Annotated in this window: 46 protein-coding genes (1 of these 46 running past the window's edge); 18 read left to right on the top strand and 28 right to left on the bottom strand. The window is 52.0% G+C overall.

Annotated elements, in window-relative coordinates; all coding sequences use genetic code 11:
• Positions 1 to 74: 74 nt before the first annotated feature.
• Positions 75 to 659 carry a transposase gene (locus Q4551_RS08960; RefSeq protein WP_303433229.1) on the bottom strand — a complete coding sequence of 195 codons (585 nt, stop codon included), beginning with the start codon at positions 657 to 659 and terminating at the stop codon, positions 75 to 77.
• 353 nt (positions 660 to 1,012) lie between these two features.
• On the bottom strand, positions 1,013 to 2,101 hold the full coding sequence (locus Q4551_RS08965; RefSeq protein ID WP_303433230.1) for an HNH endonuclease signature motif containing protein: 1,089 nt from the start codon (positions 2,099 to 2,101) through the stop codon (positions 1,013 to 1,015).
• 320 nt (positions 2,102 to 2,421) lie between these two features.
• Here Q4551_RS08965 and dndB point away from each other — a divergent pair, with 320 nt between their 5' ends.
• Genes dndB through dndE form a run of 4 tightly spaced genes read left to right on the top strand, consistent with a single transcriptional unit; the run spans position 2,422 to position 7,485 of the window.
• Entirely contained in the window at positions 2,422 to 3,522 is a 1,101-nt protein-coding gene (gene dndB, locus Q4551_RS08970; protein ID WP_303433231.1) for a DNA sulfur modification protein DndB, read from the top strand.
• Positions 3,519 to 5,105 (top strand): DNA phosphorothioation system sulfurtransferase DndC, encoded by a 1,587-nt coding sequence (dndC, locus tag Q4551_RS08975; protein WP_303433232.1) that lies wholly within the window; start codon positions 3,519 to 3,521, stop codon positions 5,103 to 5,105. The genes dndB and dndC overlap by 4 nt, the downstream gene beginning before the upstream one ends.
• A complete protein-coding gene (gene dndD, locus Q4551_RS08980) occupies positions 5,102 to 7,090 on the top strand; it encodes a DNA sulfur modification protein DndD (protein ID WP_303433233.1) in 1,989 nt (662 codons plus the stop codon). The genes dndC and dndD overlap by 4 nt, the downstream gene beginning before the upstream one ends.
• 50 nt (positions 7,091 to 7,140) lie before the next feature.
• Positions 7,141 to 7,485, top strand: coding sequence for a DNA sulfur modification protein DndE (gene dndE / locus Q4551_RS08985; RefSeq protein WP_303433234.1), 345 nt, complete (start codon positions 7,141 to 7,143; stop codon positions 7,483 to 7,485).
• 9 nt (positions 7,486 to 7,494) lie between these two features.
• On the opposite strand, the gene Q4551_RS08990 is transcribed toward dndE, so the two are convergent.
• The 12 genes from Q4551_RS08990 to Q4551_RS09045 form a co-directional block, all read right to left on the bottom strand.
• On the bottom strand, positions 7,495 to 8,511 hold the full coding sequence (locus Q4551_RS08990; protein WP_303433235.1) for a hypothetical protein: 1,017 nt from the start codon (positions 8,509 to 8,511) through the stop codon (positions 7,495 to 7,497).
• Position 8,512: 1 nt separating this feature from the next.
• A complete protein-coding gene (locus Q4551_RS08995; protein WP_303433236.1) occupies positions 8,513 to 9,619 on the bottom strand; it encodes a hypothetical protein in 1,107 nt (368 codons plus the stop codon).
• A gap of 88 nt (positions 9,620 to 9,707) precedes the next feature.
• Positions 9,708 to 14,783, bottom strand: a complete 5,076-nt coding sequence (dptH, locus tag Q4551_RS09000; RefSeq protein ID WP_303433237.1) for a DNA phosphorothioation-dependent restriction protein DptH — start codon at positions 14,781 to 14,783, stop codon at positions 9,708 to 9,710.
• Positions 14,764 to 16,110: a DNA phosphorothioation-dependent restriction protein DptG gene (dptG, locus tag Q4551_RS09005; protein ID WP_303433238.1), complete on the bottom strand. Its 1,347-nt coding sequence runs from the start codon at positions 16,108 to 16,110 to the stop codon at positions 14,764 to 14,766. Before dptG ends, dptH begins: the two co-directional genes overlap by 20 nt.
• Positions 16,107 to 17,681 carry a DNA phosphorothioation-dependent restriction protein DptF gene (gene dptF / locus Q4551_RS09010; protein ID WP_303433239.1) on the bottom strand — a complete coding sequence of 525 codons (1,575 nt, stop codon included), beginning with the start codon at positions 17,679 to 17,681 and terminating at the stop codon, positions 16,107 to 16,109. The genes dptG and dptF overlap by 4 nt, the downstream gene beginning before the upstream one ends.
• Positions 17,682 to 17,831: 150 nt before the next feature.
• Positions 17,832 to 18,335 carry a phosphoribosyl-AMP cyclohydrolase gene (hisI, locus tag Q4551_RS09015; RefSeq protein WP_303433240.1) on the bottom strand — a complete coding sequence of 168 codons (504 nt, stop codon included), beginning with the start codon at positions 18,333 to 18,335 and terminating at the stop codon, positions 17,832 to 17,834.
• A complete protein-coding gene (locus Q4551_RS09020; RefSeq protein ID WP_303433241.1) occupies positions 18,335 to 19,681 on the bottom strand; it encodes a dihydroorotase in 1,347 nt (448 codons plus the stop codon). The genes hisI and Q4551_RS09020 overlap by 1 nt, the downstream gene beginning before the upstream one ends.
• Complete coding sequence (gene thrS / locus Q4551_RS09025; RefSeq protein WP_303433242.1) at positions 19,678 to 21,705, bottom strand: threonine--tRNA ligase; 2,028 nt, start codon at positions 21,703 to 21,705, stop codon at positions 19,678 to 19,680. Before thrS ends, Q4551_RS09020 begins: the two co-directional genes overlap by 4 nt.
• Before the next feature lie 3 nt (positions 21,706 to 21,708).
• Positions 21,709 to 22,290, bottom strand: a complete 582-nt coding sequence (locus tag Q4551_RS09030) for a carbonate dehydratase (RefSeq protein ID WP_303433243.1) — start codon at positions 22,288 to 22,290, stop codon at positions 21,709 to 21,711.
• The gene (gene yidD, locus Q4551_RS09035) at positions 22,259 to 22,561 is read right to left on the bottom strand and encodes a membrane protein insertion efficiency factor YidD (protein ID WP_303433244.1); all 303 of its coding nucleotides are present in this window, start codon (positions 22,559 to 22,561) and stop codon (positions 22,259 to 22,261) included. The genes Q4551_RS09030 and yidD overlap by 32 nt, the downstream gene beginning before the upstream one ends.
• Positions 22,558 to 23,484: a GTP cyclohydrolase FolE2 gene (folE2, locus tag Q4551_RS09040; RefSeq protein ID WP_303433245.1), complete on the bottom strand. Its 927-nt coding sequence runs from the start codon at positions 23,482 to 23,484 to the stop codon at positions 22,558 to 22,560. The genes yidD and folE2 overlap by 4 nt, the downstream gene beginning before the upstream one ends.
• A gap of 82 nt (positions 23,485 to 23,566) precedes the next feature.
• Positions 23,567 to 24,292 (bottom strand): PIG-L deacetylase family protein, encoded by a 726-nt coding sequence (locus Q4551_RS09045; protein WP_303433246.1) that lies wholly within the window; start codon positions 24,290 to 24,292, stop codon positions 23,567 to 23,569.
• Positions 24,293 to 24,734: 442 nt separating this feature from the next.
• On the opposite strand from Q4551_RS09045, the gene Q4551_RS09050 reads away from it, so the two are divergent.
• A complete protein-coding gene (locus tag Q4551_RS09050) occupies positions 24,735 to 25,997 on the top strand; it encodes a peptidoglycan DD-metalloendopeptidase family protein (RefSeq protein ID WP_303433247.1) in 1,263 nt (420 codons plus the stop codon).
• A gap of 220 nt (positions 25,998 to 26,217) precedes the next feature.
• Here the strand turns inward: Q4551_RS09050 and ykgO are convergent, their stop codons facing one another.
• Positions 26,218 to 26,358, bottom strand: coding sequence for a type B 50S ribosomal protein L36 (ykgO, locus tag Q4551_RS09055; RefSeq protein WP_303433248.1), 141 nt, complete (start codon positions 26,356 to 26,358; stop codon positions 26,218 to 26,220).
• 15 nt (positions 26,359 to 26,373) lie between these two features.
• Positions 26,374 to 26,640 carry a type B 50S ribosomal protein L31 gene (locus Q4551_RS09060; RefSeq protein ID WP_303433249.1) on the bottom strand — a complete coding sequence of 89 codons (267 nt, stop codon included), beginning with the start codon at positions 26,638 to 26,640 and terminating at the stop codon, positions 26,374 to 26,376.
• A 581-nt stretch (positions 26,641 to 27,221) separates the two neighbouring features.
• On the opposite strand from Q4551_RS09060, the gene Q4551_RS09065 reads away from it, so the two are divergent.
• Together Q4551_RS09065 and Q4551_RS09070 are read left to right on the top strand one after the other, a co-directional pair.
• Complete coding sequence (locus Q4551_RS09065; protein ID WP_303433250.1) at positions 27,222 to 28,925, top strand: amidase; 1,704 nt, start codon at positions 27,222 to 27,224, stop codon at positions 28,923 to 28,925.
• An 861-nt stretch (positions 28,926 to 29,786) separates the two neighbouring features.
• The gene (locus Q4551_RS09070) at positions 29,787 to 30,104 is read left to right on the top strand and encodes a 2Fe-2S iron-sulfur cluster-binding protein (RefSeq protein WP_303433251.1); all 318 of its coding nucleotides are present in this window, start codon (positions 29,787 to 29,789) and stop codon (positions 30,102 to 30,104) included.
• Positions 30,105 to 30,197: 93 nt separating this feature from the next.
• Here the strand turns inward: Q4551_RS09070 and Q4551_RS09075 are convergent, their stop codons facing one another.
• Positions 30,198 to 30,890: a glutathione S-transferase family protein gene (locus Q4551_RS09075; RefSeq protein ID WP_303433252.1), complete on the bottom strand. Its 693-nt coding sequence runs from the start codon at positions 30,888 to 30,890 to the stop codon at positions 30,198 to 30,200.
• On the bottom strand, positions 30,887 to 31,438 hold the full coding sequence (locus Q4551_RS09080; RefSeq protein ID WP_303433253.1) for a carboxymuconolactone decarboxylase family protein: 552 nt from the start codon (positions 31,436 to 31,438) through the stop codon (positions 30,887 to 30,889). The genes Q4551_RS09075 and Q4551_RS09080 overlap by 4 nt, the downstream gene beginning before the upstream one ends.
• A gap of 120 nt (positions 31,439 to 31,558) precedes the next feature.
• Here Q4551_RS09080 and Q4551_RS09085 point away from each other — a divergent pair, with 120 nt between their 5' ends.
• On the top strand, positions 31,559 to 32,140 hold the full coding sequence (locus Q4551_RS09085; protein WP_303433254.1) for a TetR/AcrR family transcriptional regulator: 582 nt from the start codon (positions 31,559 to 31,561) through the stop codon (positions 32,138 to 32,140).
• 23 nt (positions 32,141 to 32,163) lie between these two features.
• Here the strand turns inward: Q4551_RS09085 and Q4551_RS09090 are convergent, their stop codons facing one another.
• Positions 32,164 to 32,577 carry a heme-binding protein gene (locus Q4551_RS09090; RefSeq protein WP_303433255.1) on the bottom strand — a complete coding sequence of 138 codons (414 nt, stop codon included), beginning with the start codon at positions 32,575 to 32,577 and terminating at the stop codon, positions 32,164 to 32,166.
• A 445-nt stretch (positions 32,578 to 33,022) separates the two neighbouring features.
• Here Q4551_RS09090 and betI point away from each other — a divergent pair, with 445 nt between their 5' ends.
• The 6 genes from betI (at position 33,023) to choV (ending at position 40,165) form a co-directional block, all read left to right on the top strand.
• Entirely contained in the window at positions 33,023 to 33,655 is a 633-nt protein-coding gene (betI, locus tag Q4551_RS09095; protein ID WP_303433256.1) for a transcriptional regulator BetI, read from the top strand.
• Between the two features lie 11 nt (positions 33,656 to 33,666).
• Positions 33,667 to 35,127 (top strand): betaine-aldehyde dehydrogenase, encoded by a 1,461-nt coding sequence (betB, locus tag Q4551_RS09100; protein ID WP_303433257.1) that lies wholly within the window; start codon positions 33,667 to 33,669, stop codon positions 35,125 to 35,127.
• Positions 35,124 to 36,854: a choline dehydrogenase gene (betA, locus tag Q4551_RS09105; protein WP_303433258.1), complete on the top strand. Its 1,731-nt coding sequence runs from the start codon at positions 35,124 to 35,126 to the stop codon at positions 36,852 to 36,854. Before betB ends, betA begins: the two co-directional genes overlap by 4 nt.
• A gap of 85 nt (positions 36,855 to 36,939) precedes the next feature.
• Positions 36,940 to 37,881 (top strand): choline ABC transporter substrate-binding protein, encoded by a 942-nt coding sequence (locus tag Q4551_RS09110; protein ID WP_303433259.1) that lies wholly within the window; start codon positions 36,940 to 36,942, stop codon positions 37,879 to 37,881.
• A 254-nt stretch (positions 37,882 to 38,135) separates the two neighbouring features.
• Positions 38,136 to 38,978, top strand: coding sequence for a choline ABC transporter permease subunit (choW, locus tag Q4551_RS09115; protein WP_303433260.1), 843 nt, complete (start codon positions 38,136 to 38,138; stop codon positions 38,976 to 38,978).
• Positions 38,979 to 38,980: 2 nt separating this feature from the next.
• On the top strand, positions 38,981 to 40,165 hold the full coding sequence (gene choV / locus Q4551_RS09120; protein WP_303433261.1) for a choline ABC transporter ATP-binding protein: 1,185 nt from the start codon (positions 38,981 to 38,983) through the stop codon (positions 40,163 to 40,165).
• Positions 40,166 to 40,234: 69 nt separating this feature from the next.
• Here the strand turns inward: choV and Q4551_RS09125 are convergent, their stop codons facing one another.
• The 7 genes from Q4551_RS09125 to Q4551_RS09155 all read right to left on the bottom strand — a co-directional run bounded on the left by Q4551_RS09125 (position 40,235) and on the right by Q4551_RS09155 (position 51,168).
• On the bottom strand, positions 40,235 to 41,566 hold the full coding sequence (locus Q4551_RS09125) for an HlyD family type I secretion periplasmic adaptor subunit (protein ID WP_303433262.1): 1,332 nt from the start codon (positions 41,564 to 41,566) through the stop codon (positions 40,235 to 40,237).
• A complete protein-coding gene (locus Q4551_RS09130) occupies positions 41,563 to 43,386 on the bottom strand; it encodes a type I secretion system permease/ATPase (RefSeq protein WP_303433263.1) in 1,824 nt (607 codons plus the stop codon). The genes Q4551_RS09125 and Q4551_RS09130 overlap by 4 nt, the downstream gene beginning before the upstream one ends.
• A gap of 177 nt (positions 43,387 to 43,563) precedes the next feature.
• Positions 43,564 to 45,513: a choice-of-anchor tandem repeat GloVer-containing protein gene (locus Q4551_RS09135; protein WP_303433264.1), complete on the bottom strand. Its 1,950-nt coding sequence runs from the start codon at positions 45,511 to 45,513 to the stop codon at positions 43,564 to 43,566.
• Between the two features lie 57 nt (positions 45,514 to 45,570).
• Positions 45,571 to 46,458, bottom strand: a complete 888-nt coding sequence (locus tag Q4551_RS09140; protein ID WP_303433265.1) for a hypothetical protein — start codon at positions 46,456 to 46,458, stop codon at positions 45,571 to 45,573.
• A gap of 229 nt (positions 46,459 to 46,687) precedes the next feature.
• Positions 46,688 to 49,447: a TonB-dependent receptor gene (locus Q4551_RS09145; RefSeq protein ID WP_303433266.1), complete on the bottom strand. Its 2,760-nt coding sequence runs from the start codon at positions 49,445 to 49,447 to the stop codon at positions 46,688 to 46,690.
• Between the two features lie 229 nt (positions 49,448 to 49,676).
• Positions 49,677 to 50,642, bottom strand: coding sequence for a FecR family protein (locus Q4551_RS09150; RefSeq protein ID WP_303433267.1), 966 nt, complete (start codon positions 50,640 to 50,642; stop codon positions 49,677 to 49,679).
• A gap of 10 nt (positions 50,643 to 50,652) precedes the next feature.
• Positions 50,653 to 51,168: a sigma-70 family RNA polymerase sigma factor gene (locus Q4551_RS09155; protein ID WP_303433268.1), complete on the bottom strand. Its 516-nt coding sequence runs from the start codon at positions 51,166 to 51,168 to the stop codon at positions 50,653 to 50,655.
• A gap of 341 nt (positions 51,169 to 51,509) precedes the next feature.
• Between Q4551_RS09155 and Q4551_RS09160 the strand changes: the two genes are divergently transcribed.
• Positions 51,510 to 52,106: a biliverdin-producing heme oxygenase gene (locus Q4551_RS09160; protein WP_303433269.1), complete on the top strand. Its 597-nt coding sequence runs from the start codon at positions 51,510 to 51,512 to the stop codon at positions 52,104 to 52,106.
• The gene (locus Q4551_RS09165; RefSeq protein ID WP_303433270.1) at positions 52,090 to 52,509 is read left to right on the top strand and encodes a YbaN family protein; all 420 of its coding nucleotides are present in this window, start codon (positions 52,090 to 52,092) and stop codon (positions 52,507 to 52,509) included. The genes Q4551_RS09160 and Q4551_RS09165 overlap by 17 nt, the downstream gene beginning before the upstream one ends.
• 139 nt (positions 52,510 to 52,648) lie before the next feature.
• Here the strand turns inward: Q4551_RS09165 and Q4551_RS09170 are convergent, their stop codons facing one another.
• Both Q4551_RS09170 and Q4551_RS09175 read right to left on the bottom strand, forming a co-directional pair.
• Positions 52,649 to 54,919: a TonB-dependent receptor gene (locus Q4551_RS09170; protein ID WP_303433271.1), complete on the bottom strand. Its 2,271-nt coding sequence runs from the start codon at positions 54,917 to 54,919 to the stop codon at positions 52,649 to 52,651.
• The gene (locus Q4551_RS09175; RefSeq protein ID WP_303433272.1) at positions 54,879 to 56,120 is read right to left on the bottom strand and encodes a hypothetical protein; all 1,242 of its coding nucleotides are present in this window, start codon (positions 56,118 to 56,120) and stop codon (positions 54,879 to 54,881) included. The genes Q4551_RS09170 and Q4551_RS09175 overlap by 41 nt, the downstream gene beginning before the upstream one ends.
• A 127-nt stretch (positions 56,121 to 56,247) precedes the next feature.
• Here Q4551_RS09175 and zigA point away from each other — a divergent pair, with 127 nt between their 5' ends.
• Positions 56,248 to 57,468, top strand: a complete 1,221-nt coding sequence (gene zigA, locus Q4551_RS09180; protein WP_303433273.1) for a zinc metallochaperone GTPase ZigA — start codon at positions 56,248 to 56,250, stop codon at positions 57,466 to 57,468.
• Positions 57,465 to 57,671 carry the beginning of a DUF1826 domain-containing protein gene (locus Q4551_RS09185; protein WP_303433274.1) on the top strand. Its footprint extends 471 nt past the window's final position, so 207 of the gene's 678 nt are visible here — the first part of the coding sequence; the start codon lies at positions 57,465 to 57,467; its stop codon lies beyond the right edge, outside the window. The genes zigA and Q4551_RS09185 overlap by 4 nt, the downstream gene beginning before the upstream one ends.

Below are 57,671 nucleotides of genomic sequence, written 5' to 3' on the forward strand. Positions count from 1 at the left end.
GCGGCGATTGGTTCACAACATACCCGGGAGCGCGGCGATTGGTTCACAACATACCCGGGAGCGCGGCGATTGGTTCATAACATACCTGGGAGCGCGGGCGGCCCGCCCGCATTAGCACTGCTCCAGCGCCAATCCTCCGCGTTTTTCACCAACCCCGCTTTCACCGGGTTCTGATGGATATACTCAATTGCCCGCTGAAAATGCGCTTCGTTGCGTATATATCGATCCCAATAATCCGGTTGCCATATCGATGGCGGCGAACCCGTCAGCAACGCCGAGATCTTCTTGCCAGTATAAGACTTCCAGCTATGCACGATGCGAGACAGCGACTCACCGTTCAATACCCGTATCAGCAGATGCACATGATTGGGCATCACCACCCAGGCAATCAGCTGATAGCGCGTCCCATGAAAGTAGAACCAATTCTCCACCACCAATGCAGCAACCTCGGGGATAGCCAGCCAGCAATGACCGTAACCGGCATCCATGGCTTGCTCGGTGTGTTGTCGTCGTTGAGTGTCTGGCAAATCCCTGAGCCGGTCGATAACAGCCTTCGGTAAGGCATCGTTAAGACGGTAGGTAATGACCTGAAACTCAGCGCCGTCGATATGAGGCAAATAGCCTCGGCTGTGAATTCCTTTCTGCGTGTGATTGCTCATGGCTTCCTGCCTTGAAGACGCTGCCGAACCAGGTACCGACAGCCAGATAGTTGTGATGCGGACGAGCCGTCCGCGCTCCCGGACAAGGGGCGCTTGCATTTTTAGCCGCGTCCATTTACTCAGTCCTCGAACGGCTTTTTACCATAGTCCGCGTGTGCCATTCCATTCTGACCCGGGACGTTCCATAGGATAAAGCGGACGAGCCGTCCGCGCTCCCATGATTTGATGAGCGGCATAGTGTTAACCCGGGAGCGCTGCGTACACCTGGGAGCGCGGCGGTTTATTCACAACATACCCGGGAGCGCGGCGATTGTTCCTTGTACATCTGGGAGCGCGGGCGGCCCGCCCGCTATTCAGCCTTGCCATTGCCAGGGTTCTTCTCCTCGCTGGTAGATCGCTTGGGCGGCTCGTTCAGACAAGTGTTGGAACAAATCGAGTTCCCAGCGGGATACGTGGAACTCACCTAACGTGCGTTGGACTTCATATTGAAAGACTTTGGGTTCGATTTGATTGGCAAAGCGCCAGGTGTCGATAATGATCTCGTGACGGCGGCGTAAAAATTCCGGCGCAGGAATCTTGTCTCTCTTGGCATTGTTGACCTTTTCGTCAGACGGCAGCAGGTTCCATAAATCGTTGTTGTGCCAGAGTGAGAAGGGCAGCACATGGTCCACATCCATACGACTCATATTGAGAGGAGTATCGCTCCAGACACAGGTCAGATCTGTTGCTTCTGCATACAGACGACGGGCCAGGCCTTGTTCTCTCTTGGGATCTTCATCTTGTACCAGCAGAGGCAGTACCACGCCGCGATGGATAGTTGGATCACTGCGTTTTGCAAAGTTTTCACACAGTTCCGACCAGCGTAGCAGGAGGGAGTCTCGTATCCAGTAGCCCGACAGGCAGAATTCTCGCCATAGATCGACTTCCAGCAATACCAGCTTGCGGGTTTTGTCGTAGCAGAACATATCCCCTTGGGCGGCATGGCGGACTGGCCCGTCGATCAGGGTACGAGCCATGATCGCGAGTGTTTTATTCAGCTGTTTCACGATGGGGACTGGCAGGTTGTCTTTTTTCCAACCCAGGATAAACAGGCTGTAGGTGACGGTCGGATCTGTGCCGTAATTGGTTTGGCAAAGTTGGATCAGATGGCCCAGAGCAGTGCGGAAAGCCGGTGGTCGAGTACTGCCGGGGTGATCATTATTGCTTTGGGGGATATGCACTGGCGAGGCGATCAGAGGCCAGTAATAACGTAGCCAGCACTCTGCCAAGGCCCGCACCGGCATGCCGATAAAACCACTCGAGAGCCAGGAGACGGCACTGGCATCACGATCAGACATATCACAGAAGGCGCGTAACAAGGCCAATTTATAACTGGCGACCTTCTTGTCGTGTTTGAGTACTGCTTCTATCTGTCCAGATACATGCTCTTTTAACTCCATCATGGTTCCGGTGGAACCCTCGAAGAGATATAGCTCCTGAGTTGTTGGCCACATAACCGGAGGATGTGGCCTGCAGAAAAAGATACTGGAACACCAGAAACTGGCCATGTAGGATGCGCAGCTAACTCATTTTGCACTCGAGAGTCATGGCTTTAAATATAGCTTTGCCTGACAAACGGTGTTCGACAGTCATGATTGCCACAGTTATTCAATTTTATTAAATACTGCTCACCCTGTGAAAATATTATATTGTTTGTGTATAGTTACGAACAAATATCATTTGTTCGTAACTATACACAAACAGCACTTTCCGGGGGCGATGCATGAGTTCTTCTCTTTTGACTGAGTATACTCACAAATTTCCAGCCGTTCGGGGTACCCAGGCCTGTCGTCCATGCTACATTGCGATGTGCCCAATGCGTCTTATTCCCAAACTATTTGTGTTTGATGAAGAGGTCGTTCCCCCAGAGTTAAGAGCTCAGCGTCGTCTGAACGAGACACGTATCCCAGATATCGCTAACTACCTGATTGAAAATCAGGAAAGTTATACCTTGTCAGCCATTACGGCTTCAGTGGATGGCCCAGTAGAATTTGAGCCGCTTGCTGACACTGGTCCGGCAATGAACCTTGGGCTCTTGACCATTGCGATGGACACTCAGATTCTGGTCAATGATGGTCAACATCGCCGTAAAGCAATTGAACAAGCGGTCAAAGAAGCCCATGAATTGGGTTATGACAATATTCCTGTCCTGTTCTTCGTTGATGAAGGATTGAAGCGCAGTCAGCAGATGTTTGCTGACTTGAACAAACATGCTGTGCGCCCATCAGATTCGTTAAGTACGCTGTATGACCATCGCGAATCGGCATCTGCATTGGCCCGCTACGTTTACGATCAGGTCCCCTGCTTCAAAGCACTTACGGATGTGGAGCAAACCAGTCTCTCCAAGCGCAGTAGCAAATTATTTACTCTAAGTGCTATCAAGCAAGCTTCAAAAGGACTGCTCGGCAAAGGCACAAAAGAGACAATTTACGATGAAGAAATGCAGCTTGCTGCCGATTTCTGGAATCAGGTTTGTAACAATATGCCAGACTGGCAGAGTGCCTTGGAGCGTAAGATTTCAACCTCTGAATTACGCGAACAGTATGTTCATGCTCATGGCATTGGCTTGTCAGCTCTTGGCTTCGCAGGCTCAGATCTTTTACGTCAGCGTCCGGGTGATTGGAAAGAAGCACTGATAGCGTTAAAAGATATCGACTGGAGTCGCTCGAATATCAGTTTGTGGCGAGGCCGGGCGATGGACGCCCACGGCAAACTGAGCAAAACCCGAAATAACACCGTTCTTACAGCGAATGTCATTCGTCAGGCACTCGGCCTGTCTCTTTGCGCTGAAGACCAAGCAATAGAAGACCAATTGAACTCATGAGTCAGCAAGAACCTCTATTCCCCAGCATGGACGAAATGCTGGAAGCCCAGGAATTCGCGGGACGCCCAGCACTAGACCTGATTCAGGAAATCCAGCACCTGTACTTGGAAAATGATAAGCCTTGGGTCATCGGTTTCAGTGGCGGCAAAGACAGTACAACGGTCTTGTCTCTGGTTTATGTTGCGTTGACCCGGCTTCCCAGGAAGCAACGTCATAAGCATATCTACGTTATTTCTTCCGACACTCTGGTTGAAACGCCCTTAGTTGTGGATATGGTCAATAGCGTTATCGAGACCATCAACGAAAATGCCAAAGTACTCAACCTGCCAATGAGTGCTCATGTTGTTTATCCAGCCTGGAATGAAACCTTTTGGGCCAATCTGCTAGGGAAAGGCTATCCTGCTCCGACGCAAAATTTCCGTTGGTGTACGGAACGAATGAAAATTGACCCGGTTAGCGAGTTCATCAAAGATAAAGTTGCCCGCTTTGGTGAAGTTATTGTTGTGCTAGGGGCTCGTAGCCAGGAAAGCTCTTCCCGTGCGCAAGTGATCGCGAAACACAAGATTGAGGGTTCATCTCTTTCCCGTCATACGTCATTGCCTGGAGCATTTACCTACATGCCCATCGAAGACTGGACCTTTGATGAGGTATGGATGTATTTGCTGGGTGCTCCCGCGCCATGGGGAGGCGATCATTTCGAACTGTTCGATCTGTACAAGGATTCCAGCGCAGGGGAATGCCCGCTGGTAATTGATACCAAAACGCCATCCTGTGGTAACTCTCGCTTTGGCTGCTGGACCTGTACTGTTGTTACCAAAGACCGAGCGATTGAAGGCCTGATTGATTCCGGTGAAACTTGGTTATTACGTCTCAAAGAATTCCGTAACGAGCTGTATGAAACGACCTTGCCTGAGAACAAGGATCAGGTACGTAATTACAAGCGTCGTACCGGCCGGGTGCAATATGCACGTGGCAGCGTCGAAAGTGATGACTTTAACGAAGTCAAAACCATTCCCGGCCCATACTACCTGTGGAAACGCAAAGAGTGGCTCAAAGAACTGTTAACCATTGAAAAGAGTCTCAAGGATGCAGGTAAACACATTGAACTGATTCGTCCGGAAGAACTGCATGCGATCCGCAAGGAGTGGATGTTTGACCCGAATGAACCAGATTGGTCTGATGAGTTGCCGGCCATTTATCGCGCTGTGTATGACAAAGATCTTGATTGGGTTGAGCACGATGCGGGCGCTTTCTCACAAGCCGATGCTGAGCTACTCCAAAGCCTGAGTCGAGAACATGGTGTTCCGGCAGAATTGGTAATGAAATTGCTGGAACTGGAGCTGTCGATGGATGGCTTGAGTCGCCGCCAAGGCCTGTTCGGAAAAATTGAAAGCCTGCTGAAAAACGATTGGGGCACACTGGAAGAGATCCATGCGGCCAAGGAAAATGCAGCTCATTCCTCTGAACTGAAAAAACGTTTGAAAAAAGAACTCAAAGAGCAGACAGCCGATCAACAAATCAAATCCATTTACGACGAGCAATTAAAAGCCCTTGCTGCAGAGTATGAGGGCCTGAAAGCATGATTCTCAAAAACTTGTCTCTACAAGATTTCGGTGTATTTGGCGGCCCCTACGATCAAAATAAAATCAGCCTCGAACCTCGGGTCAAGTACGGTCGCCGCCGTCCGATTATTCTGTTTGGTGGGCTCAATGGTGCTGGTAAAACTACCACGCTAACGGCCGTTCGCCTGGCGCTGTATGGTAAACAAAGCCTGGGCCGAGCAGTATCCACTCAGGTGTATCACCAGTTTCTGGTCGACTCTATTCATCGCCCCAAAAATCAATTACTGAAACCAATTGCGGCCGGGGTTCGGCTGGATTTCAATTTTGGTCGTCAGGGCGAAGTGGTTGATTACACGGTAAAACGTAGCTGGTCGGTAAGAGGCAACAGTGTTTATGAGCAGGTCGAGATTTACCAGAATGGTGAGTTCATCAAAGGCCTGACCGAACAACAGAAACAGGCATTTCTGAACGAACTGATTCCCATTGGTGTTGCTGACCTGTTCTTCTTTGATGGTGAAAAAATTGCTGAATTAGCGGAAGATGACAACAACCACGCACTGGCGGATGCCATTAACCGCTTGTTGGGGTTGGATATAATCGACCGCCTGAGGGCCGATCTCGGTGTCTATCTACGCGGCCAGAAGCGCGACAAGTTACCGTCTGATATTCAGAAAGAAATAGAACAACTGGAAGTTTCGTATCAGGAAGCTTACAACCGCTATCAGTCGCAATTGTCTGAAATCGAAAATACCCGTATCCAGACTACAGAGCTACAGGTTAAAAAAGAGCAGCTGACGCAAAGTGTCAACGACCTGGGTGGCGCTTGGGCAGCATCTCGTTCCGGGCACGAAGAACAAGAACAGGAACTGCGCAAACGTCGCACGGAGTTGCAAACCAGCATCAGAAATCTGTTGGCTGACGCTGCTCCCTTGAGCCTTGCAAAAATGCAGCTGGAAACTCTACTGAATCAGTTGCAAGAAGAACAGCAAACCAAGAAACAACGGCTGCTTAATGTTGAGCTGCGCAAACAGTTAAAGAAGATCCAACAGTCGCTGATCAATTCTCTGGGGAATCAGCACCTTGTAGCCATCGAAGATTCCATCAACAACAGTTTGCCGCCCAAGCCCGACAATAGCAGCGAGATTACCCATGACATCTCGGATACAGCATTCAACCGTATTCAGTATCTGTTGACGGAAACTGTGCCACAGCAACAGGCTAAAGTGAAAGAACTGGCAGCGGAGCTGGAGCAAGTAGAAGATGAACTGGCCAATGTGGGAATCAATATCGCCCGTGCACCCGATGAGCGTCGTATTGCGACCACGGTCAAAGAGCTGGGTGAGGTAGAAAACACGCTGGGCCAATTGCAGGTTCTGAAAGAGCAGCAACTTGAAGACGCAAAGCGCAGCCTGCGTGAAGCAATGGATCGTCTGCGCCGACTGCGAGACCGGGAAAAAGACTACAGTAATTACTACAACCTGAATCAGGCTGTGATGTTGGCAGATAGTACTCGTGGATTGCTGGAAGATTTTTCTTCAGCGACGCGGGCCAGCCGTATCAAATTACTGGAACAAGAGTTTATCAAGTCATTTGCCAAGCTCGCACGCAAAGAAGACCTGTTGATAACTGCCAGAATTCACCCGGAGACCTACGCAGTCACCTTGGTGGATAGCCATGGCCATGCCATCGACAAGAAGAAGCTTTCTGCGGGTGAAAAGCAGATCTACGCTATTGCTATGCTGGAAGCGCTGGGTCGTACATCCGGTCGTAACCTACCCATTATTATCGATACTCCGCTGGGTAGACTGGACTCACATCACCGTGAAAACCTAGTGAAAAACTATTTCCCGACAGCTAGCCATCAGGTGCTGATTTTGTCGACGGATACTGAAGTCGATGAAGATTTCTATAAAGAGCTGTCACCAGAAATTTCTCATGCGTTTGAAGTGGAATACGATCCTGAGACAGGTCGCTCCAATTACAACGAGGGGTATTTCTGGCGCTAGTCACCAGAATGCCTGACACGTCATCGATTAACAGAAAACAAGAGTTCGTTATGCTGCCGCAAAAAATGAAAATCTCTGACAAGGCCTTTAACTCACTGCGCCGTTTGCAAAATAACACCGGCTTGACGGTGAATATTGGGGCTCGGCTGGCATTTTTTGCATCTATTGAACGTGGGTTTACTTGGGACGGGGGGGATATTGAGCTCAAACAACGCGAGCTTGATAAGTACACCTGGCTGGGTGAACACGGCGATCTGGTAGAGATGCTGCTAAAACAGAAGTACCCCAATCTTGAAGCAAAGGATTACTACAAGGCCTGGGGTAGTCATGTGGATGACGGGGCGTTGGTGATGGAGACTAGCAACTCAGTATCCAGCCTGGTACAACGCTTGTGAAGCAACTTTTTAGAATAGTGACTCCCTGTAAGAAATTATATTCGCTACTAACTCTTTTATATTTGTTGTCGAAAAGAACCAAGAATCACTTATGTTGTTTAATAGTATATAAGTTCTATATCTGTCAATTACCAAGCTCGCTGTTAGCTCGGTTTTATGGAAGAATCCAGAGTCGGAAGACCTAATATCGTATGGGATGAAAATAATTTTCTTTGCATCTTTTAGTTGAGGTAGTGGCTCAATTATTTTTCTTGGCTCTTCCTGTTTTTTAATCCAGTCTTTTCCTGAAGCGCATTGGCCAATATATACATCTATTTTTGACTTGTTTATGTCATTTTTAAATGGTATCCAAGCGACAATATCCAGCCCTCCATCGCCATTGTCCGTTGGGTTGTAGTCAGTTTCATCAAAAATATGTTTGATACCAAGGTCTTTTGAAAGTTTCTCGATTTTTGCGAATTTACTACCTTGATATCTAGGAGATGAGAGGGAGGATTTTCCAAATATATGAACTTGCGCTATGACTGGCAGATAGTTTTTCATAGCTTTCGCACAAATCAATTCATAGGTGGAGGTTAGTTTGTCAGGAGTTTCAAATTTATCTAACATCGAACAAGCAAGTAGAAAAATATATGATTTTGCTTTTGTTGATAAATTCTTTTTAAGTTGAATGCTATTTCCTTTTATTGTGAAAGGATAGCCCATTCCATATAGGCTGTTTCGATTTTTTAATATGGAGAACCAAGATTCTATTCTTTCATCCCACTTGTCTGAAACATCAGCAAAATATCTACCTCCTTGGGTCATTTCTGAAAAACAATTTTCATCATCAGTGATGATTTCCATTTCTTCATTTGAGTCAATATTCAGGTCAACATCTTTTTGAAAACGATATTTTATGTCAGATAGAGTTACTATATCTCCTGAGTTTACTAATGCTATTACTTCAACAAAGTCGCAGTAATAGTGTTCATAACGATAGGAAATTCCACTCCCTTTGGGTGGGTTTATATCTCCCTTGAACATATTAGAACTCCTCGTCATTTTCCTTGGCTTTGATGGAATCCCTCATTGTTTTGCAGAGGTTGAATAGATCTTTTAAGGTTGAAAGATCATCGTTATTGTGCCTCTCAATTTTATGTATGTAGCTATGCGCGCGTTCAAGAATATTAAGTGATGTTTTCAGGTCTGATGAAAATGTAACAGATGTTTGATTGATATAGCCCGAAGCTTCTTCCAATGAATTTGTATCAAGTATTACCTCTTTGGCGTTCTCATCTCCCAATATATCATCGAGTGTAGCGAGACTTTTGCTATCACCCTTAACCATTGTCCGGTTGAATTCATTTTTTTCAAAAAACCAAGCTGTTAATATATTGAGATTTTTAATGCTTATATTTAAAGTCGGACGAACTGAATTTGTATCTACATTTATGAATTTTCTGATATTTTCCCTTCGAATAGAGTCAACGAAATAGTTAAAATGAATAGTGGTTTCATCAAGATTCCTGATATGAAAGAAATTTCTATCTCTGATTTCTTCGTAAACAGCATATGCAGCAAGTAAATTTTTCACATAATCTGACCTGCTACCAATTTTCCTGGCCAGATCTCTTGCAACCTCTGAGAGGGGTTCACCTGCTTGATCTCCAGCCAGTTTCTTGAGGTATTTCGCTTTCGCTAAAACTCCCCAGGTCTTCACACCTGTTACATGTCTATACCCAAGATACTGTTCGATTTTAGTTCTATCGTTAAAAAAAATACATGGTATTTCAGATGGGATATACTTTGCTGTATCAACGACTTCTTTGACTCTTCGTTGATGTATTTCTGCAATTTTAAAATTGTTTAAAACTTTTACACTAGCTAATCGTCTATTGCCTTCAATAACTACATTTTTTCCATTTTCTACTACAACTAAAAGAGCCTCGCCGACGAAGAAATCATTTTCAGAAATAGCGGCCATGAGCTCAATTAACGACGCATCTTCCAACATCCAGTTGATGATTCTTTTTTCATTTCTTTCAATTGAAACGAGAGAGTCTGGTAATCGAGGATTCTCTAAATCCAGAGTTAAATCATCAACTGAAATAAATTGAAATTCGTTGGGCATTTGATCTTTTTTATTCATCATGATTTTTCAAACCTATTTTTCAGTTTGCGATATTTCTATATTTCATTCTACAAGAATCGGCTGATATTCAAAAAATAAAAGGTTTTAGTTATAAACGCTGAGATAAGTCAGCCACCTTCACAATTTTGGCTCCATGTACTGCATTGCCATGTGTATCCAGATGCAGCCCCACCGAAATACACTCGCCTTTTTGTAGCATCGATAATTGCTTTATCCACATTTTTCGATTGGTTCCTGCAATTGATTGTTCCAGTAGTTTGGCATAGGTCTGGGTCTCGGTATCTGCGGGTGCAAAGAACAGTTTATGACCCGCCTGGAATATACGATCCTGTTCTTCTCTGCTGAGCATGCTGAGCGTTTGGGTCGCCAGAATTAACGATAAGCCATATTTGCGGCCTTCTGTCAGCATTTTTCCCAATGGGCTTTCTAGGCTGTGGTCGAGGTTTTGTACCTCGTCCAGCACGATGGGCAACGGACTGTTTTTATCGCCGTTGGCACAGGCGTAGGCGTATAAATCCCAGAGGATAAATTCGGTGGCGATTTGCATGATGTCTTTCGAGAAAGACGCCAGCTGCACCACGTTTACATCAGAATCCGGGTTGTTGAAAATCTCTGCCCAGCTCTGGCTCTCTTTATTGTCGAACAGGTTGGACTTCACCATGGTTGAGAGTTTGTTGGCTAAAGACTCACCGGTTTTACCTTCTTCATACAAGTCATCCAGCATACAGGTGAAGTTATAGCTGGAGCCGTGACGAGCCACGCCGCTTTCAATCACATTGGTCAGTGTCGCCAGTTGCTGTTCACCAATGGTGGAATACACCTGGTTGAATACCGAGGCGATACGGGCCGCAATGATGTGATCTTTCTCTTCCAGCTCAACGCCACCGAAATCCTGAGATTGCTTACGGAAGGGGGAGATGCCTAATGGAGTTTGGGCCAGGAATGAGGACTTTGGCTTAACAAACTTATTAAATTCAGGCTCCAAGTGATTCGGTAGAAAACCATTGGTGTAGTCGATGATCAGTGATTTGACCTTCGCTTTGGCCAATTCCATCAACAGGCCTTGAATACAGTAGGTTTTTCCCTGACCAGAACGACCGAATACAATCAGATGGCGGTTGGCTAACTGAGGGTGGCCGTATTCCCAATAAACCTGCCCACTGCTGCCTTGGTCTGCGCCAATCAAAACCCGAATGTTGGTGAAATCCTGTTGCGGCGTTTCCGCAGGAGAGTAGGAGGGTTCTTTTTCCTGTGGGGTGTCTACAACCGATTGTTCTTGCTCGCTGACAACGTGGGATTCTGGTAGGTTTTCCTGATCTTGCTCTACTGTCGGTTTAATGGGTTTCAGGAAGTAGTTTTCAGGAATATTCAGAGACTTACCGGTAAGAATCTGCTGCTGAAGATCACGCAATGGCGTATGAATCAGTTCATAACGACGGCCAGAAGGGATTTCGATTTGTAGAATATCTTCTTCTTCGGCGTAGTCTTCTTTGAAGCCATCAATCATGGCTACAACTAATCCTGCTGGATAGTTACTCAGGCTGGCGATATGGTAATTACCTTCCAGCCACGCTTCTCGGTGGTTCAGTACGCCATCGAAAAAATCATCGTTGAATACTTTATAGAGTTGGTATTTTTCAATTTGGAGCAGCACCTGACGTACAAACAAACCACGGTACAAACGCCCGCCCAGGTTCTGTTGGCCAAGCATTTCTTCCATATAACTTTTCAACTCACTAGCTTGTTTTCGGGCCTTTTTAAAATCAGTATGGGAACCTGCTTTAGCTTCCACCGGCAATAAATACAGTTGGCCGTCTTTGAAGCCTGCGAACAAAATATCGTCGGAGATAGCACCTTTCTTAATGGCCAGATTATGGCGGGAGAAATCCGAATCGCTCATGGCTAAACCGATATTACCGGAGACTCGGATCATTTCGGCAACCGATAACGGTACCCAACAAATATTGGACTGTGACAACATCGCTGCAACTACTTTGTAGGAAGCAATCACTCCTTCTTTAGCCAATTTTTCGGTGTCAGGGTCGTTAACCATTTTTAGAAGCCAATCGCCGTTAAAGGCATTAAACTCGCGAATCAGGCTTTCACCATGAGTACCTAATACACTGCGATACAGCTGTGCCTGTTTGGTGACTGTGATGGCATCGTACCCAGCAGAGCTGGTGTATTGGTCGGAGTAATGGATCAGGATTGTATCCTTATCTGTGCTTTGGAAGAAATCCAGCGTCACTTTGGGGTCAATCACCGTTACCCATACAGAATTGTCATAAGCGCACTTGAGCTGCTTTTTCACATCATCACTGATCGCCAGGCTAATAGCAGAGTGCTCGTGGTAGGGATTATTACTGAGTCGGCTCGGTCGCCACAACGCCCCAACCAAGCGGGCGATTTGTAGATGAGGTTTGTCTGAGTAATCCACACCTTTCAGACCAAAGGCGGTGAAGTAAGCACCATGTTCACTGCGGGACGATTCGCCATTTAACAGGCCACCACAGGCAATACTGGATAAGTGTTCGTCTATGTTGTTGTCACGTGCATCTACGACTTGGTTATTACGGAAAAAACTCAAGTGCGCGTAGGCTTGTTCAACAACCCGGTCGTTACGGAATTTACTGAAAGTTAGTCGAGTACGTAACACATCGATAATGGTATCTGTATTGCGCCTGGCGATGCCTTTATCGAGATGATAGTGCGCCTTGATGTCATCGTAGGTGGCCATCTCGGCAAAGAGGTCGAACTCAGTTTCAACTTCATCGTCATCGTAGAGGTTTACGTGAATATGGCGACCATCTTCAAGGTAATCCATGTAATACGCCAGGATTCCCAGGAATAACTCGTTGTTTTCGGCATTGTTTATTGAGTTGATCAGTACCGGGGCGCTGTTGACAGTCTCGAACAGCTGAGTAAAGGTTTCTGTGAATTCCTTAATTTTGTGCGTTACTAGCTTGCTGATGTATTCAAAACTGCTGTCTTCTTTAGGGACAATTTCCAGCCAAAAGGGGTTTTCATTGACAGTTTTGGTATAGCTGTAGCCCTGTTGGTCATCGTACAGAAAAGGGATCAAGCCGCGTGCATTAAGACGTTTTAATGTGACTGGGGCTAATTTTTCAAAACTACGCTCGTCACCATCCGCGACAATCGCTTCTATCAGGTGTAGATAATAAGACAGAACCAGAGGATGAAAAGGAGTCAGGTATTGTCGGTTTTTTCCAGATTCGCTGTCTCGCAACGTAGCCAAACCAAGTTTCATGACAAATCTGGCGGTAGAGTCGAGTGTTTTTCCGATGGCTAACGACTGAAGGTAGTCTAGATAGGATTGAACGTAGTTCTTTGCCAGATCCACCAGGGTTGGCCCCCAGCTTTCCAATGATGGCGTTGTTCTGATTTTGCCGCGTTTAAAATATTGCAAAAATGCAGTATAGCTATCATGCAAGGAATTTAACTGGAATCCTTGAAGAAAGCTGGCATTCACCCCTTTACTCAGCTCTCCATTCCATTGAACAAACTCTTGTTCTATAAAAGCCCACTCTGCAGCCAATAGCTGTTGGCGTAGAAAGCCTTGTTTGGTCTCTTGATTATCCAATACGACAGAGCCTTTACTGCTTTTATATGTAGCGTAGTAGTCGTCGCAGAACAACCGACGAGTACGACTGGTGTCCATTAATAGAGGTAGGGTCAATTTGCCGTGGGGGGATTCCCCTTCTACTTGTATCTGTAGGGAAGTAGGGCCGCTTTTCAGATAAAAACAAACTTCATCGGAGTCATCGTAGAGCTGCTGATAATCGAGAGTCCCAACAGCAGTAACATCGACACCTTCACCACTATCCATTAAGGCTTGTGTACTCTGAAGCTCTGGATTGACGACTAGTGTTTGTTGTTCTGACTGCAGTATTAATGCTTCTTTTGGGCGGTTAATGAGAAACTGACTTGTTATATCTTCAAAATAGAACAAGCCTGCAGGTAGTACGACACAATGAAATTTGAACTGTTCACTACTCAGCTCTCGCATAACTCGAATAGAGAAAAATTGTGGCTTTTGCATCATCGCCCCGGCAATCGTGAGAGTAGTTTTATTGCCGCGAGATCGGTGGGTCAGTTTTAGTGATTTGGCAAGCTGTTTAGGCTGAAGCTCAAACTGGTTTTCGGTGGTGCCAGCGCCAATAAACTTCAGGTCGAACTGAAACGACGATTCATTTGCTGGTACTTGGTACAGCACATGCCGTTCGCGTGAGGCGGCTCCGGTTTCTTTCTTGCTCCGGTGGTCCAGATTTCCCTGTTCGTATTCGATTTGATCAAACTCAAGTGCTTGTTGTTTCTGCTTGTCGATCTCACTGATAATAGTGTCGTAGCTCAGGTCTTTCCAGCTATCACTGTCTATAACGTGTTTTTTAACAAACTTATTACCGAATTTGGCCAGATGTTCTTCCAAGTCGTCTGAGTGGTGTTCGATTTCAAATTCGATATCTGCATACAGCTTGCGGTTCTCTTCAATTCGGCGCTCTATCTGCTTTGGCTTTAGACGTTTATCGGTATCTGACCATTCATTAACAAGTAAATCATCTTTGAATAAATGCAGCTCATCAAAACGCAGATCGCCATCGGTCATGGACTCATACAGGCTGCGATACCCAAAGATACTGGAGTCATCTGAGGCAATGATTCTGGACTGAATATCCAATAAGCAACGGGAAGTTGCCTGGTTCTTCATATTGTGATCAATCAGCCCTTCCAAATGGTTTTTGATAACATCAACAGACCAAACCAGCCCTGGATTAGCGAGATCCAGGGCGCTGTTATTAGCCGTATCCAGATTACTGTTGTGTATCATGAGCAAACAGGTGCCCCAGTCGACTACTTCATCACGTAAGTGGGCGAGGTAATTTTCTGTACAACAACCATCGTCAACACTCTTGCCTTCAGCATGTCCTGCAATAATGACCTGTAGGCCATTCACTGCCAGATAATGAAGCAAGTGGTCTCCATCAACCCTGGTACCGTCAGAAGCTTGTTGTAATGCGGCGATCAGTTTGACTGTGTTGTCTGGGTCAGTTGAACGAAACTGAAAGCGGTCACCGGATTTAACTCGTGGGGTAAGCCAGGACTTCAGATGCTCGACCAGAAAAGCTTCAAATTGTTTTTCTGACATAAACTGCATCTCCACTGTCGCTCATACGTTCAAGGTTTCCCACTCGTTCATAAAATTCAATCAAGGCTAACTCAGATTGTTGATCAAACCAGACCCCCCGGTTTTGAAAGCCTGTAAGCAGTTGCTGAAACAGTATTTTGTTATTTTCACCAACCACTAGATTAGTCAGCAGTAACAGATAATCCTGATTCATGATTAATACTCGACCACCACGCTTCCGGTTCTGAATAAAGTGACCGGCGATTTCATTTTCGAAGGCATTGAGGACCTTGCGATTTACTGTTAGCTGGTTGGATCTGGGCTGGCTGAAAATGTCCTGAGCGGTTTTGCAGATGGCATTGATAGCAGACTCGGCACTATCAATTGGTAGATTCCAGAGTGGTTGCTTGCGTTTGTCTCTGAATTTTCTGACAAACTCCGCGAGTTTTTCCAACAGCTTGGCCTGTTCATCGGTTGTCAAGCTTGATATGTATTGGTAGTGCATCCAGAGAGGGTAGCGATGTGCTGTTTTTGAGTCGGCCTGGTTGAGGTATTCCAAGGCCGACAATATAGGAAATAAATCTGAAACTCGGTTGGTTAAAGACGGAAGGGCATCTCGAACATGGGTTCTCTCCGCACTGGCTTGCTCGGTATCCAAAATAAAAAATAATGGTTTACTGTCTGGCTCGGTCTTCCAGTTATGAATGTTCAGTGCCAATTGGGAACTGTAGAGGAAGTTGTATAACCCGATGAATGCTCTCATATTTTGCATCATATAATTGGGATGTTGGCATAAAAACACCATATCCTCAGAGAATACCTGTGCCATAAATGGCAGGTAACTGGTTGTAACTATCTGGGGTTGGTAATTCTGCGTCAGTGATTGAAATTCATCCCGAAACTCATTTTCCAGAAAATTGAGCCGCAGTGATTGCATGGTACTTTGCAGTCCGACTTCAAGCAGCATATTTCCGAGAGCACGTGCAACGTGGAGGGTGTTACCGGCATTGGATGTTCCAGTTTTGAACAGCAGAAACTCCGGAGAAACTTTATAAAGTCCTTGGGCATCGTTGTCGAAGTACATTTCCTTTAGTAATGCTTCAAAGTCCGGGTCAGCTATCTTGTTTTGTAGGCGTTGGCGACAGGCAGTAATAAATTTATCTAACGTCGCTTTGGGCTTGAGTGATTTTTTAGAAACCAGCGCCAATAATTCTCCCATTACAGCGGCACTGTCTGTATCAGTGACTCGCTCGCTGCGTTGCTGGCGAAAGGTGAGGTAATGATTGACGAAATTTCTGTCCTTGATTGATAAACCTGCAACGGCGTCCAGATTCTCCTGAATACTCATGCTTCATCCTCCACTAGAAACTCACCATCTTCGAGACGTAGGGACCATTGTTTTTTGGCTTTGTGAAATCGGATTTCCTTACTTTGAGAAGCCAGGCGAATAATTTCTTCAATTACTTCCTCAAAAATCACCACGGTATTCTTGTCGTGCCGGTTAGGGCGGTAGCCCGCCAGAATGCGCTGAACCAACTCCAGAAATGAGATGGTGACAGGAAAAGGGGAAATAGGTCGTTCACCTACTTTTAAAGCAGCGTTAAAGCTCTGAATTTTCTTGTTGTTATTGGCTGCAGAAAGCGCTTTGCTGTCCATGGATATTCTTACTTTGGCCGATAGAATAATGCTGTTGCGTTCGGCAAGGTAAATACCGTCTCCGACCGTCTTGGGAGCCAGTCTATTGGCAAACTTTAACAAGGCTGCAATCAGGTGCTTGTCGTAAAAATCGCGCAGCTGTCGTCGATCTGAAGTCGTTCTGTGCAATTGCCAAAGGTGAACATAATCATCAAATCGGTCTTGCCGAAAGCTATCATTGAAGTGACGATGGTAGTTATTCCCTATATCGACTTGCTGAAGTAAGTAAAATGCTCTGACCCAGGTAGGGGCTGTTAATTCTTCTGGTCCAAATTGCTTGGCATAAGAGGCTTTGAATGCTTTGAATTCCTCGTTCTGAATACCGAGAGATTGTTGGACGACAAACTCATCCAGCTTTTGTGTACGAATCAGGCAAGGGTCTAAATTCACCAAGATACTGGCTAGCCCACTTTTCGGCGATGCAAACAGGTTATCAAAAAGAACCTGGCCGCCGGCAATGAGGTGATGAACAAAATCCAGTAATGCACGCGTTGAGAATAATTGGTCAAATTTTAACCGCGCCTGCAATAAGGTCTGAATAATCAGCTGTTGTATCGCTGGCTGCTGTAGTAACCGGTAGTTGTGTCGAGCCAGGCTGGTTTCAGGTGACTGATCTGATTGATAGGCTGTGAACAGTGCATTGTCTGGATGATTGACTGTTACTTTGGTCAGTAATTCAGAAATAAACTCTGAGCCAACATTGCCTTCATCCAGGCTGAACTTGGGATAGTCCTCAAAACTGAGGAAATTGAATTGATCGAAATTTCGTTCCCCGTCAACAAAACGAGAGATAGCCTGTTTGATATCCTCATGCTGCTCGGCACCGTTACCCCGGAAATTCAGCAACATGCCTATATTGATACCCACAATCAGTGGTTTGCTGGTACTACGGTGACTATCGAATAACAGATCAAGTGCTTGAATGGCGTCCTGATCGGGTTTAAAGCTGTGAGTCGCATCCAGATGAATACAAAACTTATGTTTATAGACATCATAGTGGCGCCTTAAAAGCTGGGACTTACCATCGCCACTGGAACCACACAGAAAAATGATCTGCTGGTTATTAATAGTAGAGTCAAGAATGTCGACAAAACATTTTTCTATTTCAGTTTCAACGTAGAGATATTCTTTGAACTGCTCAATTTCCTCTGAAGCGCGAGCTAATGTTGAGACTGCTTGAGCAGAAGACCGAGCAAGAGTGCCGAGCAGAGAACTGAAATCCATATCGATAACCCATTGACGAGAGTCGTTACTACCAAGGCACGCATCTATCCGGAGCCTTGAAGCAAAATTGGATCACAGAATACCGCCCGGAAGATTTGACCGCTACCCTCACGCTTGTTGTGTGTTTTTTATCCTGTCCCTGAGCGGGGTTTACAGTTGGGTCGGGTTGGGCATGCCGGGGTAGACGTGTTCCGGGTCAAAAACCTTGTCTGATTCATTAAAGGTGAGTGAATCGCTTGTTGCTGATTGTTGGGCGACGGCGATGTTGCGATAGAAGCAACTGCGATAACCCACGTGGCAGCTGGCTCCATTTCCGGCCACTCGAACCTTGATCCAGACGGCGTCCTGGTCGTCGTCGATGCGCATTTCTTCTACCTGTTGTGTCAGGCCACTGGTCGCGCCTTTGTGCCAGAGCACCTGGCGGGAGCGGCTCCAGTAGTGGGCTTCTCCGGTGGCGATGGTGAGCTTGAGCGCTGCGGCGTTCATATAGCCCAGCATCAGTACGTCACCGCTGGCGGCGTCGGTGGTGATGCAGGCAATCAGGCCTTGGTCATCGAACTTTGGTGCCAGCTGGTTGCTCTCTTCCACCTGTTCGATGCTGGTGCGAGGGGCAAACTGGTTCGTGGAGCTGGCGTCTTGGGGGTTAGAGGTCATCAGGATGGCTCCGCAAAAAAGGATTCGGTAAATTTTATGGTTTGGGCTGCTGGACGGGTCATCAGGGTTTCGTCCTGCACCACCACATGACCACGGACGACGGTGTGTATGGGCCAGCCGGTTACCTGGCGACCGTCGTAAGGTGTCCAGCCACTGATGCTGGCGATCCATGGGTTGCGTATGGTGCGTTGGGCTTGCAGGTCGACGATGCTGAAATCGGCATCGTAGCCGACGGCCAGGCGGCCTTTGCCCGCGATGCCGAATACCCGTGCCGGGCCGGCGCTGGTGAGGTCGACCAGCCGTTGCAGGCTCAGGCGGCCGGCATGGACATGGTCGAGCATGATGGGTAACAGGGTTTGTACGCCGGTCATGCCGCTGGGTGAGTCCGGCCAGGGGGGCTGTTTTTCTGCCAGGGTGTGAGGTGCGTGGTCACTGCCAATCACATCGACCAGGCCGTTGTTGATCGCTGCCCACAGGGCATCCTGATGGCGCTGGTCGCGTACCGGTGGGTTCATTTGTGCCAGTGTGCCCAGTTGCTCGTAGCAGCCTGGTGCCGCAAGGGTGAGGTGATGAGGTGTGACCTCGACCGTCACCAGGCGTTTATGGTGCGCCAGAAAGGCCATTTCTGCTGCGCTTGAAACATGCAACAGATGGAGTCTGCGCCCGGCCTGTTCGGCCATACGGACGACTTTTTGGGTGGCCAGCAGGGCGCTTTGTTCATCCCGCCAATGGGGGTGCAGGTGTACCGAATGGTTGTCGCCCAACTGTTGTTTGCGTGCTATCAGGCGGGCCTGATCTTCAGCATGCACTGCCAGTCGACGTTGGCCGTGGCTGAGCAGTTGTCGCAGAACGTCGTCGTTGTCGGTCAGCAGGTCGCCGAAGGAGCTGCCCATAAATACCTTGATGCCGGCACTGCCGGGCAGCTGTTCCAGCGCCAGCATCTCATTGCGATTGCTGGCAGAACCGCCGATGTAAAAGGCGTAGTCACACCAGCTGCTGTTGGCGGCGATGTCGAGCTTGGCTTGCAGGTCGGCACCACTGAGTGTCAGCGGGTGGGTGTTGGGCATTTCAAAAAAGGCGGTGACGCCACCGAGTACAGCACCGCGGGAACCGGCTTCGATGGTTTCCTTGTGCTCGAGGCCGGGTTGACGGAAGTGTACCTGGCTGTCGATGACGCCGGGTAATACGTGTAATCCGGTCAGGTTCAGGTGCTGATCACTGCTCCACTGACGCAGATCTCCCAGCGCTACAATACGGCCCTGACGGCAGGCGATATCCGCTATCTGACGGCCGTTCGGTGTCAGCAGTGTGCCACCACGGAGCAGTAAATCGGCATGCTGGTTCATGTTTTGGCCTGCTGCTTGTTCAGCTGTTGCAGCAAGGTCTGGCGGCGTTGTTCGGAGCGGGTAAAGTCCGGTGCGATGACCATTTCTTGCAGGAACTCGACGGCGTCCGCAAGGGGATAGGTGCCGAGTTGTTTGCCGTGGCGATCGCGGAGGGTGATGGTGCCGTCGGCGATTTCCTGTTTGCCGGCAATCAGCAGGTAAGGTATGCGCTGCAGCGTTTGCTGGCGTATCTTGTAGCCGATTTTTTCATTACGGGTGTCGCTGTCGGTGCGGATACCGTGCAGGTTCAGCAGCTCGGCCAGCTGGCTGGCATAGTGGTTCTGGGCTTCGGCAATGGACATCACCACAGCCTGAACGGGTGATAGCCAGATCGGCAGCTTGCCGCTGTGATGCTCCAGCAGAATTCCGGTAAAACGTTCCAGTGAGCCAAACAGTGCCCGGTGCAGCATCACTGGCCGTTCGCGTTCTCCGGCTTCGTTGATATAGCTGACGTCAAAACGTTCAGGCAGGTTCATATCGACTTGCAGCGTGCCACATTGCCAGTCGCGGCCGATGGCATCGCGCAGTACAAATTCCAGTTTCGGGCCGTAGAAGGCGCCTTCGCCGGGGTTGAGCTGGTACTCCATACCTTGTTGTTGCAGGGCGTCGATCAGGGACTGCTCCAGCAAATCCCAGGTCTCGTCGTGGCCAATGCGGTTGTCGGGCCGGGTTGACAGCTTGATGCGGATATCGTCAAAACCGAACTGGCGATAGATATCCAGAGTCAGGGCAATCACGGTCTGGCATTCCGCGTTCAGCTGTTGCGGTGTGCAATAGATATGGGCGTCGTCCTGGGTGAAGTGGCGTACCCGCAGCAGGCCGTGCAGGGCACCGGACGGCTCGTAGCGGTGCACCTTGCCAAACTCTCCCATACGGATGGGCAAGTCGCGATAGCTTTTCAGGCCGTGATGAAACAGCAGCACACTGCCAGGGCAGTTCATGGGCTTCAGGGCCAGATGGCGACCGTCTTCGGTTTCGGTGCTGAACATATGGTCGCGGTAGTTTTGCCAGTGGCCGGAAATTTCCCACAGGCTGCGGTCCATCATGTCCGGGGTGTTCACTTCGGTGTAACCGGCCTGTTGTTGGCGGCGGCGCATGTAATCAATCAGTTGCTGAAACAGGGTCCAGCCTTTCGGGTGCCAGAATACGGCGCCGGGGGCATCTTCCTGAAAGTGGAACAGGTCGAGTTCCTTGCCGAGCCGTCGATGATCGCGCTTTTCGGCTTCTTCCAGCCGGGTGAGGTGATCTTTCAGTTGCTGTTTGGTGGCCCAGGCGGTGCCGTAAATACGTTGCAGCTGTTCGTTGTTGGCATCCCCCCGCCAGTAGGCGCCGGAGACGCCGGTGAGCTTGAAATGCTTGAGAAAGCGGGTGTTGGGCACATGAGGGCCACGGCACATATCGAGGTATTCCTGATGGAAATACAGCCCCAGTTCGTCGACTTCCGGGAGATCGTCGATCAGCCGCAGCTTGTATTCCTCGTTACGGTCGCGGAACTGCTGTATGGCTTCGGCGCGGGGAGTCATGCGCTTGATCACATCGTAGTGTGTGTTGATCAGCGCTTTCATACGCGTTTCGATGGCGTTGATATCGTCCGGTGTGAAAGTCCGCTCGTAGGCAATATCGTAATAAAAGCCGTTGCGGATCACAGGCCCAATCACCATTTGGGCGGTTGGGAATAACTGCTTGAGCGCATGCCCCAGCAGGTGGGCGCAGGAGTGGCGGATAATATCGATCCCGTCGTCGTCGCTGGCCTTGGTCAGCGTAACGGCGGCGTTGTCGGTGATCCGGTCGCTGAGGTCGTGGGCTTCGCCATTGATGCACCCGGCCACCACCTGTTTGGCAAACTGTGGGCTGATGGCGTTGGCGACATCCAGCAGGGTGGGTGCCTGAGTGAAGGGCAGGATATTGCCGTCGGGCAGGGTGATGTGTACCTCGTTGGCGTTGATTGCGGAATCCTCATTGGCGATGGCGGGGGGTAAAATCATGGTTCAAAACTCGTTCTGGATATGTTTGTAGCCCGCGACCAGATCGTTGTTGGTACGGGCAACATCTTCGGAAAATTCACTGCTGTCGGCGGATACTCTGGGCATGCTATCCAGGTCGGTGTGGGCATCGATACGGGCAGTGGATGGCACATAAAAGTCTTCGGGCAGCTCGCAGCCGTCGACCACCGCGTTGTAGCGGATCACACAGCCGTTATTGATCTGGCAGTTGAACAGCACGCTGTTGAAGCCGATAAAGACACGGTCCTTTACCACGCAGGGGCCGTGGACAATGGCCCGGTGGGCAATCGAGGTGTGTTGGCCGATACGGACGGCGGCACCGGATTTGGAGTGAATCACCACGCCATCCTGAATATTGGAGTGGGCTCCAATCACAATCGGCTCGATGCCACCGTCGGCATTACGTTCGTCGGCGCGAATAACGGCATAGGGGCCAATAAAGACGTTTTCTTCGACAATCACTGGCCCACACAAAATAGCCGTCGGGTCGACAAACGCACTGGGGTGGACTTGCGGCAAGTCCCCTTGGGGGTTTTTACGAATCATGGCGGTCTCTTTGAGTCTCATCTTTTGGAGTCTCTGGGCCGGAGAGGGATTTCGGCTCTGGGTCAGGGACGCCGGGCACCGGATCAAAACCTCCAGGATGGAACGGATGACAGCGGCCCAGTCGTCGCAGGGCCAGCCAGCTGCCACGCCAGCCACCATGCAGCTGAATCGCTTCAACGGCGTATTGCGAGCAACTGGGATAGAAGCGGCAGTTGTGACCGAGCAAGGGGCTGATCCACATCTGGTAGCCCTTCACCAGGCCAATCAGTATTTTGGCAACGCTGATTTTCATAACGACGCTGGCATTCCGGTAGCGATGCTGTCATCCGACCAGGCGACGGCATCATGGGGATGGAGGCTTTCAAGGTGGCGAACCTGTACTCTGGGGCGCTGATAATGGTCTGCTAGTGCTGCCTGAATGGCGCGGGCGGCATCCTCGACAAACATCAGGTTCTGGCCGTTCAGTTCGGCAAATGCTTGTTCATCCACGCGTTTTACGGCGGTTTGTAGTGGTGTTCCTACTGCTTTTTCTACCTGATCCACCAATGCCAGTAAGCCAAGGTCGGCAGAATTCATCGGCAGCTCGACCTTGATGATGGCTTCACTGCGCTGGCTGTGGGGGGTGGCCAACGTGGCGTTGGCACGAATCCAGCTGGCGGCGGTTGTCAGGTCAATGTGTTGCTGGTGGCCAAAGGTATCGATAAAGCCTTGCTCAACCAGTTGCCGCGACAAGGCCGCGGAACAGGGGCAGGTGGATGAATAACCAATGCGGACTTCTGCGGTCAGGCGGAACTGGTCGTTCTGTAACCGGGCTTCCAGGGAGACAGGGTACGATTTCCAGCCAGACAGATGCTGGGAGTGCAGTGCCGGGCGTAATACCAGTAACTCAAACTGTAACAGCACCCGGGCATTGTTGCTGCCGCAGTCGTGATGGCTGTCGATCATGGCGGTTAATACGGTGTGTAAAGCGGTGGCTGTCAGTGGTTCGCCGTTGCTGATTTGCGCCAGCAAGTGATACAGGCGTGACATATGAATCCCCTTGATATGGGGATTGGGCAAGTTCACCTGGGCGTCGGCACGGGCGTGCAATTCGCGCCGGTAATCCGCTTCAGCAATGGTGATCGGCAGGTCGATTCCTTGCATCCCCACCCATTGCAGTGGCCCGGACAGGGGAGCTGTATCGGTGACAGAGATATCTGGAAGCATTGCGTTCATGGAAACATTCCGAATAGTCAGCCCCACGAGTTGGTGGCGCTCAATAAGTGGTACGGCGGGAGCAAGCTCCCGCCAGTGCGGATCAGAGGGTTTCAGACACCGTTGGCGTGAGTCGCTGGTACGCTTCGGCATAGGTGATCGTGCGCTTGCTGGTAATACCAACATTACGCTTGGCCTGTACGCCACGCTGCTGGGCAACACGTGTGTAGTAGGCCCAGAGATGTTCCTGCCCCTGCATGCACTCAATGGCTTTACGCTTTGTTTCCCATGCGTCGGTAATATCGAGGAAGGTATTTGGCTTCCAGTCACACTGTTCTGTTTGGTGTGGTTCGAAGGAGTACATGGTGGGCGCGCCAATGACTTGCTGACCGGGGTTGTGGCCTTCAGCCTGAGCGATAATGCGGGCTTCCTGAGCCACGTGCATGGCCAGGGGATGGTCGAAGTTGTAGGGGTCTTTTTCCGAGTGCGAGAGCACAAATTCCGGTTGTAATGCGCGATAGGTATCGACCAGGCGGAGCAGCGTTTCGTCGGAAACACGCATCGGGTAATCGCCGATATCCCAGAATTCTACCTCGGCCCCCAGAATATCGGCGGCCTGTTGTGCTTCTTCCTGTCGAGCTTCTTTAACGGCCTCCAGCGTCATGCCGGGTTGTCGCCACAGCTTGGCGGATTCACCACGCTCTCCATATGACAGACAGATAATCTTTACTCGCCAACCTTGCTGAACATGGCTGGCAATGGCGCCGCCAGCGCGCCATACGAAATCGGCAGAATGTGCACTAATGACCAGAGCAGTTTTTTGATCCACGGTTTGGTTTTCCTGTTGGATGGAGACATTGGTTTGGCCGTTTTGATTATTATTAAATGTTATAATATAACATTTTGGTGATTGGGAATATGCTCCAGGGAAATATTTGTGAGGGCGGGGGATGAGTGCTGAGTACTGGCTGAGTGCTGGCACGTCGCCCAGGAAACCGAAGAGAGGGTAAAGAGTGGTCAAGAGATTGAATAACGGCTCAATAGTGGCGAGTGTGGCGAGAGTGGCGCGCAAACAGAAAACGGCCGCGACGATCATCAACAAGGGGTGTTGTTTTTTGGGAATCTTACGGTCGTTAGTTGGCGGTTCCGGCGCTTTGTGCTGCAAGGTCAAACAGCTCATCCGGGCATTCTGGATGAGCTGCCCGATACGACAAGGATTACCGGTGGCCGTGTTTGACCACACCCCCACGGTAGTGGGGACAATCAGATCTGTGGCCATTGTCATGCTGGTCAGCGTGTTCGCCAATCAGGCACCTGCTCAGGCACAGCTGCCTGCTCCTGATCACCACTCCGCTGATCTGCCCATGGCGGCCAATAACGATAAGAGACAGACCACACAGACCACACAGACGCCGTCAGCCGAGGAGGCTGTCGATCGTATACGGGTCATTCGGGTTCAGGCCGGGGATACACTGAGCGAAATGTTCAGTGCCAACCAGGTGTCAGTGACTGACTTGCATTACATTATGGAGGCGGATGAGGCGTATTTGTCGTTGGAGACACTGACCCCAGGCACCGAGCTTGCGTTGGTATACGATCCCCAGGGCCGGTTTTCAGCACTCACACTGCGTTTGGATGCGGCTCGCAAGGTCACTTATGTCAAACAACCCGATGGCTCTTTTGAATATCAGGCATTCACCGCAGATACCCGCTGGGTGGTTGAAGTGCTCCGGGGCGTTGTGGATGGCAGCTTGTATACATCCGCGCTTCGCGCCGGACTGACGAAGGCCCAAATCCTGCTGATTGATCAGTTATTGGGGAACCGGTTGAATTTCCGCAAGGACTTGCGCAAGGGGGATACGTTTTCGGTCATTGTCGGGCATGAGGTCACCAGTAACCAGAGCACCGGCCATACTCGTCTGGAGGCCATTTCACTGGTGCGTGGCGATCAAACCTATACCGCTTTTCTGTTCGAGGATGGCAATTACTACAATGACAAGGGTGAAAGCGTAACACCGGCCTTTATGCGCTGGCCGACCCGAAAACCTTATCGGGTCAGTTCTGCTTTTAGTCCAGACCGATTGCACCCGATTACCGGGCGGCGGTCGCCGCATAACGGGGTCGATCTGGCGACTCCGCCGGGGACTGTGATCGTCAGTACCGGGGATGGTACGGTGCGGCGTATCGGTAATCATCGATACGCGGGCAAATACATCGATATTGATCATGGTGGTGCGTACACAACGCGCTATCTGCATCTGCAGAAAATTCTGGTGCGAAAAGGCGATCAGGTGCAGCGCGGCGAGAAAATTGCCTTGTCGGGGAATACCGGCCGCAGCACTGGTCCCCATTTGCATTTTGAGTTTCACATCAACGGCCGACCGGTTGATCCTATGACGGCGGATATCCCAACGGCGGCTGCCATTCCTCTGGCGGATCTCGCTCGCTTCAAGGCCAAGCTCAAACAACGACGAATCGTGATGAAATACGCTGCCAGCCGCTCCGATATTCTGCAGGTCACGGCTCCTTCCTGATGGGGTCGGACGGCAAGTCTGAAGGGCTGGTGATCCTGTGCCGCAATGGCGCGTCATGCGATGTCTATGTCTATGTCGATGTGCTGGATGCGGTGCTTTGATCATGCTGCGGGCACTGGCTGTTCCGGCCATCTGCAAGGGAATATCGGCAGTGATGCCGGGGGCACAAAGGCACTCCTGGCCGTTGCTGAGTGCCCTTGTTTGTATGCCGTCGTCTGAATTATTTCTTTTTTACTCCGCCCTGGCGAGCCTTGAAGCGGGGATTGCTTTTACAAATCACATAACAACGACCACGGCGTCTGACGATCTGGCAGTCTGGATGGCGTAGTTTCGCAGTCTTGAGTGAGCTTAATACCTGCATGTATCAGCCTCCGGTTCAGGATTTTCCCAGCCGGGTTTTCATACCCGCAAAGCGTTGGTTAAAGCGGGCAATACGGCCTTCTTTATTCGTTTTCCGTTGCTCTCCGGTGTACACCGGATGGGAGGCACTGGACACTTCAATGTTAATCAGCGGGTAGGTTTTGCCGTCTTCCCACTCAATGGTTTCGGTGGATGTGCAGGTTGATCGGGTCAAAAACGTTGCGCCGCAGCTGGTGTCTCGAAACACAACGTAATCATAGGTTGGATGAATCCCTGGTTTCATGGCATTGCTCCTTAAAGTTATAAAGTAACATTTATGATTGAAACTCATTCGCATCTAAAAGTAAACAATATGAGAATTATTCTTATTTGATTTGGAGAGTCAAAATAAGAATGATCAATGAGTGCTGGCAGACCAGGCATACCACTGGATCTTTATTTATAAGCCGCGGCAGCTCTTTGCTAACGGGTGTTTGGTTTTATTGATTTTGAGTGCTGCCAGAGAGCGCCGTCTTGCTGTTGATCAGCCGGTACCGCAGACAGAGGATCACTGAGGATCAGACAGAGTGGAGGCTTTCGGGTAGATCATTTTCCTTAAAATAGAGCAGTTGGTTTATTTTATTGCTCTATAAATGGGCGTTTTTATATTTTTCAGGACTATATTTGAAACTTTAGTATTAGATTTATGAATGACCATGACATAAATCATGGTGTTATGGCTGCTTACCTATGTTTTTTGTCAATAAGTTTCAAGATGTGGCGCGATGTGTGCTTACGCATGTTTACGATCAACAACGGAAGCTGATCTGACTTGACAAATTAACCGGGAAAATTTCTTTAAAATTTTCAAACCAAGGTAAAAATATGCAAGCCTCCAAACAGGTACTCAGTATTACTGCAGTAACCGCAGCCATGTTGCTACTTTCTGGCTGCGGAAGTTCCTCTTCCGATAACGATTCTCCTGCCGCCGCCGCTGAGGATTTCAACTTTTCTGAAGCAACGATCGCCAGTGTTCATAGCGCCATTACATCTGGACAGATGAGCTGCGAGCAAATTGTCAGCGGTTATCTGGATCGCATTAACACTTATGACACGGTGGTGGGTGGTACAGAGCTCAACGCTGTTGTGCTGACCAATCCGAATGCCATTGGCCGAGCCATTGAATTTGACCAGAATTACGGTACCGACGCTGATCTCGATGATCAGCCGCTGTACTGTATCCCGGTGCTGCCAAAAGATAACTACAACACCTCGGATATGTACACGTCTGGTGGTGCAACTGCATTCCAGTACAACCAGCCGAGCCGCGATGCCTACACCATCGAAAAACTGCGTGACGCCGGTGCCATTATCCTGGGTAAAGCGAACATGGATGAGCTGGCATTTGGCTTCCGTGGTGAAAGCTCCGTGCGTGGTCTGGTCAAGAATGCTTATGACCAGACCAAAGGTGCGGGCGGTTCTTCTACTGGTACCGGCGCAAGTATCGCCGCTAGCCTGGCCGTTTTTGGCCTGGGTACTGATACCGGTGGTTCCATCCGTGTTCCGTCCAGCCTCGGTGGACTGGTTGGTATTCGTCCCAGCATGAGACTGGTAAGTCAGGACGGCATCATGCCTCTGGCTGCCTGGCAGGATACTGGCGGCCCAATGTGCCGGACGGTTGAAGACTGTGCCGTTGCGATGGACGTATTGGTTGGTTTTGATGAGTCTTCACATTCAGGTCAGCGCGAAGTCTTCGATATTGATGGCGCACTGGTGGCTGATGAAGCCTCTTATCAAGAAGTAACAGGCGTTCCGGAAAGCTACACCGCGTTCCTTGATGCTGATGCACTGAACGGTGCTCGTATCGGCGTGGTACGTGGTCTGTTTGGTGATAATGAAGGTGATAATGCGATCGTACAGGCCAAGCTGAACGAAGCACTGGCGGCAATGGAAGCGGCAGGTGCCACGGTTGAAGACGTCGTGATCCCGGATATGGACGAGATTCTGAGCAAATACCGCAGTATGTCGTCGTATGAGTTCGCCCGCGATATGGAAACCTACCTGCATAGCTGGTCGAGTAACCTGGACGGACACTTGCGTACCTATCAGGACTTCCAGGACAGCGCCGGCTACCTGGAGCGTAACACCAGAACCATCGCATCACGTAACAACCTTGATGTGGATCTGAGCACTGATGAAACATACCTTCTGAACACGGTTGATCGCCCAACGTTTGTGCGTCCCCGTATTCTGGAAGCCCTGGACAATACCGCTGCTGGTGAAGGTGCAGAGCCGTACGACGTACTGTTGTACCCAACCCTGCAAAGCCTGGCCGGTGATCTGGGTAGCAGCCCAAGTGCTGGTAGTGCGAACCGTCTGAGCCCGTTCTCTGGCTTCCCTGCCTTGTCCATGCCTGCTGGTATGGCGGATGAAGACGACGGCGTTAGCCCAGCACAGCCTGTGGGTTTCGAAATTCTGGCCCGAGAGTTTGATGAAGCAACGCTGATCAGCATCGCTTACTCTTACCAGGAAGTGGCACAGCCACGTCAAGCACCGACTTATTACCCTGAACTGACGTCTGTTCAGTAACGGTCTGGTGATCGCGCAGAGCAGTATGCTTATTGCTCTGCGCGAGATTATCCAGTCTGGCCTTGATTGCCTGGGTCGACTGGGTATGTCCTCTGGCAGGGCACATCCTGTGCAATCCAGCGGCAGCCGACAAAGTACATGAACCCGTGAATATCAACGGACACAACACCGTGACTCCCCTCAATTGTGAACCTCTCTCGGCTTTCTGAAACGCCTGTTTTATTTCCCTGGCATCACTATGAATAACCACCCGCGCATCGCATACAGAACAGGGTAGGTTTTTACCGTGCTCATTGCTCTCTGCGTTGGGGGGCTCGTGTTTATTGGCGATAACACGCTTCTTTTCTGCCTGTATTTATTGGTGCTTCTCTGTCCCTGCCTAAGGTGGCTGGGCACAAAATCAAAAGCCGCCACGGGCGCATATGGCAATTATTGTAATCACCCATTTACTATGATCCAGCTGTCCCTTGTCCCGGGACGGGAGCCTGAAAGGCACCATGAAGAGTCAAGATGCTTTTCTGTTGTTGACACTGGTCAGCCTTGAAAAACAGAAAAAAGTGCCTCTTTGATCCCTTCTGACAATGGATTGCGATGGGAAAGGCATATCGATGAACATGACATGGAATAGCAGCAAGGGCCGATCACACAGGCTGAATAATTGACGGTATTACACCAGGGAGATGTGTACCCCCTGCGTTGCCTCCCAGACTTTCTGACGGTTCTGGTTGGTTTGCTCTGCTGATCATTGATCCCGTAAACAAGAATCCTATTTCCCGGAATTGACGCCAATATATGGGCGATTTTTTGGGCTACCTACGTAATATGAAAGGTCATCGGTTAACAATAAAAAGAAGTGTGACCATGAATAATCAGCAGACTGTTGTATCGCCAGATCGTGCCTGTTATCAGGTTCGCGTGATGAATGAATCACGATGCTTTGAAACCAACTCACAAAACAATGTACTGGCCAGTATGGGCTGGGCAGAGAATTCCCCGGTGCCGGTTGGCTGCAAGGGCGGTGGCTGTGGTAAATGCCGCGTCAAGGTGACCAGTGGCACTTATCTCAGCAAAAAGATGAGTCGGGCGCATATTACGCCACGGGATGAAGAGCAGAGTATTGTGTTGGCGTGTCGTATTTTTGCCCAGAGTGATATTCATCTGATACCGCTTGAGGCCTGAGCAAGCCGCGGACGCGGTTTATCTAACTGCTGTTCTACTGTTCGAGACAGCAGTACCCCGCAAAGGGACTGCTGCCGTGCTGATCGTGGCGGTTTATTCCGCCGCATCGACTTCCGGGTAATTTTGCGGGAACAGGGCGCGACGGGCAGCGTCATCCAACTCACTCTGGAATTCGGCGTGCTGGCCAATGGTGCGGGCGCGTTCGACGGCTGGACGGCTGTTGATACGGTCAAACCAGGCCTTTAGGTGCGGAAATTCACTCAGAGCACCATCATCACCCAGTACCACGGTAGCCTTGTCTATCCAGCCCCAGGCGGCAATGTCTGCGATGCTGTATTGCTCACCGACGATAAAGGTACGGCTCGCCAGATGGGTATTCAGCACTGAATAATGACGGCGGGCTTCACGCCAGTAACGATTGAGGGCGTAAGGAATCGGCTCTGGGGCGGCACGACGAAAATGCACTGATTGACCAGAGTAAGGCCCTAGCCCGGTAGCCACAAACATCAGCCAGGACAGCAACTCGGCACGGGTGGCTGGTGTGCCTCCCAGTTGACCACTTTTTTCTGACAAATAGAGCAGGATGGCGTTGGAGTCGAACACCCGTACGCCGTCGTCTTCAATCGCTGGCGTCTTGCCATTGGGGTTAATGGCGCGGTATTCCGGGCGGTGTTGCTCACCCTTGAGGGTGTCCACTGGGATCAGTTCGTAAGGCATGCCGGTTTCTTCCAGAAACAGGGCCACCTTGGTTGGGTTCGGGGTTGGGTGGTAGTAAAACTTGATCATTTCGGGCTCCAGGCAAATTGTTGAAAGCGTTCATCCGCTGGTGTTTGGGCGAAGTGATTGATGTAGTTGCTCATTACTTTTTGCGCCATGCCCAGCGTGATCTCCAGGACTTGTTTGGGGCCATAGCCTGCAGCATAAAAAGTATCCAGTTCGGCATCGGCAAGGTTACCGCGACCACGCAGCATCGCCAGTGTGGTGTCATGCAGCGCTTGCAGTTTGGCGGTTGGCATGGCCGTACCATTACGGAGTGCTTCGGTCAGCTCAGGATCAACCTTCATCATATTGGCAATGGCAGTGTGAGCCGGTACGCAGTAATGGCACTGGTGTTCAACATTGATGGTTTGCCAGACGACGGTGAGTTCTTCAGCATCAAATGAGGTTTGCGTAAATAATTGGTGCAGCTGTTGGTAGGCTTCCAGTGTTTCTGGCGATTCGGCCATCACGGCGTGCAGACCCGGAATAGAGCCAAAGGCTCGTAACGATTTTTCCAGCAGCGGCTTGCTTTCGGCCGGGGCGGATTCCAGGGTGTGCAGAGTAAAGGATTGCATGTTTGCTCCAGAGGCCCGCGATTGTCGCGGTTATTTATTAATCATTGGAATCACTCTAGCTGGATTTGAACGTTTGTTCAAGGTAGAATTGAACGATCGTTACAAAAAGAGAATTCAAGGGTGTCTCACGCCAAGCATGATCGCCAAGAGGCGATCCACAACGCCACACAACTGTTTTGGGCAAAAGGGTTTCACGCTACCTCCATGCGTAATATCCAGCAGGCCATGGATATGCGTCCTGGCAGTATTTACGCCAGCTTCGGCAGTAAAGAAGGCTTGTTCAAGGAAGTGCTGGGCCACTATGCCGCGATGAGTAAAGCGCGGCTGCGTACCAGTGTGGAGCAGGCGGGATCGCCGCTGGCCGGATTAAAAGCCTTTGTTAAAGGCGCGGTATGCAGTGATCCGGCATCGACTCCCAGCAGTATGTGTATGCTGGTGAAAACCATCACCGAACTGACCGATGACAACGCCGATTTACTGGCAGAAGCCAAATACTGGCTGGCCGAAATGGAAGCCGCCTTTGCCGAGGTACTGACTCAGGCGCGAGCAAGCGGAGAGACCGCAGCGACTGCTGATCCAGAGCGGCAAGCACGTTATTTGCAGGTTCAGCTGATGGGGTTACGCTCTTATGCGCGTGCCCGCCCGGGTGAATGCCATCTCGATGAACTGGTCGACGATGTGTTTGAGCATCTGCGCGGCTGACAGAGCGAGCGGATTGCTGGCGTTTACGACGCCAGCTGCGCCAACAGAGCGGTTATGGCCGCTGTCGCAATAGCCTTGTCCTGCTTGGCCGTCGCGCCTGAAACGCCTACCGCTCCAATCAGTTCGCCATTCACCAGAATGGGCAAACCACCCCCGAATGCCATCAGGCCACCATCAATCTGATCCATGCCGAGCAGCTTCTCTTGCTCGATAACCTGACCAAACACATCGGTCGGGCACTGAAATAAAACCGCTGTTCTTGCCTTGCGCTGACTGACTTCAGTTGACCCCAGAAAGGCCTTGTCCATCCGCAGGAAAGCAACCAGGTTGGCACCGCTGTCGACGACCGAAATACAGACATTCAATCCCATATCCTCGGCTTGTTTAACCGCATCATCGAGCATCTGGCGAGCTTGTTGGCAATTGATTGGGTTCATGGCGTGACCTTTTTATCAGGAAATCGGAATGCATGAATGCAGCCGCCAAGACAGCATCCAAAGAGTGACGATGCTACCACTGGGGCAGGATCGGCAGAGTACCAGATTCGGGATTTTACAATACCGAAGAGACCAGACTCAGGCAGTAGCGACCCGGACGGACGCCCTCTGTGATTGTTCGAACACAGCGCCAGATCATGGCAGACGCCGTTTAATGACCTGTTTATTTTTTCATCATTTTAGTTAGAGTCCTAACTAAAAATCTCCCTGCAAACCGTTGCCCTATGGGGTTTTCCACGCCAACAATCCATTCACGAACCGCCTGCCTTCATACCTGACAGTGTGGATTATCTGCGCCTCTTCAGTTGACATCAGCACTGAAGCCGTTACATTTTGGTTAAACGATCATTTAACAAAAAAGATTCTGGCCAGTAGAGGACTTCCTATGCCGAAGTTGGGAGTAGCAGAAATACGTAGACCACAATTGATTGAGGCCACCATGGATTCAATCAACGAAGTGGGTTTACACAAAGCCAGCGTAGTGATTATCAGCGGCAAGGCAGGGGTATCGCCGGCCATTATCAACCACCACTTTGGCGGCAAGGATAATTTGCTAGAGGCGACCATGCGGTCGGTGCTGAAACAACTATCGAGCAGTGTCCGCAAGCAGCTGGATCAGGTGGCACGTGATGATGTCCGTGGCCGTCTGGATGCCATTGTCTGCGGTAACTTCGACAAGTCGCAGACGGACCCACGGGTGGTAAAAACCTGGCTGGCGTTCTGGTCGCAATCGATGCACGTACCGGCGCTGTTCCGGTTACAGCGGGTCAACGAAAAGCGCTTGCTGTCGTATCTGATGTTTGAGTTGAAACAGGTGATGCCCCGGCATCAGGCCTGGCAGACCGCCCAGACCATCGCGGCGCTGATCGATGGTATCTGGCTGCGTGGCGCATTGCGGCCGGAAGGCATTGATGTCGGGATGGCGAAAAAACTGATCAGTGATTACATCGGCCAGCAACTGGCGAGCGTCGATGCTGATGATGCCCCGGCCCGACCGACGACCCCTATTCAGAACTAGAAGGTAACTCCATGCAAACCCACACTCTGTACATTCACGGCCAGTATCAGGACGCCACTTCTGGTGAAACATTTGCGACCTGTAACCCGGCAACCGGCGAAACCATTGCACTGATCCAGCAGGCCTCCAGTGCCGACGTCGACCGGGCTGTGGTTTCTGCCCAGGCCGGTTTCAAGGTCTGGTCGGCCATGACCGGGATGGAACGCAGCCGTATTTTGCGCAAGGCGGTTGAGATTCTGCGCCAGCGTAACGACGAGCTGGCCATGCTGGAAGTACTGGACACTGGCAAGCCGATTCAGGAAGCCAACTGCGTCGACATCGTCACCGGTGCCGATGTGGTGGAATATTTTGCGGGCCTGGCACCGTCGATTCAGGGCGAGCAGCAAGATCTGGGCGGCAGCAACTTTTTCTATACCCGCCGCGAACCATTGGGTGTCGTGGCTGGCATCGGCGCCTGGAATTACCCGATCCAGATCGCCATGTGGAAATCCGCTCCGGCGCTGGCAGCCGGTAACGCCATGGTGTTCAAACCCTCGGAAGAAACGCCGCTGACGGCGATGAAGCTGGCCGAGATCTACACCGAAGCCGGTGTGCCGGATGGCGTTTTTAACGTCGTGCAAGGGGACTACCGGGTCGGGGAAGCGCTGACTCATCACGCTGATATTGCCAAGGTGTCGTTTACCGGCGAGTGCGGTACCGGCAAAAAAGTGATGGCTGCCAGTGCCACCACACTGAAAGACGTCACCATGGAGCTGGGTGGCAAATCACCACTGATCATTTTTGATGACGCCGATCTGACCAACGCGGTATCGGCGGCAATGATCGCTAATTTTTACACCCAGGGCGAAGTCTGCACCAACGGCACCCGGGTGTTTGTGCACGATGCCATTTACGACGCTTTCCTCAGCCAGCTGCAAGAACGCACCGCCAGGCTGACCATGGGCGACCCCAGCGATCCAGCTACCCAGGTCGGGGCGCTGATCAGTATTGACCATATGCACAAGGTACTGGGATATATCGACGCCGCCAAAGAGGCGGGTGCCCGTCTGGTGATTGGTGGTGAACGGGCCATGACCGGCGACTGTGCCAAAGGGGCTTTTGTGCAGCCGACCGTCTTTGCCGATTGCCACGACGATATGCCTAACGTGAAAGATGAGATCTTTGGCCCGGTGATGTCGGTGCTGCGTTTCAGCGATGAAGCGGAGGTGATCCGCCGTGCCAACGCAACGGACTTCGGTCTGGCTGCCGGGGTCTTTACCCGTGATTTCTCCCGTGCCCATCGGGTGATCGCGGCAATGGAAGCCGGTATTTGCTGGATCAACAGTTGGGGCGCTTCACCGGCCGAAATGCCCGTGGGTGGTTACAAGTTGTCAGGCATTGGCCGAGAAAACGGGGTGGAAACCCTGAATCACTATACCCAGACCAAAAGCGTGTTTATTGAGCTGGGAGATGTCGAGAGTCCTTACGCATGAGTGGTCAATACGATTTTATTATTGTCGGCGCCGGCAGTGCCGGTTGTGTGCTGGCCAATCGCCTGAGCGCCAGCGGCGAGTACAAGGTGTTGTTACTGGAAGCCGGTGGCAGCGACAAAAGCATATTTATCCAGATGCCGACCGCGCTGTCGTACCCGATGAATACCGAAAAATACGCCTGGCAGTTTGAAACCCTGCCAGAGCCGGGCATCGACAACCGGGTATTACATTGCCCGCGCGGCAAGGTGCTGGGTGGCGGATCATCCATTAATGGCATGGTGTACGTCCGTGGCCATGCCCGAGACTTTGACGAATGGCAAGCCCACGGCGCAGAAGGGTGGGATTACCAGCACTGCTTGCCGTATTTCAAAAAGGCCGAGTGCTGGATGGGTGGCGAGAGCGAATACCGCGGTGGTCATGGCCCGGTCGGCACCAACAACGGCAACAACATGAGCCTGAACCCGCTTTATCAAGCCTTTATCGATGCCGGTAAAGACGCCGGCTATCCATACACTCCGGACTACAACGGTTATCAGCAGGAAGGCTTTGGGCCAATGCATATGACCGTCAAAGACGGTGTGCGGGCCTCGACTTCCAATGCCTATTTGCGGGAGGCGCTATCGCGTCCCAACCTGACGCTGAAAACCGGTGTGGTGGTACACAAGGTGTTGTTGAACGGCGATGGCCCGACGCTGGAAGCCACTGGCATCCAGTTCGAAAGCAACGGCAAGGTCGAACAGCACACTGCCCGCCGGGAAGTGATTCTGGCGGCGGGCTCCATCGGTTCACCACAGTTGCTGCAATTGTCCGGGATTGGTCCCAGGGATGTCCTGGCCAAGGCTGGCGTCAGCGTGCAACATGAGCTGCCGGGGGTGGGCGAAAACCTGCAAGACCACCTGGAAGTCTACTTCCAGTTTTACTGCCACCAGCCAATCACCCTGAACGGCAAACTCGACCTGTTTAACAAGGGGGTGATCGGTGCTCGCTGGCTGCTGTTCAAAAATGGTCTGGGTGCCACCAACCACTTTGAAAGCTGCGCCTTTATTCGCTCCCGGGCGGGAGTGGAATGGCCCAATATTCAATATCACTTCTTGCCTGCGGCGATGCGTTACGACGGTCAGGCAGCCTTCGATGGTCATGGCTTCCAGGTGCACGTCGGGCCGAATAAACCGGCCAGCCGCGGCAAGGTCTGGATTACTTCTGCCGACCCTCACGCCAAACCATCGATTTTCTTTAATTACATCGGCACCGAACAAGACCGGCAGGACTGGCGCGACACCATTCGCCTGACCCGCGAAATCATTCTGCAACCGGCGCTGGACGCGTATCGGGGAGATGAAATCCAGCCCGGTGCGGCGGTTCAGACCGATGCCGAGATTGACGCCTGGGTTCGGGCCAATGTCGAGAGCGCCTATCACCCGTCCTGTACCTGCAAGATCGGGGCAGACGACGACCCGATGGCGGTGCTGGACAGCGCTTGCCGGGTGCGGGGCATCGACAGCCTGCGGGTAGTGGATTCTTCCATCTTCCCGACCATTACCAATGGCAACCTGAATGCCCCGACCATCATGGTGGCAGAAAAGGCCGCCGACCTGATTCTGGGCAAGGGCGCTGCCACCGCGGCGGATGTCCCTGTCTGGATAGACCCCGACTGGCCAACCCAACAGCGCAGCGGTACGCCCAGGCGTGCGCTGGCCAACTCCACCGGCAGCGAAGATGCTGCATAACGCCCAACGTCACTGATGTATCTGCACCGCCAGGCCCCGGCCTGGTGATGAGCCGTAACTGATATTCAACCACTGAGGACAAGTCATGAAGACTGCAACATCGTTTACCGTATCCACCATCGCCCTGAGCCTGCTGATGCACGCCGGAGCCGCCAGCGCTGACCAGTGCGACACCGTCCGTTTTGCGGATGTCGGCTGGACCGATATCACCGCCACCACCGCTGTTGCCTCGGTGGTGCTGCAAGGCATGGGCTACGATACCAAAACCCAGTTGCTGTCGGTGCCGGTGACTTACAAGTCCCTTGCCAACAAGGACATTGATGTGTTCCTGGGTAACTGGATGCCGACCATGCAGGCCGATATCGAGCCTTACCTGAAAAACAACAGCGTGCAAGATCTTGGTCCCAACCTGACCGGTGCCAAATACACCCTGGCCGTGCCGAAATACGCCTACGACGCCGGTGTCAAAAGCTTTGACGACCTGGTGAAATTTGCCGATAAGTTTGATGACAGGATTTACGGTATCGAGCCGGGTAATGATGGCAACCGCCTGATTCAGGACATGATCGACCAGAACGCCTTTGGCCTGAAAGACTTCACTCTGGTGGAATCGAGCGAAGCCGGCATGTTGTCGCAAGTGAAGCGCGCCGTCCGTCGTGACAAATGGATTGCCTTCCTTGGTTGGGCACCACACCCAATGAACGCCAGCGTTGACATGATGTACCTCGACGGTGGTGATGACTTCTTTGGCCCCAACTACGGCGGTGCCAATGTGCATACCAACGTCAGCCAGGGCTATCTGGAAAGCTGCCCGAACGTTGGCAAGCTGCTGACCAACCTGACTTTCACCCTGCCGCTGGAAAACGAAATCATGGGCGCGATCCTGAACGATGGCAAAAAGCCGGAAGTCGCAGCGACCAACTGGCTGAAAGCCAACCCGGGCGTATTGAACCAGTGGCTGGCCGGAGTGAAAACCAACAGCGGTGCGGATGCGCTGCCAGCGGTACAGGCCTACCTGAAAAAGTAGACCGCCTCCCGGTCGGATAACGGCCAACCTGACCAACCATCAATAACCGGTTGGCTGACCATCCCGAACCAGGTGCGGCCAACACCGCTCTGGTTTGGAGTCTCTCGACAAGTCTGTGTTATCGCCGATCTGGTTGTGGTTCTGACCGCATCAGAGCCGTAGCCTGAGCCAGTGATAACGCAGACTTCTCCAGAGATTTCCGCTAACGATCAGAATGACCAGATCAAAAAAAACAGAACAAACAGAGGCTTGATATGAACTGGCTGTCCGATAACAAATTGCCGCTGGGCGCATGGATGGAAACATTCGTCGACTGGCTGACCGACCACGGAGCCTGGTTTTTTGACCTGGTGTCCATTTCTCTGGAATGGGTGATCACCTCGCTGGTGACACTGTTCCAATGGTTTCACCCGGCTGTACCGATTATTGCGACAGCAGCCATGGCCTGGTTTCTGCACCGCAGCATCCGGCTGGTGCTGTTTGTTGTCGCCTCGATGCTGCTGATTATCAACCTTGGTTATTGGGCCGAGATGATCGAGACCTTTGTGCTGGTCGTCACCGCCACCACGATTTGTATTCTGACCGGTGTCCCCGTAGGCATCTATGCCGGTCACAAACCCAAGGTGTACAACTATTTGCGGCCGGTGCTCGACCTGATGCAGACCGTCCCAACCTTCGTATACCTGATCCCGACCCTGGTGCTGTTTGGCCTTGGCGTGGTGCCCGGCCTGATCTCGACCATTGTGTTTGCCATTGCCGCCCCGATCCGGCTGACCTACCTCGGTATTCGTAACGTCCCGGAAGAACTGATTGAAGCGGGCAAGGCCTTTGGTGCCACGCCCCGGCAATTATTGTGGAAAGTCGAGCTGCCTGCTGCGCTGCCCAGCATTATGGCCGGCGTGACCCAGTGCATCATGCTGTCGTTATCCATGGTGGTGGTGGCCGCGCTGGTCGGTGCCGATGGTTTGGGCAAACCGGTGATCCGGGCACTCAACACGGTGAATATTTCGCAAGGCTTTGAAGCCGGTATCGCCATCGTGCTGGTGGCTATTATTCTCGATCGTATTTTCAAAGCGCCGGGCAAGGCAGAGGTATAACCATGAACGCCATTTCTATCAGAAATCTTGATGTTGTTTTTGGCGACACGGTCGCCCCCGCGCTGGCATTGCTGGATCAGGGTAAAACCCGCCAGCAGATCATCGAATCCACCGGCAGTGTGGTGGGCGTGCATAACGCCAGCATCGAGGTCAAGCAAGGGGAGATCTGTGTCTTGATGGGGTTGTCTGGCTCCGGCAAGTCCAGCCTGTTGCGGGCGGTGAATGGCCTTAACCCGATCTCTCGTGGTCAGGTACTGGTCAAGGATGGCGACGGCCAGGTTGATGTCGGCAGCTGTGACGCCAATACCTTGCGGCGGCTGCGGGCCGAACGGGTATCGATGGTATTCCAGAAATTTGCCCTGATGCCCTGGTTATCGGTGCTCGACAACGTTGCTTATGGTCTCGAACTGATGGGGCAAGGCAAGGCCGAGCGCCATCAGAAAGCCATGGAAAAACTCGACATGGTCGGTCTGACCGACTGGAAGGATGCATTACCGGCGGAGCTATCCGGAGGCATGCAACAGCGGGTTGGCCTGGCTCGGGCATTTGCCATGGACAGCGATATTCTGTTGATGGACGAGCCATTCTCTGCACTCGACCCACTGATTCGGGCGCAGCTACAGGATGAACTGCTGGTGCTGCAGCGCAGCCTCAACAAGACCATTCTGTTTGTGTCCCATGACCTGGACGAAGCGTTAAAAATTGGCACCAATATCGTCATTATGGAATCAGCCCGGATTATTCAGCAGGGCGCACCGGAAGACATTGTAATGAACCCGGCCACCGCCTATGTGGAAGACTTTGTTGCCCATACCAACCCATTGAATGTCCTGGCTGGCCGGTCTCTGATGACCGCAGCGGATGAGCTGACGCGGCAAGGGAACGACACCCTGGTGTGCAGCGAAAAAGACATCTGGCTGGCATCCGATGGCAAAACAGCCCATCGCCACGGCGAACCGGTCCCCATGCAACAATGCGGCATCGAGGCCAACACGGATATGCCACCACTGGGCACCATGGCAATGACAACGCCAGATATTTCCATGCGACGGGCGATCGAAATCCGTTACGCTACCGAGCAACCCGTGGTGCTGGCTGAACATGGCAAATTGGTGGGGGTACTGACCGACCATAACTTCTATCACGCCATGCTGGGTAAACATTTTAATGGTGCTGCTACGGCGTAATCTTGCGCGCCATGCACCATTGAGCATCGAGCCTGGCTTTGTCCGTGGGGTTGAATGCCCGTGGCAAGACTACTCCTCTGCCAGTGCGCTATTGGCCCGGTCTTGCAGTGGCTTGAGTAAATAATTCATCAGTGTGCGTTCACCGGTACGAATAAACAGACTGACCGACATACCCGGTCTTGGGGTGAAATCCTCTAATTGTTGATAACCATCCGGGCCAATACGGACCAGCACGGCATAGTAGGGCAGGCCGGTCTGATCATCTTCCGAGCGGTCGGCGGCGACGGTTGCAACCGTGCCCATGATATCGGGCGTACGGTTCTGGTTGGCCGCCGGAAACAGAATCCGAACAGGTAAACCGGGTTCGACTTTATCGATCAGGTGCACTGGTACCTGGGCTTCAACGACCAGGGTGCCACTGGCAGGCACCACATCGAGCAGATGACTGCCCGGATTGATAAAGCCGCCTTCGGTAAATACACTCAGCCCCATGGCCACGCCATCGACAGGGGCCAATACCCGGGTTTGCTCCAGGCTGTATTGGGCTGCGCGCAGCTTTTGCGCCAGGGATAACAGATTGAGTTCAGCCTCGGCATAGGCTTCGTGTACCTGTTCGAGAAAGGATTGCTGATGCGACGATTGGCGGATGGCTAACTCTTGCAGCTGTTGCTGCAATTGCCCTAGTTGACCGATATTCTCGGCCAGTTTACTGTCGGTTTCGGCGTGCAGGCGCTCCATTTCCAGCAAGCGTACCCGGGAGACATAACCGGATTTTTCCAGTGCTTTCATTCCCGCTAGTTGCTCATCCAGCGTGGCACGCTGACGACGGCGGCTGCTATTGCTGTCGCTCAGACCTTTCAGTTGGTAATCCATGCCGGTGATGATTTCATCGTAGCTTTGTAAGGCTTGTGCCAGTGAGCGCTGCCGGGCCTGGAACAACCGTTGCTGGCTGTGTACGGCATCGGTGGCCCGCTCCATCAAGTCCGCCGGAAACTCAATGTTTGCTTGCCCATCGCGTTCCGCTTTCAGACGAGTCAGCAAGGCCAGGGCATTGTCGTACTGAATCTGCACTTCACGCAGATGCGCCTCGGCCCGGGTCGGATTCAGACGGATCAATACCTGCCCTGCGTGGACCTGGTCGCCGTCGCGTACCAGAATACGCTCAATCTGACCGCCATCCGGATGAAACAGACTCTTGCGCTGCCCTTCGACGATCAGCTGACCATTGACCGGAACGCCCTTGTCCAGTGGTGCCAATGAGGCCCAGCCAAGAAACCCCAGTACACCGGCAATAATCAACAGCCAGCCGGCGCGTACATAGCGCTGACTCTGGTAGGGAATGGCCATCTCTGTGTTGGCTGCGCGCAGGGTGTGAGCATATGGCAATGTGGTTACGGTCATTGTCCGCTGGCCTCTGTGGAGTGGGATTTTGAAGAAGACGAAGGCGTTGAAGGTGATTCTGGGGCCGACGATGGGGCTGCTGTGCTGAACGACACCGTTGGCGAGTGATAAACCTCCGGCGTTGGCTTGATCTTCTTCGCCGCCCCCGACAACACCTGCTCCCTTGGCCCAAAGGCGCGCATCTGGCCATCCGCCAATACCAATAAATGGGAGCAGGACGACACCAGCGCTGGACGGTGAGTAATCACCACCACCGTACCGCCCCTGTGTTGTTGGCTAATGATTGCCTGCTTGAGGGCCTGTTCGCCAGCGTCATCCAGGCTGGCGTCCGGTTCATCCAGCACCAGTAACGCCGGGTTACGGTACAAGGCCCGAGCCAGCCCGACCCGCTGGCGTTGACCGCCGGATAATCCCCGGCCGTTTTCTCCCAACAGGGTCTCGTAACCGTCGGGTTTTTGCAGAATCAGCTCATGGATACCCGCCAGCTTGGCCGCCGCGATCACCTGCTCGGCATCGACCTCACCAAAGCGGGCAATATTATCGCTGATGGAACCGGCAAACAGCTCGACATCCTGCGGCAGATACCCCAGCGAAGGGCCAAGCTCCGCTTTGTTCCAGCGAAAAATATCCGCTCCATCAAGACGGACTTTGCCAGATGCCGCAGGCCATACCCCAACCAACAGCCGCGCCAATGTCGACTTGCCAGAGCCAGACGGCCCCAATACGCCGAGCACACTGCCGGATGGCAACTGGAAATTCAGTCGTGATAACACCACTTGCCGTGTGCCCGGTATTGCAGCACTGAGATGTTCAATACTCAATTCACCAGAAGGGGCGGGCAGAGACAATGTTGTTACAGGAGGAGGGCAGGCCTGCAGCAACTCCGACAGCCGATGATAAGACTGCCGCGCTGTGGTCCATTGCTTCCAGGCGCCAATAACCGCATCCACCGGAGCCAGAGCACGACCCATCAAAATAGAAGCGGCAATCATCATCCCGGCACTGATCTCACCCGAGATCACCAGCAACGCAGCCAACCCCAGAATCATCGACTGTAAGGTAATACGGATACCACGACTGGCCGCCGCCACCGAACCGGCTTTTTCACTGGCAATGCGGTGATGATCCAAAAACTGTTGGTGTAACTGAAACCAGCGCTGCCGCAACGCTGGCAACATGCCCATGGCTTCAATGACCTCGGCATTACGCAATACCGAGTCCGCCTGATAACCGGATTTGATTGACGACTGATTGGCTGCCTGCAAGGGTTTTTGGGTGAGTTTTTCATTCAGTATCGCCAGCCCGATCAATACCAGGCTGCCCACCGTTGCAAACAAACCCAACCAGACATCAAACATATAGATTACCGCCAGATACACCGGCACCCAGGGCGCATCAAAAAACGCCAGCAAGGGGTTGCCGGTCAAAAACTGACGAATACCGTTAAGATCACCCAACGACTGGTTGGCGTTAAAGCCGCCCTTGCGCAAACTGGCAATAAAAGACGACGAATACACCTGTTGACTGAGCTGAATATCCAGCTTTGTGCCCAGCCGCACCAGCACCCGACTACGAATAAACTCCAGCGCTGCCATTAACAGATACAAGCCCAGCAAGATCAGACTGAGCATCAACAGCGTCATGCTGTTTTGCGAACTGATCACCCGATCGTACACCTGCAACATATAAATAGCCGGGGCCAGCATCAGTAAGTTGATCACGGCACTGAAGGCCGCCACCGACATATACACCGACTTGCAGCCCAACAACGCCTCACGCAGTGGGGAAGTATTGGCTGAGGCAGCCGCTTCAGGTTTCATAACAGACTCCGGGATTCAGGCTTTTTATCCAGCCGGCGCTGGGTAACTGCGCCGACTGAGATAGCGATTAAAGGTAGTTGTTAAAGACGGTTATTAAAGATGGTTATTTTAATGGTGGTTATGGTCGTTATGAGTGATCGCTGTACCCCGGAAACCGGGGCAGAGGCTATCCATGGATTAACTGGCCGACGTCACCCGACGGCGACGGAACAGCAGCAAGGCTGCGGGTAGCAGCAGAAGAGGGTTAAAAGCACCGCCGGAGGAGGAGCCGGCATCAACGGATTCACTGATTTCGACAGTTATATCTAAAGGCGTTGCCGATACTTCATCGCCACCCAGACCGGTACAGGTCAGCTCATACGTATACTCGCCGGGTACCCCTGTAATTTCTTTAGAGCCGCTGACGGCTTGCTCGGTATCCAATGTGCCCCAGTTAGTGTCACAGCTGGCGGCATTTTCGGTTTGCCAATTGATGGTAAAGGTTTCACCTTGTTCGACTTCGTACAAATCTGAACGAAAATCAATAATGGATACTGGATCCGGTAGACCGGAGGCCAGCACTCTGAGGGTTTGGCTGGATTGTTCTGTACCGTTATCACAGGTCAGGACAAATTCGTTGGTGCCTTCGTTAGCGATAACCACTGTTTGGCTGGCATCTGTCAGCTCAGAGATGGCCTCGTCCCAGTCGCCGCTGGCGCTACAAGTTACGTCGCTGAGTTCCCCGGATGGATTCGTGACATTCCAGTTCAAAGTGGCCTGCAAAGCCCCCGACTCCCAAGTCAATTCAGGGGTTTCTGTCCAAAAGGCGGTGATAACAGGAGATGTTGGGATAATATCGGTATCGACTTTAAACACCGTACTGCTTGAAGCTGTAGTTGAACCAAAAAAGTTACCGTCTGGGCTGACAGGGCTAAGACCGACCGGAAAGGCTTTTACATCATTGTCAGAACTGAACTCATATAAGGTTTCAAATATGTCGGTTACGGGGTCGAGCCTATATAAGGTTCCCTCACCGTTGGCATTTGTTGTTACATTGCTTCCTCCCTTCCCGGTGACGCCATAAATCATTCCATCCATGCCCAATTGCAAAGTACGCGGTGAATTACCCATGGGCGAGGAAGTGCCATTAAAATCGACTACCTTGAACCAAGAAGCATCAATGGTGTCGGCATCCCCGGAAGATAAATCCAGGCTATTGAGTATTCCATCACCACCATCGACAACCGGATGGCCATCAGTAATATAATAAAGTTTATCGTTAATGGTGGTTAACCATGCTCCAGAGTCTAAACCTGGATCTTCCAAAATATACGCTTGGCGGAGTACCGAATAGTCATTATTATTGGCGGTATCGATTTTAAAAATGGTTCCAACTCTAAAAGTGGTGCCACCGCTTTCAAAACTTTTATTGCCCCCCTCGGTATTTATGCCGTAAATCGTTTGTCCATCGGCATCGATGAATAAGTTGACGGGTTCATAGCCTTCTGCAAAGGCGGTAGCTTCATTGTCGCCTTCTGCGTCCACAACAACTTCTTTGATAACTTCTAATTCGCCTTCGGCACTTAAACGGTAAATACGGTTAACAGCCTCAATTTCTGTATCGCCTTCAGCCTTACTGATAAAGTAGAGATTATCGTCGTTATCCAACACCATATTGCCGGTTGGACAAATGGCCGCACCCAGATTGGTTGTCATATCCACCATTCTTTCCGAAGCCTCCTCAGCCCAAGGGGTATATTTAGTAATGGAACCATAAACCCGGCCGGTAATCTCACTACTCCCTTGTATTTCTCGAAGAACCTCTGGGCAGCGAGTTTCTGCACTGTGCCCTAAAAAAATCTGCCCGCGATGATTACTGACCAAAGTAGTGGCTTCATAGTAAAAGTCGACTTCATCCAATTGCGGGTCACTGCCATCGGGTTCCATCGATAAAATAGAGAGAACAGATGGAGATGAAGATCCATCGATATATTTGCCGTAAAGACGACCGTCAGAACCGTAAATAAACTTGGTGAGTACAATATCCGTTTGATCGGTGGAATAAATTCTCTCAACCGACGGAGCGGCCTGCAAACTGAAACTGATTCCCGTTAGTAACAGAGTGCTGATTATACGTTTGGAAAACATATTTCTTCTCCAGAAAATAAAAAAGGGCCGCCTTAAAAAGACAGCCCCAAAGGTTAATTAAACAACAAAGTTGTCTGTAGTTAGGCCAGATGAAACACCTGTGATTTCAACTGTATGTGCAATAAACCCTTCATAGTAGGTGAGCACGGCATTACCCGTGCTGTAATCAACCGCGGTAACAGCAGCGGCCGCATCTGCAAAGCTGTTGATTCCATCAATATTGATGACATCCCCGCCGGAACCGACTTGGAAACCGGCATTAATAAGATCATCACCCCCGCTCAGGACAAACTCATCTTGACCGCTAAAGGCATCAAACGTATCGGCAACGCTGGTTCCGTTGTGAGTAATGTCATTGGCGTTAAGGATGGTTTCCAGCGTACTGGTATCACCGCTCATCAGACCATTAATCAGATCGTGCACATCGTTGTCGTCAGTAGCAGAGTTACGATCAATAATTTCGTCGTAAGCACCATCACTGTCGTTATCCAACATGCCGTTGCCAATGGCTTCGTACAGGCCATCAATGGCGAACAAATCAGAGGCCAGACTACCGCTACTGTAAGCACCATCACCGAAGGTCAGAGTATCGATTGCACCGGCCAGAGTGTGGGATGGTGAGGTGCCACCGGTGTAAATCATGTCATCGGAAGAGTAAGTGGTACCGCTGCTGTCTTCCAGAGTGACGGTTTCACCTGCAATCAGAAAACTGACATCACTTTCAGAAGTCATGGTGTTGGCCAGGTCACTACCGATCACTTGGGTGTAGTAGTAAGACTCACTGTAAGTTTCGTCACCAATATCCAGGTCGCTGCCAGGGCCGTCAGCAAAGGTCATATTGGCGGCGTGTGTGGTCTCGCTGTAGGTGGTTTCGTAATAAGTAAAGTAGTCCTGCAGGCCGTCGTAGCTGGAAAAGTTACTGTCGTAAGTAATGGTTAAACTCATATTGAAATCTCCATGATCAGGTTGAGTTTACAAGTGGTCGTATCCGTAAAATCCGGTAGAATCAGAGCCTGTATGTGATAGGTAAACGCTGCTTTCCGGTGTTGTACGAGATGACCAGAGGGTGGCCTTGACGGGATCAAGGCCGTGGTTGCTTCAGGGTGGCGTTGCCGCGCCACCCTGATGGCAATAGCGTTAAGTGTTGGGGTGATATCCAATGCATGCCGGATCATCAGAAGCCCCACTGTAAGTTGGCGGTAAGGGTTCGGCCCGGTGCATAGGTGAGTACCATGCCGTCGCCCATGGCCTGGATATATTCCCGGTCGGTGATGTTTTTCAGATTAAAGCCCAGTTGCAGTGCTTCGCTGAGCTGATAGCTGCCGTAGGCATCCAGAACGGTGTAAGGGCGCAAGCCGATTTTTTCTCCGGCAACGTCTTCTGTTCCATCCAGAGTTCCCCAGAGGGAGCCGTATTGCCCGGTCTGGGTAGCCCCTGTCAGAGTCATACCGATATCCAGTGTGTTATCAAGCAAACGAGCACCGAGCGTTATCTTGCCGGTCCATTCCGGTTCTGGTGGGAAATACAGAGTGCCGGCAGCGATGCAGTCTTCGTTGACATAATCAGGGCAATAGCTTGACGGGTCTTCGCCATCCGGGCCGCCCAGAGCCCAGGCGTTATAGAGTAATCCCCAATCTTCATGATCATTGAAACGGGTGTAGCCACGTTCGGTACGTGTGAGGTTGAGGCCGCCGTAAAAATTATAAAAAGTAAAATCCAGCTGTAACTCTTCGCCTTCGTAAATCAGGTCATTGAGTGCATTGACGTACATCGAGCTATAGGCATAAAAAGGCGTGCCCACAAAGCCTGGTGTTGCTGTCCCTGTCCCATAAATAATGTAATTTTCTGTGCGGTTGTAATAGTGCAGCAGCTTGACGCTCAGGGTGTTTTGCGGGTTTTTCTGGCTGGTTAGCTGCCAGTTAAAGCCTAACTCCCAGCTGCGGGTTTCTTCTGGTTCCAGCATCCAGTTGGGGTAGGTATTCACCGCGGTCACATGGCTGGGCTGGGTGCTCGCGGTCAGGGTTTCGGTGATTTGTGGTGGCCGCCATGAAAGACCGCCACTGGCAAACAGTTGTAATTGATTGGATGGGTCTTGTATCAGGTCGTAGGCCAGTCCCAGACTGGGTAACCAGCGGTTATCACTGCGATCAACATCTATATCGGCGTACTGCCATAACTGCTCACCATAGGTTTCTGAATCAGCGCGTGCATCGGAGTCATAAAAACCGGTGTTACCCCACAGTCGATAGGTTTCCCAGCGAATGGCGGGTGTTAGAGTCAGACGTCGGTATTGCCAGTTGCTGCTGAGCCAAAGGCCGGTGAGCTGACGTTTGCCCTCCGGTGTGCTGCCGGCGAGTAAATCCACGTCGTTATCACTCAGTACTTCGGAGTCGGCATCCGGCCGGTTGCGATCCTGAAAAACCTCAATGCCGTAGTCCAGCATCAGATGGGTATGGCCCGATGACCATTCAGAGCGGTTGCTCAGCACCCCGCCCAGCGTGTCGGTGTGTGTGGTAACGCTGTAGCTGTCGTCGCTGTCTTGACTGATATTATGAGTGGATACCTGATACAGCTTGGCCTGGGCATTGATCCAGTGGGAGTCAGGGTTGTAGTAGAGATCAAGCGCATAACTCTGGGTGTCGGTATCATTGGTGCTGGTGATAGGGTAAATGCCTTCGCTGTCGTAGCTGTAGGAGGCACAAAAATCCGGATATTGGCCGTAGTAGTCGGAGTCGGTATCGCAGTATTTCTGGTATTCCTTGTAGGTGCCAGCCTGATCGGTATCAATGGCTGAGCTTTCGCCGTAGCGGGTGGTGGTACTGATCGCACTGGCTTTCAGTATCAGATCATCGGCAATGTGCCAGTTCGCTTTGGCAATCCAGGATTCCATTTCCTGGCCGGTGCCATTCACAATGCCAGTATTAATGTAATAGTCGTTTTGTCCCCAATAAACCGCATCCCCTTGTGTACCCGGTTCGTATTGATCGGAGTCTTTGCGGCTGTAGCCAATCAGCACATCAGTACGATCTGTGGGCCGGAATGCCAATACCAAAGAGCCGGACGGGTTCTGGCCATTGGCCCATTTACCAACGCCACTGGCCAGCCGCAAGCGGCCGCCAGAGGTTTTATCTGCGGCAATAATGTCGTCGGCTTCCAGGGTTTTGAAGGTGGCAACCCCACCGCTGGCGCCGGCGCCACCGGCTCCGGCGTAAGCGCCTTTTTGCACTTCTACTTCGCTCAGGAATTCGGTATCAAAAAACATTTCGCCGTTACGCTGGCCATGGCCGCTGCGTTGGAAGTTCTGGCGCATGCCGTCGATGTTCATATTGACGCGGCCAAAGTCTTTCAGGCCTCGAATATTCACTGAAACGCTGGGGTTCTGTTCATTGGTGGCGGTGTAGACCCCGGCGGTGGACTGCAAAATTTCACTGGCATGGCGCGGGCCGGTGCGGTCCATCTCGGTGCGGCCGATGATGCTGGTGCCGTCGGCGCGTTCATAAATCTGGGAGCGGGAACCCGACTGGGCAACCACCTGCATGGTGTCCAGCATCAGGGTGCCGACAGGTGCTTCGATAAGAGAGGCGGCCGGATCATAGACGGTTACTTGTTGGCCGTTGTTTTCTATCCGGAAAGACAGGCCGGTGCCGCGCAGTAATAAGGAAAAACCTTCTCCGATGCGGTATTCCCCTTGCAGGCCGGCACTGGTTCGGTTTTTCGTGATAGCGGGATCAAACAGTACCGATACCCCGGCTTCGAGCGCAAAGCGATTCAGGACGGAGGTCAGGGAGCCAGCCGGGATCTGGTAGTTCTGACCTGTCTGTTCTTGTGTCTGGCCTGTGGTCTGGCTTTCTGCCTGTACCGGGGCTACTGCAGGCAGTAACAGACAGATGGCCAGCAAGGTTGTGGCGTTGCTGTTGGTAAGGTTGTTTTTCATAGGTGCGAAGTATTCTTGTTTGCGTTTGTACTATAAGACGCACCACCATAAAAATCGGGCAGAAAAAATTGAATGTTTTTGCGGTCGGTAAATTTCGAGTGACTAACGGGTGTTTTATAGGTGTTCAGCCAGGGCGGCCTATCAGGGCTGGCACAGAGGGATTGAACAACTCAATGACGCAGAATGGCGATACGAGGATAAGGCCGGTACGGCAGTGCCCGCCGGTTGGTCAGTGATTACGTGGCCGTACCATGGCAAAGAATTTGCCAGCCCGGTTAACCCGGATTGGCAAGCTGTGCTCCAGATGGGTGAGGATTTGTTCGGGGGCATCAAGGATAAAGACGCCGGAGACCTGGATGGATTGCAGCGCCGTGTCGCTATACAGCAAGGGGCCGGGGTAATAACGCGATATTTCTGCCAGCAGTCTGGAGAGAGGCCAGTTGTCGACCACCAGCTTGCCGCTGGTCCAGGCGGTGTGGAGGTCTGCATCGACCGTATGAGGTGTGGCGACCTGTTGGTTATCCGCGCTGGTGGCTTCGTTTTGATGGATCACTACACAGGGGGATGTCTGTTCCGGGCAGACGTTGACCTTGGATTCGGTCACGACTACCTCGGTTGTCTGACGGCGTACCCGAACGGCGTATTGGGTGCCGAGTGCAGTGGCTGTGGCGTGCTCGGTCTGGATCACAAACGGGCGGCTGACATCGGCAGCAACGGTGATATACAGCTCGCCCTGTTTCAGATGAATGAGGCGTTGCTGGTTCGTAAAGTCGACGTCAATGGCCGAGTCGGTGTTAAGGATAATTTCGCTGCCATCGTTGAGTGTGATTTGCTGTCGCTGGCCGTGGCTGGTGTGATAATCCGAGAATAGCCCGGATAGTTCGCTGCTGAGACTGATCCAGCAGGCTGATAGCGTCACCATGGCGACCAGAGGCAATGTGGAACGCTTTGTCCGGGTTGCTTGTTGTAATGCTTTGGCGGCGGGCAGACGCAAGTCTTCTTCAATATGGTCCAGCTGTTGCCAGACGCTGGCCATCCGATCGAAAGCCTGTTCGTGGCGTATGCTTTGTTGACGCCAGCGTTCAAAATCCTGGCGTTGTTTGGAGGTGACCTGTTCATCGCCCAAGGTGGCATGCCACAGTGCCGCCTGATGAAGAATCTTGCGATTGATTGACGCGGGTTCTGATCTTGCCATATGGGTTGGCTCAGTTTTCCAGCAGGTCGTAACAGTGCAGCATGGCACTGGCGATGTACTGTTTGACGCTACTGTGGGAGACGTTCAGGCGTTGTGCTATATCGGCGTACGTCAGCCCTTCCAGGCGGCTCCAGATAAACGCATTACGTACTTTTTCTGGCAACCCTTCCAGCATGCGGACCAGGGCGGTGAGTAGTTCGGTCACTTCGGCCTGGGTTTCGGCGGAGCAACTGCAGGCATCTTCCTGATTGAATTCTGTCCAGGCTTCGATCCAGGCTTGTTCTACCCGGCGTTTACGACTGTCATCGATCAGCAATCGGCTGGCGATGGTTTTCAGGTACGCTCTGGGCTCGCGCAAGGAGTGGAGCTGTGAGTGGTTCAGCAGTACCCGGATAAAGGTGTCGTGAGCGAGGTCGGCAGCCCGTTCGGAGCTGCCCATTCTCTGGTTTAGCCAGTTGCGCAGCCAATGGTGATGGTTGGTGTATAGCAGGCTCAGTGCTTCGCGTTCGCTTGTCGTACTCTGCATTCCCGGCCTCGCATCAGAAAACACTTGATGATAATTGTTCTCATTATCTATAAGGGACTGATTATTTCAAGCATGATTCTGAGTTTGGGCAGAATGAATGGCTTGGCGGCGAGAACTCCCTGTCTGTCTGCGTCACATTGTCAGCGTTTTTTTTGCCCTTTCCCCAGACTTGTACGTCTTGGTAAGTACAGCGTGGCAAAAATGTTGCCATGCAGCATAAATACTTGGGGACATCTATTTAATCCGGTGCTCACTCTGGGCTACCAGTGGCCATTCTATTGGCCGACAAATCAGATGAGATCAGACAAGCCAAGGCCCTCAAACAGCGTAAGGAGAACAGCATGACAAACACCAGTACGGCGGAACGTAGCCGCACCAAGCAACTTGAAGTACTTACCGATGCCCAGCATCAGCAGCTGCACCGGTTGGTGGCAGAGGGCAATCCATTTGCTACCCGCGAAAACTTTGCTATCTGGGTCAGTGTTCAGTATCAGTTTCAGCAGAAGATTGCGGATTTGTACCGTAATCCGACGCTGAAATCACTGCTCCCTGATTTGGAAGACCGCAGCCGTCTGCAAGCCGCAGCAGCGGACTTGAAGGATCTGGGGCAGGAAGTCCCACAGGCCGATGTGATGAATGCCGATGATCTGACGACGGCTCAGGTGTTGGGCTGGTTGTTTGTGTCGGAGGGGTCGACGTTGGGGGCGGCGGTGTTGCGCAAGAAGGCATCGGAGTCTTTGGGGTTATCGGATGAGTTTGGTGCTCGCCATCTGGCGGCATCACCAGAAGGCCGCGCCAGGCATTGGAAAGCCTTTACTGCACTGGTGAATGAGCTACCGATGAGCGAAGAAGAAGAACGTCAGTTAGGGGAAGCGGCTCAGGCAGCGTTTACCTATTTTGCCGTTGAATTGCGTAACGCGTATGGCATCCCGGCCTGACCCAAAACACACCATGGTAACAGCGCCATTGCGTTTGCTGTTGATGATGCTGGCTGTTGCCAGTTTGGCGCTAGGCGTTATCGGGGTGTTTGTACCGGGGTTGCCGACTACGGTATTTGTTCTGATCGCGGCCTGGGCGGCCGCGCGCAGTTCCGCTCGGTTTTCAGCCTGGCTGGAGTCGCATCATCTGACCGGGCCATTGATACGTAACTGGCGGGATGGTGGCTCTATGCCTCGTTCTGCCAAGTATGCAGCGACGGTCAGTATGTTCTTATCGGCGTTGGTGATGTGTCTGCTGCATCTGCCGATCTGGATTATTGTTCTGGCAGATACCAGTATGGCGCTGGTGCTGATCTGGTTATGGCGTCGGCCGGAGCCGTTGTCGGCGGTCAAGACCGATTAGCCAACAGGATCCAGGGTTTCGATGCCAGCATTCAACAGTCCAACAGCCGGGTAACAGCCGGGTAACAGCCGGGCAGTTGGCAGGGCGTGTCTCCACGCCCTGTTTTAATCATCCACTCTCGTATTTACCCTCTCTCATGTTAGCCATTACCAAAGGGCCATTGCAGTTCCAGCAACAGGTTACGTCCCATGACGGGAGCGTACTCCTTGAGATAGGAGGTGTGCTGTTCGCCGTATTGGTCGGTGAGGTTGCGCAGTTGGGCATCCAGTCGCAACGTTTGGTTGGCAAACCGGATTTCTGTCCGTGCGGAGAGATTCAGCTGATACCAGTCCGGGCTGATGGTTTCTGCCGCGGTGACGCGTGTCTGACGAGCGTGGTAGAACACTTCAGCTCGTAGCCGGGTGGTGTTGTGCTGGTGATTGATGGCCAGCATCAGGTTGTCTGCTGGCATACGTGGCAGGTCGTCGCCAGATTGCACCAGCCAGCCGCGGGTCAGGGAAGCTCCCATATCCAGCCCCCATTGCTCGTTGATCGGGTGTACCCAGGTGGCATCGACACCGGCCAGGCGGGCATCGGTCTGTTCATGACGGTACACCCGGTTGCCGTGGTAAGGGTCGGTAAACTCTTTCAGGTCGTTATAGATGTAGTCCTGATAGTCGTAAAAGTAACCACTGATACGCCATTGGCTGGCGTTGGCATCGGGGTAACTTTGCCAGCTGATATCCAGCGCCCGGGCGGTTTCCAGCTTGAGGTCGGGGTTATCCAGCTGAAAGGAGAAAGTGGCATGATGGTCACCATTCCAGTACAGCTCGTCGGTGGTGGGTGCCCGCTGCAGGCGTGAGAGCGTGGCGATCATCTGGCTGACGTCGTTCAGGTCGTAAGTGAGGCTGGCGGACAGTGACACGGGTGTGTACTGACGGGTTTTGTAATACGACTCATCCTGGCGGAAGCTGGCACTGATAACGGTTTCATCTGCCTCAATCTGGCGTTGTTCAATACGGCCACCGAGAGACAGTTGGCCAAAGATCAGCTGTTGGTCGGCATGCCAGAAACCGATGATATCGCGATTGACGGTCGCCGGCATGGGCGTGTCGTGGGCAAATTTATAGCCTTCGTAGAGAGTGAAGTCAGACCCTTGGGTGCCATCCCAATCTTCATCACTGTGGTCGGCAATCTGTTCGCAACCGGAATGGTCATGGCACAGTTCAAAATTACGCTGGTTGCTGCCGATACCCAGGGTGCCGACCCAGCCAGACTCGGTCTGGTAGTCCAGTTCGGTGCGCCATTCCCGGAATTCCTGAATAAACAAGCCGACCACCAGGTCGTCTGTCAATTCATCGTGTTCGTAATCACTCCAGCCCAGTTGTAATCGCCAGGCCTCGGCCCAACTGCTATTGAGGGGGAGTTCTGCGCGCAGGTCGTAGCGCGTCTGGTCAGGAGCGACCCGAGTGTCATCGTTGTCTTCGTTAGGGACGGCGTAGTCGCTGCTGAGGTTGCTGATACTGAGACCAATGTAGCCGTAATTGTCGAAGATCCGGCTCAGGCCCAGTGCCATGCCCTGGCTGCTGGTGTCGCTGTTGAGAATTTCGCCAGTGCGGTCGCCGCTCTGTGCGCCATTCGCACCTGCATGATAATTATTGCCTTCACGGTCAAAGCCATCGATATGCACAATGGTCTGGCCATTACCGGCATCAAGCCGGGCAATACGAGTCCAGCCCTGATCATTGCTGGAATATCCCAGAGTGACTTCACCGTTGATGCCATCCAGTTCGGTGTCGTGAATACGCTGGTCCTGGACGTTAACAATGCCGCCAAGGATACCGCTGCCGAAGCGAAAAGCAGCCGGGCCTCGCACCAGCTCAACCTGGTTTGCGGCGGCGAGGTCGGCCATTGGGGCATGGTCGGAACTCATGGCGGAGAGATCCGCGCTGTCTGCGCCATTGGTCAGGATTTGTACCCGGTTGCCGGATAATCCGCGTACGACCGGACGGGCAACGCCCTGGCCAAACGAGGCGTTGCTGACGCCGGGCATGGACTCCAGCAAGGCCCCCAGTGACTGGCTGCGGTTACCCTGAATCGACTGTTGATCAAGAACCTGGGTGGCGGCTTCGGATGGGGTTTGTTCCGGGGCAGTGACGCGAATTTCTTCGAGGTCGAGCCAGTCTTCCTGGTTGCTTTCTGTGTTGTCTGAAGCGCCTGTATCGGCGCTTGTCGTCTCTGCGTGGGACAGGGTGGCGAGTATTAGTAATGGCAAGCCAATGGCGGTTGCCATTGGCCGTGGTAATACACCCCCCGACCGCTTGCGGGTCAGGGGAGGGTTGGCAGAGGTATCTGCCGAGGCGCCACCGTTTCCGGTGGTGCCTCGCCTGTTAATGGTCATGGTCATGGTCGTCGTCGTCATCATCTTCATCGTCGTCATCCGCTTCCAGCATCACGGTAGACTGGATTGCAATGCCGCTGGAGAGTGCCAGTGCACTGCCATGTAAATGCCAGGCACCACCGTCATGGGAGTCAACCGTGTACAGATGACCGCCGCTGTTATCGGTGATCATGAAGGCCGAGCTGCCAGCAGCCAATTGTATATCATCGCAGCTGAAGCTGGCGCTATCGACTTCGCTGAGGCTGATACTGGCTGGGTCCAGACCGCTATCACTCAGGTCAAGCACTTCGGCAGTGGCGTCGTCATATACCGCGATAACGGCAGTTGCTTCGTCGTTGAGGGCAGCAGCACAAATGTTCTGGCCTTCTTCCAGGCTGAACCCGGGATCGCTGCTGTGGGTGTGGTTGCCGTGAGGATAAACCATCGAAACGGTGTTGCTATCGGTGCTGTACAGCAAGATATAGTCACCACCGCTGTTCCAGCCGCTGACGGTTTCGCCGGTGAAGGTAGTGCCGCTGTAGGCGGTATGGACGTCGCTGTCGTCTTCGTCTACGACCACGTAACGCAAGGCTTCATCACACTGGATCAATACCAGTTCGTCGTTCTGCATGGCGGCAGAAGGTGATGTACAGGTATGGCTGCTCAGTATCTCGCCGTCGCTGTAAAGGTGCACCTGATTGTTATAGAAGGCGGCATACAGGCTTTCGCCTTCATCCAGAATCAGTGCCGGAAAGGTCTGGGTAATATCAACCAGAGTAAAGTCTTCTTCCGGGCCGCTGGCGCTTGTCAGGTCTTCAGCCGGGTAGAATTCGGTAACGCCGTCTTGCAGCAGAGCAAAGTGGTTTTCTGTCATGACCATTTGTGGGTCATCTTGCGTGACGGTCAGGGCATCCAGAAAGACGGGGTCAGTTTCTGGCTCAGTGTCCAGACCACTGCTGATAAATTGCACGCCAGAAGCCGTAACCAGAGCAGCGCTCAGGCCATCATCGGATTTTAACAGTTGTCCGGCTGTGGCCGCTGCCTGACCAACCAAACTGACGCTGGCTTCATCCCGATCATATACGGAAATATCCTGGCTGGTCTGTTCAGCCATGACCAGACGCTGGCCGTATTCATCGCTGTGGTCGTGGTCATCTGAACTGGATGAGCTGTCATCCGAGCTGCCACAGGCACTGAGCAGCGCACTGGTGATAGCCAGAAAAAGTATCTTGCGATTCCGCTGAGCAAACATGGATTGAAGTCCTTGGTTGTTTAAATTTTGCGTTGTTATAACATAACAAAGGCGGGAAGCGTCAAGAACTGACAGCAAATTTAGCGGTCGGCGGGCGTTCTCTTGCCTGATGAAGAGGAACACCACTATGTCTGCAAAGCACTTTGAGCCGTTACCGGTCACCTTGTTGTCCGGTTTTCTGGGGGCCGGTAAAACGACGGTGCTGAATCATATTTTGAATAATCGCGATAATTTACGCGTTGCCGTGATCGTCAACGATATGAGTGAAATCAATATCGATGCCATGGCGGTAGGCCAGCAAGTGAGCCTGAATCGCGCTGAAGAAAAGCTGGTCGAAATGAGCAATGGCTGCATTTGCTGCACGCTGCGCGAAGACCTGCTGATTGAAATTCGCAAGCTGGCGGAAGAAGGCCGCTTTGATTATCTGCTGATTGAATCCACGGGTATTTCCGAGCCGTTACCGGTGGCTGAGACCTTTACCTTTGCCGATGAAGACGGCCGTTCGCTGGCTGATGTGGCGCGTCTCGATACCCTGGTAACGGTGGTCGATGCGGTGAACTTCCTGCAAGACTACGATGCTGCCAAAGGTTTGCAGGAAAGTGGCGAATCGCTCGGTGAAGACGATGAGCGTAACGTGGCCGATCTGTTAGTGGATCAGGTCGAATTCTGTAACCGTATCCTGATCAGCAAAACCGATCTGGTTGATGGCGAGCAATTACAGCGTCTGCTTGGCATTCTGGACGCACTGAATCCAGAGGCGGACAAGATTCCGGTCCAGCATGGCCAGGTGCCTCTGGAAGCGGTATTGGGTACCGGCGCTTTTGATTTTGACCAGGCCAGTCAGGCTCCGGGCTGGCTCAAGGAATTACGTGGCGAACACGTGCCGGAAACTGAAGAATACGGCATCGCCTCGTTTGCCTATCGGGCCAGACGGCCGTTTCACCCGCGCAAGTTTTATGATTTTTTGCATCAGGACTGGACTGCTCGACAGGGCCGTCTGGTGCGTTCAAAAGGATATTTCTGGTTGGCCAGCCGGCCTGAGTTTGCCGGTCAGTGGAGCCAGGCCGGGGGCATTGCCCATCACGGCGGTGCCGGGCGTTTCTGGAAATCAATCCCGCAGCAAGACTGGCCAGAGGATGAGGAGTTTCTGGATTTTATCAGTGAATACTGGGTTGAACCGTTTGGTGATATGCGTCAGGAGCTGGTGTTTATTGGTCAGGGAATGGCAGAAGAAACAGTACGAGCCGAGCTGGATGCCTGTTTGTTGAACGATGAGGAGCTGGCCGCCGGTCGACAGCTGTGGAGCCTGATGGATGATCCCTTTCCTGAGTGGGAGTTTGGCGGATGATAGTGGCAGACAGAACCCCGGAAACCGAAACACCGCTGCTGCGCAGCCTGACCGTGGACCATATTGTCGAACTACAGCGCCTGTATGAACCGGACATCAATATCGCCATTCTGCCTGAGTCGGCACATGAAGGCTTTTCTGAGCTGGAGCGACAACAGTTACGAGCGGATTGTCAGTATCTGGCACTGACCCAGCCGGGTTTC

The organism is Oceanobacter sp. 5_MG-2023 (genome assembly GCF_030548165.1).
Taxonomy (GTDB): domain Bacteria; phylum Pseudomonadota; class Gammaproteobacteria; order Pseudomonadales; family Oceanobacteraceae; genus Oceanobacter.

Coding starts and splice junctions, on each gene's coding strand:
- dptF (WP_303433239.1), bottom strand. CDS start 17,681: ATGGATTTCAGTTCTCTGCTCGGCACTCTTGCTCGGTCTTCTGCTCAA.
- dndE (WP_303433234.1), top strand. CDS start 7,141: ATGCTGCCGCAAAAAATGAAAATCTCTGACAAGGCCTTTAACTCACTG.
- Q4551_RS09030 (WP_303433243.1), bottom strand. CDS start 22,290: ATGAGACTCAAAGAGACCGCCATGATTCGTAAAAACCCCCAAGGGGAC.
- Q4551_RS09165 (WP_303433270.1), top strand. CDS start 52,090: ATGGCATCCCGGCCTGACCCAAAACACACCATGGTAACAGCGCCATTG.
- Q4551_RS09080 (WP_303433253.1), bottom strand. CDS start 31,438: ATGCAATCCTTTACTCTGCACACCCTGGAATCCGCCCCGGCCGAAAGC.
- choV (WP_303433261.1), top strand. CDS start 38,981: ATGAACGCCATTTCTATCAGAAATCTTGATGTTGTTTTTGGCGACACG.
- thrS (WP_303433242.1), bottom strand. CDS start 21,705: ATGATTTTACCCCCCGCCATCGCCAATGAGGATTCCGCAATCAACGCC.
- betB (WP_303433257.1), top strand. CDS start 33,667: ATGCAAACCCACACTCTGTACATTCACGGCCAGTATCAGGACGCCACT.
- dptH (WP_303433237.1), bottom strand. CDS start 14,783: ATGTCAGAAAAACAATTTGAAGCTTTTCTGGTCGAGCATCTGAAGTCC.
- Q4551_RS09160 (WP_303433269.1), top strand. CDS start 51,510: ATGACAAACACCAGTACGGCGGAACGTAGCCGCACCAAGCAACTTGAA.
- Q4551_RS08965 (WP_303433230.1), bottom strand. CDS start 2,101: ATGATGGAGTTAAAAGAGCATGTATCTGGACAGATAGAAGCAGTACTC.
- dndD (WP_303433233.1), top strand. CDS start 5,102: ATGATTCTCAAAAACTTGTCTCTACAAGATTTCGGTGTATTTGGCGGC.
- betI (WP_303433256.1), top strand. CDS start 33,023: ATGCCGAAGTTGGGAGTAGCAGAAATACGTAGACCACAATTGATTGAG.
- Q4551_RS09070 (WP_303433251.1), top strand. CDS start 29,787: ATGAATAATCAGCAGACTGTTGTATCGCCAGATCGTGCCTGTTATCAG.
- Q4551_RS09170 (WP_303433271.1), bottom strand. CDS start 54,919: ATGAAGATGATGACGACGACGACCATGACCATGACCATTAACAGGCGA.
- zigA (WP_303433273.1), top strand. CDS start 56,248: ATGTCTGCAAAGCACTTTGAGCCGTTACCGGTCACCTTGTTGTCCGGT.
- Q4551_RS09065 (WP_303433250.1), top strand. CDS start 27,222: ATGCAAGCCTCCAAACAGGTACTCAGTATTACTGCAGTAACCGCAGCC.
- Q4551_RS08995 (WP_303433236.1), bottom strand. CDS start 9,619: ATGATGAATAAAAAAGATCAAATGCCCAACGAATTTCAATTTATTTCA.
- Q4551_RS08960 (WP_303433229.1), bottom strand. CDS start 659: ATGAGCAATCACACGCAGAAAGGAATTCACAGCCGAGGCTATTTGCCT.
- dptG (WP_303433238.1), bottom strand. CDS start 16,110: ATGAGTATTCAGGAGAATCTGGACGCCGTTGCAGGTTTATCAATCAAG.
- Q4551_RS09060 (WP_303433249.1), bottom strand. CDS start 26,640: ATGAAACCAGGGATTCATCCAACCTATGATTACGTTGTGTTTCGAGAC.
- Q4551_RS09150 (WP_303433267.1), bottom strand. CDS start 50,642: ATGGCAAGATCAGAACCCGCGTCAATCAATCGCAAGATTCTTCATCAG.
- yidD (WP_303433244.1), bottom strand. CDS start 22,561: ATGAAAATCAGCGTTGCCAAAATACTGATTGGCCTGGTGAAGGGCTAC.
- Q4551_RS08990 (WP_303433235.1), bottom strand. CDS start 8,511: ATGTTCAAGGGAGATATAAACCCACCCAAAGGGAGTGGAATTTCCTAT.
- hisI (WP_303433240.1), bottom strand. CDS start 18,335: ATGACCTCTAACCCCCAAGACGCCAGCTCCACGAACCAGTTTGCCCCT.
- Q4551_RS09125 (WP_303433262.1), bottom strand. CDS start 41,566: ATGACCGTAACCACATTGCCATATGCTCACACCCTGCGCGCAGCCAAC.
- Q4551_RS09155 (WP_303433268.1), bottom strand. CDS start 51,168: ATGCAGAGTACGACAAGCGAACGCGAAGCACTGAGCCTGCTATACACC.
- Q4551_RS09090 (WP_303433255.1), bottom strand. CDS start 32,577: ATGAACCCAATCAATTGCCAACAAGCTCGCCAGATGCTCGATGATGCG.
- dndC (WP_303433232.1), top strand. CDS start 3,519: ATGAGTCAGCAAGAACCTCTATTCCCCAGCATGGACGAAATGCTGGAA.
- Q4551_RS09140 (WP_303433265.1), bottom strand. CDS start 46,458: ATGAGTTTAACCATTACTTACGACAGTAACTTTTCCAGCTACGACGGC.
- dndB (WP_303433231.1), top strand. CDS start 2,422: ATGAGTTCTTCTCTTTTGACTGAGTATACTCACAAATTTCCAGCCGTT.
- Q4551_RS09110 (WP_303433259.1), top strand. CDS start 36,940: ATGAAGACTGCAACATCGTTTACCGTATCCACCATCGCCCTGAGCCTG.
- Q4551_RS09075 (WP_303433252.1), bottom strand. CDS start 30,890: ATGATCAAGTTTTACTACCACCCAACCCCGAACCCAACCAAGGTGGCC.
- choW (WP_303433260.1), top strand. CDS start 38,136: ATGAACTGGCTGTCCGATAACAAATTGCCGCTGGGCGCATGGATGGAA.
- betA (WP_303433258.1), top strand. CDS start 35,124: ATGAGTGGTCAATACGATTTTATTATTGTCGGCGCCGGCAGTGCCGGT.
- Q4551_RS09130 (WP_303433263.1), bottom strand. CDS start 43,386: ATGAAACCTGAAGCGGCTGCCTCAGCCAATACTTCCCCACTGCGTGAG.
- folE2 (WP_303433245.1), bottom strand. CDS start 23,484: ATGAACGCAATGCTTCCAGATATCTCTGTCACCGATACAGCTCCCCTG.
- Q4551_RS09175 (WP_303433272.1), bottom strand. CDS start 56,120: ATGTTTGCTCAGCGGAATCGCAAGATACTTTTTCTGGCTATCACCAGT.
- Q4551_RS09135 (WP_303433264.1), bottom strand. CDS start 45,513: ATGTTTTCCAAACGTATAATCAGCACTCTGTTACTAACGGGAATCAGT.
- Q4551_RS09020 (WP_303433241.1), bottom strand. CDS start 19,681: ATGAACCAGCATGCCGATTTACTGCTCCGTGGTGGCACACTGCTGACA.
- Q4551_RS09145 (WP_303433266.1), bottom strand. CDS start 49,447: ATGAAAAACAACCTTACCAACAGCAACGCCACAACCTTGCTGGCCATC.
- ykgO (WP_303433248.1), bottom strand. CDS start 26,358: ATGCAGGTATTAAGCTCACTCAAGACTGCGAAACTACGCCATCCAGAC.